This window comes from Aeromonas tecta, from assembly GCF_000820185.1.
GTDB lineage: Bacteria > Pseudomonadota > Gammaproteobacteria > Enterobacterales > Aeromonadaceae > Aeromonas > Aeromonas tecta.
On the sequence record NZ_CDCA01000039.1, the window covers coordinates 30736 to 88406 of the forward strand.

At 60.2% G+C, this 57671-nt stretch carries 49 protein-coding genes; 29 read left to right on the forward strand and 20 right to left on the reverse strand.

Features of this window, described 5'->3' with window-relative positions; translation table 11 throughout:
• A partial coding sequence (locus BN1137_RS18420; protein ID WP_157433845.1) for an aspartate-semialdehyde dehydrogenase occupies nucleotides 1-563 on the reverse strand: 563 nt, incomplete at its 3' end.
• 332 nt (nucleotides 564-895) lie between these two features.
• Between BN1137_RS18420 and sugE the strand changes: the two genes are divergently transcribed.
• The gene (gene sugE, locus BN1137_RS18425; protein ID WP_050719990.1) at nucleotides 896-1210 is read left to right on the forward strand and encodes a quaternary ammonium compound efflux SMR transporter SugE; all 315 of its coding nucleotides are present in this window, start codon (nucleotides 896-898) and stop codon (nucleotides 1208-1210) included.
• Between the two features lie 307 nt (nucleotides 1211-1517).
• Here the strand turns inward: sugE and BN1137_RS18430 are convergent, their stop codons facing one another.
• A complete protein-coding gene (locus BN1137_RS18430; protein ID WP_050719991.1) occupies nucleotides 1518-2216 on the reverse strand; it encodes a B3/B4 domain-containing protein in 699 nt (232 codons plus the stop codon).
• A gap of 289 nt (nucleotides 2217-2505) precedes the next feature.
• Here BN1137_RS18430 and ycaO point away from each other — a divergent pair, with 289 nt between their 5' ends.
• The 3 genes from ycaO to pflB all read left to right on the forward strand — a co-directional run bounded on the left by ycaO (nucleotide 2506) and on the right by pflB (nucleotide 7821).
• The gene (gene ycaO / locus BN1137_RS18435) at nucleotides 2506-4266 is read left to right on the forward strand and encodes a 30S ribosomal protein S12 methylthiotransferase accessory factor YcaO (RefSeq protein WP_050719992.1); all 1761 of its coding nucleotides are present in this window, start codon (nucleotides 2506-2508) and stop codon (nucleotides 4264-4266) included.
• Between the two features lie 382 nt (nucleotides 4267-4648).
• Nucleotides 4649-5497 carry a formate transporter FocA gene (focA, locus tag BN1137_RS18440; protein ID WP_050719993.1) on the forward strand — a complete coding sequence of 283 codons (849 nt, stop codon included), beginning with the start codon at nucleotides 4649-4651 and terminating at the stop codon, nucleotides 5495-5497.
• Nucleotides 5498-5538: 41 nt separating this feature from the next.
• Nucleotides 5539-7821: a formate C-acetyltransferase gene (gene pflB / locus BN1137_RS18445; protein WP_050720119.1), complete on the forward strand. Its 2283-nt coding sequence runs from the start codon at nucleotides 5539-5541 to the stop codon at nucleotides 7819-7821.
• Between the two features lie 685 nt (nucleotides 7822-8506).
• Here pflB and BN1137_RS18450 read toward each other — a convergent pair.
• On the reverse strand, nucleotides 8507-8962 hold the full coding sequence (locus tag BN1137_RS18450) for a YcgN family cysteine cluster protein (RefSeq protein WP_050719994.1): 456 nt from the start codon (nucleotides 8960-8962) through the stop codon (nucleotides 8507-8509).
• Between the two features lie 493 nt (nucleotides 8963-9455).
• Here BN1137_RS18450 and BN1137_RS22590 point away from each other — a divergent pair, with 493 nt between their 5' ends.
• On the forward strand, nucleotides 9456-9668 hold the full coding sequence (locus BN1137_RS22590; protein WP_157433836.1) for a hypothetical protein: 213 nt from the start codon (nucleotides 9456-9458) through the stop codon (nucleotides 9666-9668).
• A gap of 225 nt (nucleotides 9669-9893) precedes the next feature.
• Here BN1137_RS22590 and sucD read toward each other — a convergent pair whose 3' ends face one another.
• The 8 genes from sucD to sdhC all read right to left on the reverse strand — a co-directional run bounded on the left by sucD (nucleotide 9894) and on the right by sdhC (nucleotide 19651).
• Complete coding sequence (sucD, locus tag BN1137_RS18455; protein ID WP_050719995.1) at nucleotides 9894-10766, reverse strand: succinate--CoA ligase subunit alpha; 873 nt, start codon at nucleotides 10764-10766, stop codon at nucleotides 9894-9896.
• The gene (sucC, locus tag BN1137_RS18460) at nucleotides 10766-11932 is read right to left on the reverse strand and encodes an ADP-forming succinate--CoA ligase subunit beta (RefSeq protein ID WP_042653609.1); all 1167 of its coding nucleotides are present in this window, start codon (nucleotides 11930-11932) and stop codon (nucleotides 10766-10768) included. Before sucC ends, sucD begins: the two co-directional genes overlap by 1 nt.
• 174 nt (nucleotides 11933-12106) lie before the next feature.
• Nucleotides 12107-13294, reverse strand: a complete 1188-nt coding sequence (gene odhB / locus BN1137_RS18465) for a 2-oxoglutarate dehydrogenase complex dihydrolipoyllysine-residue succinyltransferase (protein WP_050719996.1) — start codon at nucleotides 13292-13294, stop codon at nucleotides 12107-12109.
• Nucleotides 13295-13374: 80 nt separating this feature from the next.
• Nucleotides 13375-16182, reverse strand: a complete 2808-nt coding sequence (gene sucA / locus BN1137_RS18470; RefSeq protein ID WP_050719997.1) for a 2-oxoglutarate dehydrogenase E1 component — start codon at nucleotides 16180-16182, stop codon at nucleotides 13375-13377.
• Nucleotides 16183-16308: 126 nt separating this feature from the next.
• Nucleotides 16309-17025 (reverse strand): succinate dehydrogenase iron-sulfur subunit, encoded by a 717-nt coding sequence (locus tag BN1137_RS18475; RefSeq protein ID WP_050719998.1) that lies wholly within the window; start codon nucleotides 17023-17025, stop codon nucleotides 16309-16311.
• Nucleotides 17026-17155: 130 nt separating this feature from the next.
• Complete coding sequence (sdhA, locus tag BN1137_RS18480) at nucleotides 17156-18922, reverse strand: succinate dehydrogenase flavoprotein subunit (protein ID WP_050719999.1); 1767 nt, start codon at nucleotides 18920-18922, stop codon at nucleotides 17156-17158.
• 1 nt (nucleotide 18923) lies between these two features.
• Nucleotides 18924-19268, reverse strand: coding sequence for a succinate dehydrogenase, hydrophobic membrane anchor protein (gene sdhD / locus BN1137_RS18485; RefSeq protein WP_005310895.1), 345 nt, complete (start codon nucleotides 19266-19268; stop codon nucleotides 18924-18926).
• A complete protein-coding gene (gene sdhC, locus BN1137_RS18490; RefSeq protein WP_050720000.1) occupies nucleotides 19262-19651 on the reverse strand; it encodes a succinate dehydrogenase cytochrome b556 subunit in 390 nt (129 codons plus the stop codon). Before sdhC ends, sdhD begins: the two co-directional genes overlap by 7 nt.
• 424 nt (nucleotides 19652-20075) lie before the next feature.
• Between sdhC and BN1137_RS18495 the strand changes: the two genes are divergently transcribed.
• The 3 genes from BN1137_RS18495 to BN1137_RS18505 all read left to right on the forward strand — a co-directional run bounded on the left by BN1137_RS18495 (nucleotide 20076) and on the right by BN1137_RS18505 (nucleotide 22369).
• Nucleotides 20076-21362, forward strand: coding sequence for a citrate synthase (locus tag BN1137_RS18495; protein ID WP_050720001.1), 1287 nt, complete (start codon nucleotides 20076-20078; stop codon nucleotides 21360-21362).
• A gap of 95 nt (nucleotides 21363-21457) precedes the next feature.
• Nucleotides 21458-21772 (forward strand): DUF4377 domain-containing protein, encoded by a 315-nt coding sequence (locus BN1137_RS18500; protein ID WP_050720002.1) that lies wholly within the window; start codon nucleotides 21458-21460, stop codon nucleotides 21770-21772.
• A gap of 102 nt (nucleotides 21773-21874) precedes the next feature.
• Complete coding sequence (locus BN1137_RS18505) at nucleotides 21875-22369, forward strand: GNAT family N-acetyltransferase (protein WP_050720003.1); 495 nt, start codon at nucleotides 21875-21877, stop codon at nucleotides 22367-22369.
• Nucleotides 22370-22577: 208 nt separating this feature from the next.
• Here the strand turns inward: BN1137_RS18505 and fabB are convergent, their stop codons facing one another.
• Nucleotides 22578-23789, reverse strand: coding sequence for a beta-ketoacyl-ACP synthase I (gene fabB / locus BN1137_RS18510; protein ID WP_050720004.1), 1212 nt, complete (start codon nucleotides 23787-23789; stop codon nucleotides 22578-22580).
• 90 nt (nucleotides 23790-23879) lie between these two features.
• Here fabB and mnmC point away from each other — a divergent pair, with 90 nt between their 5' ends.
• Nucleotides 23880-25913 carry a bifunctional tRNA (5-methylaminomethyl-2-thiouridine)(34)-methyltransferase MnmC2/FAD-dependent 5-carboxymethylaminomethyl-2-thiouridine(34) oxidoreductase MnmC1 gene (gene mnmC, locus BN1137_RS18515; protein ID WP_198150676.1) on the forward strand — a complete coding sequence of 678 codons (2034 nt, stop codon included), beginning with the start codon at nucleotides 23880-23882 and terminating at the stop codon, nucleotides 25911-25913.
• A gap of 92 nt (nucleotides 25914-26005) precedes the next feature.
• Here the strand turns inward: mnmC and BN1137_RS18520 are convergent, their stop codons facing one another.
• A complete protein-coding gene (locus BN1137_RS18520; RefSeq protein WP_050720006.1) occupies nucleotides 26006-26611 on the reverse strand; it encodes a DUF922 domain-containing protein in 606 nt (201 codons plus the stop codon).
• 328 nt (nucleotides 26612-26939) lie between these two features.
• Between BN1137_RS18520 and dcuC the strand changes: the two genes are divergently transcribed.
• The 5 genes from dcuC (at nucleotide 26940) to BN1137_RS18545 (ending at nucleotide 33838) form a co-directional block, all read left to right on the forward strand.
• Complete coding sequence (dcuC, locus tag BN1137_RS18525) at nucleotides 26940-28292, forward strand: anaerobic C4-dicarboxylate transporter DcuC (RefSeq protein WP_050720007.1); 1353 nt, start codon at nucleotides 26940-26942, stop codon at nucleotides 28290-28292.
• A gap of 140 nt (nucleotides 28293-28432) precedes the next feature.
• A complete protein-coding gene (locus tag BN1137_RS18530) occupies nucleotides 28433-30079 on the forward strand; it encodes a bifunctional metallophosphatase/5'-nucleotidase (protein WP_050720008.1) in 1647 nt (548 codons plus the stop codon).
• 609 nt (nucleotides 30080-30688) lie between these two features.
• A complete protein-coding gene (locus BN1137_RS18535; RefSeq protein WP_050720009.1) occupies nucleotides 30689-32332 on the forward strand; it encodes a hypothetical protein in 1644 nt (547 codons plus the stop codon).
• Between the two features lie 177 nt (nucleotides 32333-32509).
• Nucleotides 32510-33013 carry a M48 metallopeptidase family protein gene (locus tag BN1137_RS18540; RefSeq protein WP_050720010.1) on the forward strand — a complete coding sequence of 168 codons (504 nt, stop codon included), beginning with the start codon at nucleotides 32510-32512 and terminating at the stop codon, nucleotides 33011-33013.
• A gap of 24 nt (nucleotides 33014-33037) precedes the next feature.
• Nucleotides 33038-33838, forward strand: coding sequence for a DUF2927 domain-containing protein (locus tag BN1137_RS18545; RefSeq protein WP_050720011.1), 801 nt, complete (start codon nucleotides 33038-33040; stop codon nucleotides 33836-33838).
• Nucleotides 33839-34010: 172 nt separating this feature from the next.
• Here the strand turns inward: BN1137_RS18545 and BN1137_RS18550 are convergent, their stop codons facing one another.
• On the reverse strand, nucleotides 34011-34265 hold the full coding sequence (locus BN1137_RS18550) for a DinI family protein (protein WP_050720012.1): 255 nt from the start codon (nucleotides 34263-34265) through the stop codon (nucleotides 34011-34013).
• 335 nt (nucleotides 34266-34600) lie between these two features.
• On the opposite strand from BN1137_RS18550, the gene kduI reads away from it, so the two are divergent.
• The 3 genes from kduI to BN1137_RS18565 all read left to right on the forward strand — a co-directional run bounded on the left by kduI (nucleotide 34601) and on the right by BN1137_RS18565 (nucleotide 36881).
• Nucleotides 34601-35437, forward strand: coding sequence for a 5-dehydro-4-deoxy-D-glucuronate isomerase (kduI, locus tag BN1137_RS18555; RefSeq protein WP_050720013.1), 837 nt, complete (start codon nucleotides 34601-34603; stop codon nucleotides 35435-35437).
• Between the two features lie 84 nt (nucleotides 35438-35521).
• A complete protein-coding gene (kduD, locus tag BN1137_RS18560) occupies nucleotides 35522-36283 on the forward strand; it encodes a 2-dehydro-3-deoxy-D-gluconate 5-dehydrogenase KduD (protein WP_050720014.1) in 762 nt (253 codons plus the stop codon).
• A gap of 67 nt (nucleotides 36284-36350) precedes the next feature.
• A complete protein-coding gene (locus tag BN1137_RS18565; protein WP_050720015.1) occupies nucleotides 36351-36881 on the forward strand; it encodes a YgjV family protein in 531 nt (176 codons plus the stop codon).
• Nucleotides 36882-36963: 82 nt separating this feature from the next.
• Here BN1137_RS18565 and kdgR read toward each other — a convergent pair whose 3' ends face one another.
• Nucleotides 36964-37758 (reverse strand): DNA-binding transcriptional regulator KdgR, encoded by a 795-nt coding sequence (kdgR, locus tag BN1137_RS18570; RefSeq protein WP_050720016.1) that lies wholly within the window; start codon nucleotides 37756-37758, stop codon nucleotides 36964-36966.
• Between the two features lie 327 nt (nucleotides 37759-38085).
• On the opposite strand from kdgR, the gene kdgK reads away from it, so the two are divergent.
• The 5 genes from kdgK (at nucleotide 38086) to brnQ (ending at nucleotide 43630) form a co-directional block, all read left to right on the forward strand.
• Nucleotides 38086-39054 carry a 2-dehydro-3-deoxygluconokinase gene (kdgK, locus tag BN1137_RS18575; RefSeq protein ID WP_050720017.1) on the forward strand — a complete coding sequence of 323 codons (969 nt, stop codon included), beginning with the start codon at nucleotides 38086-38088 and terminating at the stop codon, nucleotides 39052-39054.
• Nucleotides 39038-39658, forward strand: a complete 621-nt coding sequence (locus tag BN1137_RS18580) for a bifunctional 4-hydroxy-2-oxoglutarate aldolase/2-dehydro-3-deoxy-phosphogluconate aldolase (RefSeq protein ID WP_050720018.1) — start codon at nucleotides 39038-39040, stop codon at nucleotides 39656-39658. The genes kdgK and BN1137_RS18580 overlap by 17 nt, the downstream gene beginning before the upstream one ends.
• 115 nt (nucleotides 39659-39773) lie before the next feature.
• A complete protein-coding gene (locus BN1137_RS18585; protein WP_157433837.1) occupies nucleotides 39774-40247 on the forward strand; it encodes a NanQ anomerase/TabA/YiaL family protein in 474 nt (157 codons plus the stop codon).
• Nucleotides 40248-40309: 62 nt separating this feature from the next.
• The gene (kdgT, locus tag BN1137_RS18590; protein WP_050720020.1) at nucleotides 40310-41305 is read left to right on the forward strand and encodes a 2-keto-3-deoxygluconate transporter; all 996 of its coding nucleotides are present in this window, start codon (nucleotides 40310-40312) and stop codon (nucleotides 41303-41305) included.
• Between the two features lie 1005 nt (nucleotides 41306-42310).
• Complete coding sequence (gene brnQ / locus BN1137_RS18595) at nucleotides 42311-43630, forward strand: branched-chain amino acid transport system II carrier protein (RefSeq protein WP_050720021.1); 1320 nt, start codon at nucleotides 42311-42313, stop codon at nucleotides 43628-43630.
• Between the two features lie 341 nt (nucleotides 43631-43971).
• Here brnQ and BN1137_RS18600 read toward each other — a convergent pair whose 3' ends face one another.
• Nucleotides 43972-44850: a LysR family transcriptional regulator gene (locus BN1137_RS18600; RefSeq protein WP_232306967.1), complete on the reverse strand. Its 879-nt coding sequence runs from the start codon at nucleotides 44848-44850 to the stop codon at nucleotides 43972-43974.
• 120 nt (nucleotides 44851-44970) lie between these two features.
• On the opposite strand from BN1137_RS18600, the gene BN1137_RS18605 reads away from it, so the two are divergent.
• From BN1137_RS18605 to BN1137_RS18615, 3 genes are read left to right on the forward strand one after another with little or no spacing between them, the layout of a single operon-like run.
• The gene (locus tag BN1137_RS18605; protein ID WP_050720023.1) at nucleotides 44971-46122 is read left to right on the forward strand and encodes a methionine aminotransferase; all 1152 of its coding nucleotides are present in this window, start codon (nucleotides 44971-44973) and stop codon (nucleotides 46120-46122) included.
• Between the two features lie 8 nt (nucleotides 46123-46130).
• Entirely contained in the window at nucleotides 46131-46946 is an 816-nt protein-coding gene (locus tag BN1137_RS18610; protein WP_050720024.1) for a carbon-nitrogen hydrolase family protein, read from the forward strand.
• A 53-nt stretch (nucleotides 46947-46999) separates the two neighbouring features.
• Nucleotides 47000-47770, forward strand: coding sequence for an ABC transporter substrate-binding protein (locus tag BN1137_RS18615; RefSeq protein ID WP_050720025.1), 771 nt, complete (start codon nucleotides 47000-47002; stop codon nucleotides 47768-47770).
• 147 nt (nucleotides 47771-47917) lie between these two features.
• Here the strand turns inward: BN1137_RS18615 and BN1137_RS18620 are convergent, their stop codons facing one another.
• The 3 genes from BN1137_RS18620 to BN1137_RS18630 form a co-directional block, all read right to left on the reverse strand.
• Nucleotides 47918-48619: an AcvB/VirJ family lysyl-phosphatidylglycerol hydrolase gene (locus BN1137_RS18620; protein WP_050720026.1), complete on the reverse strand. Its 702-nt coding sequence runs from the start codon at nucleotides 48617-48619 to the stop codon at nucleotides 47918-47920.
• A 9-nt stretch (nucleotides 48620-48628) separates the two neighbouring features.
• On the reverse strand, nucleotides 48629-51184 hold the full coding sequence (gene mprF / locus BN1137_RS18625) for a bifunctional lysylphosphatidylglycerol flippase/synthetase MprF (protein ID WP_050720027.1): 2556 nt from the start codon (nucleotides 51182-51184) through the stop codon (nucleotides 48629-48631).
• A 564-nt stretch (nucleotides 51185-51748) separates the two neighbouring features.
• Nucleotides 51749-51982 (reverse strand): hypothetical protein, encoded by a 234-nt coding sequence (locus BN1137_RS18630; protein ID WP_050720028.1) that lies wholly within the window; start codon nucleotides 51980-51982, stop codon nucleotides 51749-51751.
• 420 nt (nucleotides 51983-52402) lie between these two features.
• Between BN1137_RS18630 and sbcB the strand changes: the two genes are divergently transcribed.
• Nucleotides 52403-53830: an exodeoxyribonuclease I gene (gene sbcB, locus BN1137_RS18635; protein ID WP_050720029.1), complete on the forward strand. Its 1428-nt coding sequence runs from the start codon at nucleotides 52403-52405 to the stop codon at nucleotides 53828-53830.
• A gap of 143 nt (nucleotides 53831-53973) precedes the next feature.
• Entirely contained in the window at nucleotides 53974-54480 is a 507-nt protein-coding gene (locus BN1137_RS18640) for a hypothetical protein (protein ID WP_050720030.1), read from the forward strand.
• A 70-nt stretch (nucleotides 54481-54550) separates the two neighbouring features.
• Here BN1137_RS18640 and BN1137_RS18645 read toward each other — a convergent pair whose 3' ends face one another.
• Nucleotides 54551-56266, reverse strand: a complete 1716-nt coding sequence (locus tag BN1137_RS18645) for a glycoside hydrolase family 36 protein (protein WP_050720031.1) — start codon at nucleotides 56264-56266, stop codon at nucleotides 54551-54553.
• A gap of 153 nt (nucleotides 56267-56419) precedes the next feature.
• Here BN1137_RS18645 and BN1137_RS18650 point away from each other — a divergent pair, with 153 nt between their 5' ends.
• Together BN1137_RS18650 and BN1137_RS18655 are read left to right on the forward strand one after the other, a co-directional pair.
• Entirely contained in the window at nucleotides 56420-56779 is a 360-nt protein-coding gene (locus tag BN1137_RS18650) for a CidA/LrgA family protein (protein WP_050720120.1), read from the forward strand.
• Nucleotides 56776-57462: an LrgB family protein gene (locus BN1137_RS18655; RefSeq protein ID WP_050720032.1), complete on the forward strand. Its 687-nt coding sequence runs from the start codon at nucleotides 56776-56778 to the stop codon at nucleotides 57460-57462. The genes BN1137_RS18650 and BN1137_RS18655 overlap by 4 nt, the downstream gene beginning before the upstream one ends.
• Nucleotides 57463-57671: the final 209 nt, after the last annotated feature.

The window sequence follows — 57671 nt, forward strand, 5'->3', positions numbered from 1 at the left end:
ACCGCCACTTCGTCACGCAGCAGCCCCATCTGGGTGACCAACTCGCGCATGTGACGGGCGCCGCCACCGGAAGCGGCCTGATAGGTCGCCACGCTCACCCACTCCACCAAGTCGGCCTTGAACAGGCCGCCCAGGGCCAGCAGCATCAGGCTGACGGTACAGTTGCCGCCGACGAAGGTCTTGACGCCCTTGGCCAGCGCCTTGTCGATCACGTCGCCGTTGACCGGATCCAGAATGATGACCGCGTCTTTGTCCATGCGCAGGGAGGAAGCGGCATCAATCCAGTAGCCTTTCCAGCCGGCGGCCAGCAGGCGCGGATAAACATCCTTGGTGTAGTCGCCGCCCTGAGCGGTGATGATGATCTCCTGCGCGGCCAGCGCCTCGATGTCGAAGGCATCCTGCAAGGTGCCGGCATCGACGCCGAAGTTGGGGGCGGCCTCACCGGCCTGGGAGGTGGTGAAGAAGGTGGGCTGAATACGGGCAAAGTCTTTCTCTTCCTGCATCCGGCTCATCAAGACCGAACCCACCATGCCGCGCCAACCGACCAAACCTACTTTTTTCATAATGTCCTACCCTGGATAGCTGCTAAAGAAACTGTGTGTCACTGTGCGTAACCCCTTGCCGGACGCGGGTCCGTTCACAAGTTAGTCACAAGAATGTTTGCAAAAACTGCGTCTGTCCACATTACGGATTGTGGCGACAGGCGCAAGTCGAATTGCGCAATATTCTGTGTCGATTGGTGCAATATGCAGCGACCCTCCCCTGCCGTCGGCGGCCCTTGGCAGCCAGGCCCCCTTTGGGGCATGATGGGGCAGGTTGGCAGCCCTGCTGCCCCTCGGGGACGACCCCGAGGCACCTCCTCCCGCAGGGACGACCCTGCCCGCTGGAATTCACCATGCCCTGGTTACTCCTGCTACTGGCTGGCCTGTTCGAGGTCGCCTGGGCCATAGGCCTCAAATACACCGACGGCTTCAGCCGTCCCCTCCCCACCCTGCTGACCCTCTCTGCCATGGGGGTGAGCGTGTTCTTGCTCGCCATGGCGGTCAAACAGTTGCCGCTCGGTACCGCCTACGCGGTCTGGACCGGCATCGGCGCCGTCGGCACCGTGCTGATGGGGATCTGGCTGTTCAACGAACCCGCTACCCTGGCGCGGGTGCTCTGTCTGACGCTGATCGTGGGCGGCATCCTGGGGCTGAAGTTTATCGGCTAAGTAAAGAGAGGGGATCGGGCTCACCGCTCCCCTTCTCCATCCCCCGCTCCTCGGCCTGACCCGTGCCGACCGGCGTAATAACATGCCGATATATCACTGCCTGGATCGCTTTTACATCCTTCTTTATCTGTTTAATTAACAGAAATCAGCATCTTTATCTGCCTCTATGCTGCCGTTATCGAGGGGTCGACGCTCGGCAAGCCCCGAGCTGATATCCGCGATCCGCGCATATAAACATGGCCACCCAGGGTGGCCATCTTCTTCTTGCCTTTATTACGCCGCTTAGCTTACTTACGCCTCGGAAGCTTTATGCCTCCGCCAGGCTGCCGATCAGCTCATGCTCGATGCGGGCCTCCGGCATCATCTGTCTCAGCCCCTCGATCAGCCGATCGCCGGCCTCCTGCAGTGCCGCCAGCGGCATCGGCGGCAGGCTCTCCAGGATGAACCACATCTGGCCGGACTCGGCACTGAGCCGGGTTCTGACCCCCTGGCGCCAGTTCCAGCGCCGGCAGGTTACCCCTTTGTCGTCGCGCCACACCACTTCCCCCGGCTCCGGGCTCTCATGAGCGGGCTCTCCCTCTTTCATGGTGTCAAACAGCTCGCTGCCATCGGCGACGATGAGGCGCGGTGCCCCCTCATAGGCGGTGAGATCTTCGCCGCCGACCGGGATGGCGTACTCGATGCTGATGGCGTTGTAGAGATCCACCACGGGATCGATGCAAGGCAGCGCGCCGTCCCGCAGCACCCGCTTGCGCAGGGCCTGGGCCGAGCAAGGAAAACGCTGGGGCTTGGCACCGAAGCGCTTGAACACCTCGTCCCAGGCATTGAGGTGATCCTGCGCCCAGGGCGCCTCCCCCGCCGCCACCGACTGGCAGGCCCGTGCCAGCGCTCGCGTACCGACCTCGGCATCGACGATGGTGGCCCCCTCGACCAGAATGCTCAGGGCCCGAAATCCCGGCGCCAGGCTGGTTACCTCGGCATCGATCTGTGGTGTCATAAATGGCATAGCAACTCCCGATAAATTGGCTCTGGCGGCGGTAATCAGGGTGCGACCCGCAGCAACGTGTGGCGCTTATCCCCTGCCAAAGCAAGTGGCGCCCAATCATGGCCGGTAACGAGCCATAAAAAAAACTACTTTTTCTTAATATTGTTTAGAGAAACTAATGAAGAACCGGCATATCGGGCGTCGATAGCAGCGCGCAGCGCCCCTGCCATGGGATTGTCCTCGCCGCTTCTCCGCCGACTCATGCTATTATCTGCGGCCTAACATGAGTCAATAAAATCAGGATATTGTGATGACCGACCACACTTTTATTCCCGGCAAGGATGCGGCGCTGGAAGACTCCATCGAACGCTTCCAGACCAAGCTGCAGGCCCTGGGGTTTGATATCGAGGAGGCTTCCTGGCTCAACCCCGTGCCCAACGTCTGGTCCGTGCATATCCGCGACAAGGAGTGCGCCCTCTGCTTTACCAACGGCAAGGGTGCCAGCAAGAAGGCGGCGCTCGCCTCCGCCCTCGGTGAATACTTCGAGCGCCTCTCCACCAACTACTTCTTCGCCGACTTCTATCTGGGCGAGCAGGTCGCCAACGGCGACTTCGTTCACTACCCGAACGAGAAGTGGTTCCCCATCGAGGGGGATCAGCTGCCCACCGGTCTGCTCGACAGCTTCACCCGCAAGTTCTACAACCCAGACGGGGAAGTGACCGCCGACATGCTGGTGGACTTGCAATCTGGCAACGAGGGCCGCGGCATCGTCGCGCTGCCGTTCGAGCGCCAGTCCGATCACCAGACCGTCTACATCCCGATGAACATCATCGGCAACCTCTATGTCTCCAACGGCATGAGCGCCGGCAACACCAAGACCGAAGCCCGCACCCAGGGGCTGTCCGAGGTGTTCGAGCGCCACGTGAAGAACAAGATCATCGCCGAAGCCATCAGCCTGCCGGAAATTCCGAGCGACGTGATTGCCCGCTACCCCGGCATTGCCGCCTCCATAGCGGCGCTCGAAGCCGAAGGCTTCCCCATCTACAGCTTCGATGCCTCCTTGGGCGGTCGTTATCCGGTCATCTGCGTGGTGCTGCTCAACCCGAGCAACGGCACCTGCTTTGCCTCCTTCGGTGCCCACCCGCGCTTCGAAGTGGCGTTCGAGCGCACCGTCACCGAGCTCTTGCAGGGCCGTGGCCTGAAGGATCTGGACGTATTCGTGCCGCCCTCGTTTGATAACGAGCAGGTGGCGGATCACCACAACCTGGAGACTCACTTCATCGACTCCTCCGGTCTCATCAGCTGGGATCTGTTCAAGCAGGATGCGGACTTCGAGTTCGCCGACTGGGACTTCCGTGGCAGCTCCCAGGAAGAGTTCGATCACCTGATCGGCATCTTCCACGAGCTGGAGCAGCCAGTGTACATCGCCGACTACGAGCACCTTGGTGTCTACGCCTGTCGCATACTGGTGCCCGGCATGTCCGACATCTATCCGGTCGAGGATCTGCTGCTGGCCAACAACACCATGGGCGCGCACCTGCGGGAAGTGATCCTGGCGCTGCCGTCCCTGGAGTGGGACGCCGAGCAATACATGGCGCTGTTCGATCAGCTGGATGAAGAAGGCCACGACGAGCGCACCCGGGTGCGTGAGCTGCTCGGCATCGCCGCCGCCAAGGGCACCGCCCTGCACACCCTGCGGGTCGGCGAGCTGAAAGCCATGCTGGCGCTGGCCGCCGGTGAGCTGGAGAGCGCACTGGATCTCATCGACTGGACCATGGAGTTCAACCAGTCGGTGTTCCCAAGCGATCGCGCCAACTACTACCGCGCCCTGCGTGCCTGCGTCGAGCTGTTCCTGGACGAAGAGCGTGACCCCGAGCAGTACCGCCCGGTGTTCAGCCGCATGTTCGGTGAAGCGACCCTGGCCGAGGCGTGGGCCCACGCCAGTGGCGAGGCTCGCTTCCACGGGCTGGAGAGCGCGGATCTGTCCCTGTCCCAGTTCCCGCTGCACCAGAAGCTGCTGGCGGCCTATGAGAAGTTACAGAAGGCCAAACGAGCCCATTCTTGGGCCTGATGTGGTAATCTAACGAAGGGGCCTGATGGCCCCTTCTGTTTTATGGTCTACGCTTTGGCTGGTTGTTTTTCAGGGATGAAATAAAAAACAAAAAATACCTCTTAGGGGGTTGTTAACAGGGCCCGGTATGTGCTGCGTTGCTGCAAACATATCTTGCCGATATATTTTTGCCAAAAATAATTATAAACTGTTTAAAATCATGACGTTAAAAACAACACTGATTCTGTTTCACATGAAATCGGGTGTAAAGTCAAGCTTCCGGAGGGCTCAATTTTCTGTAGTAAAATTACATTCACAATATGTAATTCTTGATCCGAGTCAATTTTGGCGATCAGGCCCTTTGTTATGATTTCCACAGGCAAAATATGCAGGTACATGAGAATTGAAAGCAGAATCTCCCTTTGATTGTCTAAAGCCCGAAGCCATCGCCGCCCTGGCTGAAGACATTACCTATGCCAAGGCCACCAAGCCCGCATACAAGGTCATCCCCCTGGCCATCACCGCAGGCGCCTTCATCGCCCTCGCATTCGTGTTCTACATCACCGTCACCACCGGCAGCAATGGCATGTCCTGGGGCATGTCCAAACTCGTTGGCGGTCTGTGCTTCTCTCTGGGCCTCATTCTCTGCGTGCTGCTCGGTGCCGAGTTGTTCACCTCCACCACCTTGACCCTGGTCGCCAAGGCCGCCAACCGCATCAGCTGGGCTCAGCTGTTCAAGAACTGGGGCCTGGTCTACTTCGGTAACCTGATTGGCGGTCTCATCGTGGTGGCGCTCATCATCATGTCGGCCGAATACACGGCGGCGGATGGTCAGTGGGGCCTGAATGCCCTGAAAGTCGCCCAGCACAAGATCCACCACAGTTTCTTCGAGGCCGTTGCCCTCGGTATTCTCTGCAACCTCATGGTGTGTCTCGCCGTGTGGATGGCCTTTGGTGCCCGCAGTGCGACCGACAAGGTGATGGTCATGCTGCTCCCCGTCGCCATGTTCGTGGCCTCCGGTTTTGAGCACAGCATCGCCAACATGTTTATGATCCCGGTCGGCATCGCCATCCACGCGGTAGCAGGCCCGGAATTCTGGCAGGCCATCGGCCAGGATCCGGCAACCTTCGCCGACCTGACCGTATCCAACTTCGTTCTACACAACCTCATTCCGGTCACCATAGGTAATATCATTGGTGGTGGCGTGATGGTTGGTTTGACTTACTGGTTTATCTTCCGTCGCCATCATTAAGGATGGCGGCAGACACATAAATACCTTGAGAGGTAATGAAAATGGCAGAACTTAACGAACAGTTCCAAAAAGCATGGGAAGGCTTCGCAGCCGGTGAATGGCAGACCTCTGTCAACACCCGTGACTTCATCCAGAAGAACTACACCCCGTATGAAGGTGACGAGTCCTTCCTGGTTGGCGCGACCGAAGCTACCACCAAGCTGTGGGACAAGGTCATGGAAGGCATCAAGATCGAGAACCGCACTCACGCGCCGGTCGATTTTGATACTGACCTGCCCTCCACCATTACCGCTCACGATGCCGGCTATATCGACCAGAGCCTGGAGCAAATCGTCGGTCTGCAGACTGACAAGCCGCTCAAGCGCGCCATCATCGCCAACGGCGGTATCAAGATGGTCAAGACCTCTTGCGAAGTCTACGGCCGTCAACTTGACCCCATGGTCGAGAAGATCTTCACCGAATACCGCAAGACCCACAACCAGGGCGTGTTCGATGTCTACACCAAGGACATCCTGAACTGCCGTAAGTCTGGCGTCATCACCGGTCTGCCGGATGCCTACGGCCGTGGCCGTATCATCGGTGACTACCGTCGTGTTGCCCTGTACGGTATCGACTTCCTGATGGCCGATAAACTGGCCCAGTTCAAGTCCCTGCAAGCTGACCTCGAAAACGGTGTCAACCTGGAAGCCACCATCCGTCTGCGCGAAGAGATCTCCGAGCAGCACCGTGCCCTGGCCCAGATGAAGGTGATGGCTGCCAAATACGGCTGCGACATCTCCGTTCCGGCCAAGAATGCCAAAGAAGCCGTACAGTGGACCTACTTCGCCTACCTGGCGGCAGTCAAGTCCCAGAACGGTGCCGCCATGTCCTTCGGTCGTACCTCCAGCTTCCTGGACGTGTACATCGAACGTGACCTGAAAAAAGGCGTGATCACCGAGCAAGAAGCCCAAGAGCTGATGGACCACATGGTCATGAAGCTGCGTATGGTTCGCTTCCTGCGTACCCCAGAATACGATTCACTGTTCTCCGGCGACCCGATGTGGGCGACCGAGACCCTGGCCGGTATGGGCGTTGATGGCCGTACCCTGGTCACCAAGAACAGCTTCCGTATGCTGAACACCCTGTACACCATGGGCCCGTCCCCTGAGCCGAACCTGACCATCCTGTGGTCCGAGAAGCTGCCGGTCGGTTTCAAGAAGTACTGCGCCAAGGTATCCATCGAGACCTCTTCCGTTCAGTACGAGAACGATGACCTGATGCGTCCGGACTTCAACAACGATGACTACGCCATCGCTTGCTGCGTGTCCCCGATGATCATCGGCAAACAGATGCAGTTCTTCGGTGCTCGTGCCAACCTGGCCAAGACCATGCTGTATGCAATCAACGGCGGTATGGACGAGAAGCTCAAGATCCAGGTCGGTCCCAAGACCGAAATGGTCAAGGGTGAGTACCTCGAGTACAACGACGTGATGGACCGTCTGGATCACTTCATGGACTGGCTGGCCAAGCAATACGTCGCCGCCCTGAACATCATCCACTACATGCACGACAAGTACAGCTACGAAGCCTCCCTGATGGCGCTGCACGACCGTGACGTCTATCGCACCATGGCTTGCGGCATCGCCGGTCTGTCTGTTGCGGCTGACTCCCTGTCTGCCATCAAGTACGCCAAGGTCAAGCCTGTTCGTGACGAAGATGGCGTTGCCATCGACTTCGAAATCGACGGTGAATACCCGCAGTTCGGTAACAACGACGCTCGCGTCGATGACATCGCCTGTGACCTGGTCGAGCGCTTCATGAAGAAAATTCAGAAGCTCAACACCTACCGTGGCGCCGTGGCGACCCAGTCCGTGCTGACCATCACCTCCAACGTGGTGTACGGCAAGAAGACCGGTAACACTCCGGATGGCCGTCGCTCCGGCGCACCGTTTGGCCCAGGTGCCAACCCGATGCACGGTCGTGACCAGAAGGGCGCGGTTGCCTCACTGACTTCCGTTGCCAAGCTGCCGTTCGCTTACGCCAAAGATGGTATCTCCTATACCTTCTCCATTGTGCCGAACGCGCTGGGTAAAGACATGGAATCTCAGAAAGCCAACCTGGCTGGCCTGATGGATGGTTACTTCCACCATGAAGCCAACCTGGAAGGCGGTCAGCATCTGAACGTCAACGTGATGAACCGTGAAATGCTGCTGGAAGCCATGGAAAACCCGGAAAAATATCCGCAGTTGACCATCCGCGTATCCGGTTATGCCGTTCGCTTCAACTCTTTGACCAAAGAGCAACAGCAAGACGTCATCACCCGTACCTTCACCGCCTCTCTGTAATAGAGTCTCGGTGAACAAAAACCGGCGCCCAGGCGCCGGTTTTTTTATGGCTGTTTGCAGGTCGCCGAGCCGGTTGCCACCGTACAGTTCCACTGGCGTTGGCCCGCTGATTCATTGGTTCTGACCCGCAGGCTCTGGCCAGGCGTTAACGCCCATCACACCCCTCTCCACCCCCCTCCTCCGCTTTATGCACCGATGCGCTCACAAGGACTCAGGCACTCAGGCACTCAGGCACTCAGGCACTCAGGCACTCAGGCACTCAGGCACTCAGGCACTCAGGTACTCAGGTACTCAGGTACTCAGGTACTCAGGTACTCAGGTACTCAGAAAAGCAGAGCAGAACCATGCTCGGCCACCACGGGCTTTGCCTAGAAACCTCGATCTATTCCCTCTCCCCTTGGGAGAGGGCTAGGGTGAGGGGAAACCACTCTACATCGCTACAAGACGCCAGAAAGCAACAAGGGCAGCAGAGTGTGAACTCTGCTGCCCTTGTTATCTGGAAGCGGTTTAACGGAGACTGTCGGCGTTAGGGGCGACCTCTCGCGACCCTATGCTGCTTTTCTCATCATGAAGCTTTAAACTGCCTTTGCCGCCAAAAACTCATCATTTATATGCCATAAAAAACAGGGGCAGTGGAGTCTCACTCCCCTGCCCCTATTGTCAGCGATAAACGGCGATTTAAGGCTTAGCTCGCCCAGGTAATGATATGGTCAGCCCAATCGCCAGCCTGCGCCTCGTGGACTACCTTGCCGCGCACCGACTGGCCAGCCTGGTGCATGGCGCTGCGGCTGCCGGTGATCAGCGGATGCCAGACAGGCAGGGTATCCCCTTCCGCCAGCAGGCGATAGGCGCAGCTCGACGGCAGCCAGTCATACTCGGCAATCTTGTCGACGGTGATCTGCAGGCAGTCTGGCTCTTTTTTAAAGCGGTTGCCGTAGTCGGAGCACTGGCAGGTCTTGGTATTGAGCAGGTTGCAGGCGACGTTGGTGAACACCAGCTCCTCGGTATCCTCGTCGATGAGCTTGTTCAGGCAGCACTTGCCGCAGCCATCGCACAGGGACTCCCACTCGGCCATGGTCATCTGCTGCAGGGTCTTTTCCTGCCAAAAAGGAGTTGGCTGTATTTTTTCGACTTGCTGCATGGAAGGGGCTCGCTAAATAGACCAGGAAAGCGCGTGGTTATACGCTTTTTGGCCCGATTTTTCAAGTTAGATGGGGAGAACCCAAAGCAGCAGACAGGTCGAAAATGGTGGATACACATTGAGCATCGCTGCGTTCAGCGCCAACCTGCCAGGCCTGTCGAGGGTGGTCGAGTCAGCGAAAGACGAGACCACGCCCAGAACCCATTCCCCCTTGCCTGAGTGGATCAGCTTTCAATCGGCGAAGTTCACCGGACTGGCTCAGTGTTAGGTCGGCGCGGCATCTAAACAACCGATAACGAATCACCTTAACGATATCCACGCATTTTTTGGCAAATTTGCAGTGAGGTTCTGGCCGTTGAATTCGTAAAAGATTCCCGTCAGCAAGCCTCCAATGGCTACAGTGCTCATGCCCGTTGACCCACTGTGCCCCATCAACTGGACCTACACTGATTAGTCGCAAGTCCAGCCCGTTAGCTGGACAGAGGACGTTGTCATGAAGACGTTGAAACTTGCGTTGCTAATAGCGGCTCCGCTATTGCTCGCGTCCTGCTCCTCCTCGGATTTTCCGGGAGAAGCCCCCGCTGCTGGAGGTACCCTCCCATCTGGAGGAATGGAGCATCCTTATGGCAAAGGAGGTGGTCGTAATAACTTTGCCGCCACCCTCCCACAGCATGACCAGCAGGAGATTGCTGTTTTAACCGATTAAGTGCACAGCCCTGGCAGCTTCCCCAGGGCCCCTCTCAGGCCTCAGGCTATTGCTCATCAGACCGGATCTTGGCTCCATCCTTCCGGCCACCTCACCAGCCCGGTATCCCCCACAAAACGGGAAATAACGCCGATTGGCGCCGAGCGGCGCGACACCAACGTGTTCATCCCATAAAAAATGCCGCCCTAGGGCGGCATTTTTAGCAGAAGTAACGGGCTGAAAGACTTACCAGCCGGTCACTTCACGCAGGGCTTTGCCGATATCGGCAAGGGAGCGCACGGTTTTTACGCCGGCATCTTCCAGGGCGGCAAATTTCTCTGCTGCCGTGCCTTTACCACCGGCGATGATGGCGCCCGCATGACCCATGCGCTTGCCAGCCGGGGCGGTAACACCCGCGATGTAGGAGACCACCGGCTTGGTGACGTGAGCCTTGATGTAGGCCGCGGCCTCTTCTTCGGCGCTGCCGCCGATCTCGCCGATCATCACGATGGCTTCGGTCTGCGGGTCGTTCTGGAACATTTCCAGGATGTCGATGAAGTTGGAGCCCGGGATGGGGTCACCACCGATGCCGACGCAGGTGGACTGGCCGAAGCCCTCGTCCGTGGTCTGCTTGACCGCTTCGTAGGTCAGGGTGCCGGAGCGCGACACGATGCCGACCTTGCCTGGCTTGTGGATGTGGCCAGGCATGATGCCAATCTTGCACTCACCCGGGGTGATAACGCCCGGGCAGTTCGGACCGATCATGCGCACGCCGGTTTCCTGCAGCTTCACCTTGACCTGCAGCATGTCCAGGGTCGGGATGCCTTCGGTGATGGTGACGATAAGCTTGATGCCAGCATCGATAGCTTCCAGGATGGCGTCCTTGCAGAACGGGGCCGGTACATAGATGACGGAGGCGGTGGCGCCGGTCACTTCGACCGCGTCACGCACTGTGTTGAATACCGGCAGGCCCAGGTGGGTGGTGCCACCCTTGCCTGGGGAGACGCCGCCGACCATCTGGGTGCCGTAGGCAATCGCCTGTTCGGAGTGGAAGGTACCCTGACCGCCGGTGAAGCCCTGGCAGATCACCTTGGTGTCTTTGTTGATCAGAACGCTCATTATTTGGCCTCCGCTGCTTTGACCACTTGCTGCGCGGCGTCGGTCAGACTCGTTGCTGCGATGATGTTGAGGCCGCTGTCGGCCAGTTTACGGGCGCCCAGTTCGGCGTTGTTGCCTTCCAGACGTACCACGACAGGTACCTTGACCCCCACTTCCTTGACCGCACCGATAATGCCTTCTGCGATCATGTCGCAGCGCACGATGCCGCCGAAGATGTTGACCAGCACGGCTTGCACCTTGCTGTCAGACAGGATGATCTTGAACGCCTCGGTCACGCGCTCCTTGGTGGCGCCGCCGCCGACGTCCAGGAAGTTGGCCGGTGAGCCGCCGTGCAGGTTGACGATGTCCATGGTGCCCATGGCCAGACCGGCGCCGTTGACCATGCAGCCGATGTTGCCATCGAGGGCCACATAGTTCAGCTCCCACTGGGCGGCGTGCGCTTCGCGGGGGTCATCCTGGGAAGGATCGTGCATCTGACGCAGTTTGGGCTGACGGTACAGGGCGTTGGCATCGATGTTGATCTTGCCGTCCAGGCAATGCAGGTTGCCCTTGTCGGTGATGACCAGCGGGTTGATTTCCAAGAGCGCAAAGTCGCAATCCAGGAACATCTGACCCAGACCCATGAAGATCTTGGTGAACTGCTTGATCTGATCGCCGACCAGACCCAGCTTGAAGGCCAGCTCGCGCGCCTGGTAAGCCTGCGGGCCGACCAGCGGATCGATGGCCGCCTTGTGAATGAGTTCCGGGGTCTCGTGGGCAATCTTCTCGATGTCCACGCCACCTTCGGTTGAGGCCATGAACACCACGCGGCGGCTGCCACGATCGACCACGGCGCCCAGATAGAGCTCTTTGGCGATGTCGGTGCAAGACTCCACCAGGATCTTGGTGACCGGCTGACCGTTGGCGTCAGTCTGATAGGTCACCAGGTTCTTGCCGAGCCAGTGTTGGGCGAAGGCACGGATCTCGTCCTTGCTCTTGGCCAGTTTGACGCCACCCGCTTTACCGCGGCCACCGGCGTGGACCTGGCATTTGACGACCCAGGTGTTGCCGCCAATTTTGTCGGCCGCTTCGGCCGCTTCCTGCGGGGTGGCACAGGCGTAACCTTCGGAGACCGGCAGGCCATACTCGGCAAACAGCTGTTTTGCCTGATATTCATGCAGATTCATAGATGCTCTATCCGTGTTGTAGGTGTTTCCGTCCGGGGCTCGTTGTTTCTCAATCCCCTGTAAACGGGGCCTCGAGGGCCCCTCGTTATCTTTCTAATTTCGCTCAAACGTTCAATCGACGCTGAGTCGGATCGACCGGGGCGTCTGGCGCCTCGGCGATCCTCATCCTGCGACTCAGACGTCCAGCAACAGACGGGTCGGATCTTCCAGCAGCTCCTTGATGGAGACCAGGAAGCCCACCGACTCGCGACCGTCGACGATGCGGTGGTCATAAGAGAGGGCCAGGTACATCATCGGCAGGATCTCGACCTTGCCGTCCACCGCCATGGGGCGGTCCTGGATCTTGTGCATCCCCAGGATGGCGCTCTGCGGCGGGTTGATGATCGGGGTGGACATCAGGGAGCCAAACACACCACCGTTGGTGATGGTGAAGTTGCCACCGGTCAGTTCATCCACGGTCAGCTTGCCGTCGCGGCCCTTGCCAGCCAGGTCTTTGATGGCCTTCTCGATGTCGGCAAGGCTCATGTTGTCGCAGTCACGCAGCACCGGGGTCACCAGACCACGGGGGGTGGAGACGGCGATGCTGACGTCGAAGTAGTTGTGATAGACGATGTCATCGCCATCCAGCCCGGCATTCACTTCCGGGTAGCGCTTCAAGGACTCCACCACTGCCTTCACGTAGAAGGACATAAAGCCGAGCTTGATGCCGTGCTTCTTCTCGAAGATCTCGCCGTACTGCTTACGCAGCTTCATGATCGGCGCCATGTTGATCTCGTTGAAGGTGGTCAGCATGGCGGTGGTGTTCTTCGCCTCCAACAGACGCTCGGCGATGCGCTTGCGCAGACGGGTCATCGGCACGCGCTTCTCGGTGCGACCGGCCAGCGGGGCGATCGGCGCGACAGGCGCAGCGGCAACAGGGGCAGCCACAGGCGCCTTGCCCAGGTTCTTGATAAAGGCTTCCACGTCTTCCTTGGTGACGCGGCCGCCCTTGCCGGTGCCGCTCAACTTAGCGACATCGATGGCGTGCTCGGCGACCAGACGGCGCACGGACGGGCTCATGCCGTCGGTGCTGTCATCAGCCACGGCTTCCACCGGCTTCTCCTTGGTCTCTTCACCGGCCACGGGGGCGGGTTTGAGCATGGCGATCAGCTGGCGGGACAGCACGGTCGCGCCTTCGAGTTGCAGGATGTCACCCAGCACGCCGGCTTCCGGCGCGGGGACTTCCAGCACGACTTTATCGGTTTCGATGTCAACCAGCACTTCGTCACGGGCAACCAGATCACCCGGTTTCTTGTGCCAGGTGGCGATGGTGGCATCTGCCACTGATTCGGGCAGGTCCGGTACCTTGATCTCGATAGTCATGTAATCAGTTCCTTGTTTACTTCTATGCCCGCAGGCTTATTGCGAAGAAAGTGTTCTTACCAGTGCCATGCAGCGGCGTATTACAGCGTCAGAGCATCTTCCACCAAGGCTTTCTGCTGCTTGGTGTGGACAGACATGTAACCGACCGCGGGTGAGGCCGAGGCCGGGCGACCGGCATAGCGCAGACGCGCGTCGCTTGGCAGCACGCCATCGTAGTGATGACGGGTGCTGTACCAGGCGCCCTGGTTCTGCGGCTCTTCCTGACACCAGACGTAGTCGGTGACGTGAGCGTAATCGGCGAGGATGGCGCGCACTTCCTCTTCCGGGAAGGGGTAAAGCTGTTCGATCCGCACCAGCGCCACGTCTTGCTGCTCGGCCTTGCGACGGGCATCGAGCAGGTCGTAGTAGACCTTGCCGGAACAGAACACCACGCGTTTGACACCCTTCGGATCCAGCGCATCGATCTCGCCGATGGCATTCTGGAAGGTGCCTTCCGCCAGCTCTTCCAGCTTGCTCACCGCCAACGGGTGGCGCAGCAGGGATTTGGGCGACATCACGATCAGCGGACGGCGCATCGGGCGCACCACCTGACGACGCAGCATGTGGAACACCTGCGCCGGGTTGGACGGCACCACCACCTGCATGTTGTGCTGGGCGCACATCTGCAGGTAACGCTCCAGACGGGCGGAGGAGTGCTCAGGGCCCTGGCCTTCGTAACCGTGGGGCAGCAACATGGTCAGACCGCACATCCGGCCCCACTTCTGCTCACCGGAGGAGAGGAACTGGTCGATCACCACCTGGGCACCGTTGGCAAAGTCGCCAAACTGCGCTTCCCAGATGGTCAGGCCGGTCGGCTCTGTGGTGGCGTAACCGTATTCGAACGCCAGCACCGCCTCTTCGGACAGCACGGAGTCATAGACTTCGAACGGACCCTGCTCGTCGTGAATGTTGCACAGCGGGGTGTAGGTGCTGGCATCGTTCTGGTTGTGCAGCACGGCGTGGCGGTGGAAGAAGGTGCCACGGCCGGAATCCTGACCGGTGATGCGGATGCGTGAACCTTTGTCCACCAGGGTGGCGTAGGCCAGGGTCTCGGCAAAGCCCCAATCCAGCAGCTTCTCGCCCGCGGCCATCAGCCGGCGGTCTTCGTAAATCTTCTCGACCTGGCGTTGCAGGGTGTGCGACGCCGGGTACTGACTGATGCGCTCGCCCAGGGACTTGAGGTGATCCATGGTCACAGTGCTGTCAAAGGTCATGGCCCAGTCGTGGCCGAGATACGGCGTCCAGTCGACGGAGTGCAGCTCCATCGGACGCCACTCCTTGACCACCCGCTCCCCCTTGTCCAGGGCATCGCGATAGTCGTTGACCTGGGCGGTGACCAGTTCGGGGCTGACACAGCCTTCGGCGATCAGCTGATCGGCGTAGATCTTGCGCGGGGTCGGGTGCTGTTTGATCTTCTGGTACATCAGCGGCTGGGTCGCACTCGGCTCGTCGGCCTCGTTGTGACCGTGACGGCGGTAGCAGACCAGCTCGATCACCACGTCGCGCTTGAAGGTATTGCGGTAATCCAGTGCAATCTGGGTCACCAGCACCACGGCTTCGGGGTCGTCGCCGTTGACGTGCAGCACAGGTGCCTGCACTGCCTTGGCAATATCAGTACAATATTCGGTAGAACGCACGTCACGCATGTTGGAAGTAGTGAAACCAACCTGGTTGTTGATGACGATGCGCACCGTGCCGCCGACGCCGTAGGCACGGGTCTGGGACATGTTGAAGGTTTCAGCCACCACACCCTGACCAGCGATGGCCGAGTCACCGTGAATGGTGATGGGCAAGACGCTGGAGCCATCCTTGTCGCCACGTCGGTCCATGCGCGCGCGCACCGAGCCGATGACAACCGGGTTGACGATTTCCAGGTGAGACGGGTTGAACGCCAGCGCCAGGTGGACGTTGCCGCCCGGGGTCGCGAAGTCAGACGAGAAGCCCATGTGGTACTTCACGTCCCCGGTGCCCCAGGATTCGCCATGCTTGCCAGCGAACTCGTCGAACAGCTCCTGCGCCCGCTTGCCGAGCACGTTGATCAGCACGTTCAGGCGACCACGGTGGGCCATGCCGATGACGGCCTCTTTGCAGCCCTGCTCACCGGCGCGGCGGATCAGCTCTTTGAGCATGGGTACCATGGCATCGCCCCCTTCCAGAGAGAAACGCTTGGCCCCCGGGAATTTGGCGCCCAGGTATTTTTCCAGCCCTTCGGCGGCGGTCAGGCTCTCGAGGAAGCGTGTCTTCTCCTCGGTGCTGTAGCTGCCCGTACCTTCAATGGACTCGAGTCTGTCTTGCAGCCAGCGCTTCTCCTCGGTGGAGGTGAGGTGCATGTAATCAGCACCTATGCTGCCGCAATAGGTTTTCTGGAGCGAGGCGTAGAGATCGGAGAGCACCATGGTCTCGCGACCGATGGCGTAGGAGCCCACATTGAAGGTGGTCTCCATGTCTGCGCCCTGCAGGTTATGGAAGGCGGGATCCAGTTCGGCAACGGTTTCACGTGCCCAGAGGCCGAGCGGATCCAGATTGGCGTTTTGATGGCCACGGAAACGGAAGGCGTTGATCAGTTGCAGTACTCGCACCTGCTTGGCATCCACCTGGGGATCGGTGACAGGGGCACTGTAACGGGAAGGGTCCTTGGCCAGGCGGCGGAAATAATCGCGAACCTGGGAATGGGGTTGTTCGACCGCATGACCATTGACCTGGGGCAGCTGCTGGAACAGGCTGCGCCACTCATCGGCCACGGAGTCGGGGTTTTCCAGGAAGGATTCGTACAAATCCTCAATGTAGCTTGCATTCGCACCAGCCAGGTGAGATGACTCCAACCAGGCCTTCATCACGCCGTTATGCATTTCTATCCCTTGTACATCTTGTCGCCGCTTGCGCAGCTGGTAGGGTTTACATAGCCATCCCGCATCCAACGGGGTGTGGGATGGCTATCCAGAGGCGGGCCCGGCGCCAGGCGCCCTGCCCTGATACTAAACAGCCCGGTTGAGCAACATCGACTTGATCTGACCGATGGCCTTGGTCGGGTTCAAGCCTTTGGGGCAGACGTTCACGCAGTTCATGATGCCGTGGCAGCGGAACACGCTAAAGGCGTCGTCCAGGTTACCCAGTCGTTCAGCGGCGGCGGTGTCGCGGCTGTCAGCCAGCCAACGATAGGCGGCGAGCAGCCCGGCCGGGCCGATGAACTTGTCCGGGTTCCACCAGAAGGAGGGGCAAGAGGTGGAGCAGCAGGCACAGAGAATACACTCGTACAGACCATCCAGCTTGGCGCGCTCTTCGGGGGATTGCAGGTGCTCACGCACCGGCGGCAGTTTTTCATCGTTGATGAGGAAGGGTTTGACCTTCTCCCACTGGGTGTAGAACTGGGTCATGTCGATCACCAGATCGCGGATCACCGGCAAACCGGGCAAGGGACGAATGACGACCTTGTTGCCCTTCTTCAGCAGATCGGAGAGCGGGGTGATGCAGGCAAGACCGTTCTTGCCATTCATGTTGAGACCGTCGGATCCACAGACCCCTTCGCGGCAGGAGCGGCGGAAGGCGAGCGTGGGATCCAGCTCTTTCAGCTGGATCAGTGCATCGAGCACCATCATGTCGGAACCTTCAGGAATATCAAGACGATAATCCTTCATGTACGGGACGTTATCAACATCCGGGTTGTATCTGTAGACTGAGAATGTGACGTTCATTGTACTTGGCTCCGCAAACGTTAAATCCGCACCTTGGATGAGAGAGATGGGAGTGGCTCCCACCTCTTCACAGACCGGCAAATGCAGCGATACATCGATGATGTGACCCGCATTGCCTTTGGCTCCATCATCAGTAGGTCCGCACCTTGGGTGGGAATGCCTCGCGCGTTTTCGGAGACATGTTGACAGCGCGACGAGTCATGGACTCGGTATCCGGGTGATAGAGGCTATGGCACAGCCAGCCCGCATCGTCCCGCTCCGGGAAGTCGAAGCGGCTGTGGGCGCCACGGCTCTCGGTGCGGAAGTTGGCCGCGACCGCAGTGGCAAACGCCGTCTCCATCAGGTTGTCCAGCTCCAGGCATTCGATGCGCTGGGTGTTGAACTCCTTGGAGGTGTCGTCAAGACGGGCATTTTTGAGCCGCTCACGGATGAGTTTCAGCTCGGCCAGCCCTTCTGCCATGGCATCCCCTTCGCGGAACACCGAGAAGTTGTTCTGCATGCAGGTCTGCAGATCCTTGCGGATCTGGGCCGGGTCTTCCCCGTCGCGGTTTGCTTCCCAGCGATTGAAGCGGGCAAGGGCGGCGTCCAAATCAGCCTCGGAGGCATCGCGCCCGTGCTCCATCGTCCCCAAGGTTTCCACCAGGTGCATGCCGGCAGCGCGGCCAAACACGATGAGATCCAGCAGCGAGTTGCCGCCCAGACGGTTGGCGCCGTGCACGGACACACAGGCGATTTCGCCCACCGCGAACAGACCGACCACCGGCACGTCGTTGCCATCCTTGTCCTGAGTCAGGCACTGACCGTTCACGCTGGTCGGCACGCCGCCCATCATGTAGTGGCAAGTCGGGATGATGGGGATGGGTTCCTTGACCGGATCCACGTGGGCGAAGGTGCGCGACAGCTCGCAGATGCCCGGCAGGCGGGACTCAAGGACCTCTTTGCCGAGGTGATCCAGCTTGAGTTTGATGTGCGGACCCCAGGGGCCGTCACAGCCACGGCCTTCACGGATCTCGATCATGATGGAGCGAGCCACCACGTCGCGACCGGCCAGGTCCTTGGCGTTGGGCGCATAACGCTCCATGAAGCGCTCGCCATCCTTATTGAGCAGATAGCCGCCTTCACCGCGGCAACCTTCGGTCACCAGCACCCCTGCCCCGGCGATGCCGGTCGGGTGGAACTGCCAGAACTCCATGTCCTGCACACCGACGCCGGCGCGCAGCGCCATGCCGACACCGTCACCGGTGTTGATGTGGGCGTTGGTGGTGGACTGATAGATGCGACCGGCGCCGCCGGTGGCGAGCACAGTGGCCTTGGCCTTGAAGTAAACGACTTCACCACTCTCCATGTCGATGGCGGTACAGCCAACGATATGGCCATCCTGGTTTTTCACCAGATCCAGCGCATACCACTCGGAGAAGACGGTGGTCTTGTTCTTGACGTTCTGCTGATACAGGGTATGCAGCAGGGCATGGCCGGTCCGGTCGGCGGCGGCTGCGGTACGGGCCGCCTGCTCACCACCGAAGTTCTTGGACTGACCGCCAAACGGACGCTGATAGACGGAGCCGTTGTCGAAGCGGGAGAAGGGCAGACCCATGTTCTCCAGCTCATAGACGGCTTCCGGGCCCGTCTTGCACATGTATTCGATCGCTTCCTGGTCACCGATGTAGTCGGAGCCCTTGACGGTGTCATACATGTGCCACTGCCAGTTGTCGTCATGGGCATTGCCCAGCGCAACCGTGATCCCGCCCTGGGCGGAAACGGTGTGGGAACGGGTCGGGAAAACCTTGGATAACAGGGCGCAGCTCTTGCCGGACTGGGCAATCTGCAGCGCGGCGCGCATGCCGGCGCCGCCGGCACCGATCACGACCGCATCAAATTCACGAGTTGGAATAGTCACCTTACACCCCCCACAGCACGACGAAACCAGTCATCAGATAGACAAACAGCACCACAACCAGGGCGAATTGCAGCGCACCGCGCAGTCCTACCGGTTTGATATAGTCGGTCAGCACCTGCCACAGACCGATCCAGGCGTGGATCAGGACACACAGCAGCGTCAGCAGGGTGAAGACCTTGGTGAAGGTTTTAGCGAAGAAGCCGGTCCACACTTCGTAGCTGATGTCGTTGAACGCGACAAAGCCAACCAGGTAGAGGACGTAAGCCGTCATGATGAGGGCGGTGGCGCGGATCAGGATGTAATCATGAACACCGCTGCGCCCGAAAGTTGCAGAATTGGTTACCATACCAGTACCCCCGCCAATACCGCCAAGATCCCGGTAATCACGAAGGCCACACGGGCACTCTGATTAGCGGAGTCCAGCTCTTCCCAATGCCCCATGTCCATGACCAGGTGACGCAGACCGCCCACAATGTGGTAAGCCAGCGCAGTCAGGATCCCCCACAACACGAACTTGACCAGGAAGTTGTCCATGATGGCAACGACGTCGTCGAATCCTTCGGGAGAGGAGAGTGAAGTACCAAGCATCCACAGCAAGATGGCAAGCGCCACAAAGGTGATGACCCCTGAGACACGATGCAAGATGGAAGCGATGGCGGTGACAGGAAAGCTGATCGTTTGCAGGTCGAGGTTTACAGGTCTCTGTTTATTTTTCACGGCTTTGCCCACTCAGCTCCATTGAGCACGTTAGTTATTGTTTTCACACGCTTTGAGGGCTAGGAGTGGCGTTTGTTAGGTTTTTGTTACCAAAACAACTCGGGAAAGCCAAAAATAACATTCTTCATATCACATCTGGCTTTGCGAAAGCGTTTCAAACACCGACGGCCATCACCCACGAGGCGCAGTATATCGGCGGCCTTAACCAATGACAATCAATTAGCTACACAGAAAACCCAAAACCGTAAACCAGATCTCACAACCGCTTTAACAAGTCATTAATGATCATTCAAGAAAATTGACAAGAAGGTGGTTCTCTGGTTCAAATAAGGCGCTCCAGCCGCCGCGGTACGGGATAAGAACCTTTGCCAGCGTCATGAAAGTCGTAATAAAGTAGGACTGGAACCAAATTATAAAAGAGCAAAGGAGACGTGCTATGGCTGATAAAATAGCCACCCTACATCTGCCCGGAAAAGAGCCGGTAGAACTACCGATCCTGTCCGGTACCGTCGGCCCCGATGTCATCGATGTCAGAAAACTGGGCGCTCAAGGGTACTTCACCTTTGATCCCGGCTTTATGGCCACCGGCGCTTGTAAATCATCCATTACCTATATCGACGGAGATCAGGGTGTCTTGCTGCACCGTGGTTATCCCATCGCCCAGTTGGCCACCCAGGCCAGCTATCTCGAAGTCTGCTACATCCTGCTGTACGGCGAGGCGCCCACCAAGACCCAATACGCGGAATTTGAACGCCTGGTCACCCGCCATACCATGGTGCACGAGCAGATCGCCTTCTTCTTCCGCGGCTTCCGTCGTGACTCCCACCCCATGGCGATCATGTGCGGTGTGGTCAGTGCCTTGTCCGCCTTCTATCACGATGCCCTCGATATCAACAACGAAGAGCATCGCGAGATCTGCGCCTTCCGTCTGCTCTCCAAGATGCCGACCCTGGCCGCCATGTGCTACAAGTACTCCATCGGTCAGCCGTTCATGCAGCCGCGTAACGCCCTCTCCTATGCCGGCAACTTCCTGCACATGATGTTTGGTGTGCCGACCGAAGAGTACAAGGTCAACCCCATCGTCGAACGCGCCATGGACCGCATCTTCACCCTGCATGCGGATCACGAGCAGAACGCCTCCACCTCCACCGTGCGTCTGGCTGGCTCCTCCGGTGCCAACCCGTTTGCCTGTATCGCCGCCGGGATCGCCTCCCTGTGGGGTCCGGCTCACGGCGGTGCCAACGAAGCCTGCCTGAAGATGCTCGAAGAGATTGGCTCGGTGGAGCGTATCCCCGAGTTCATCGCCAAGGCCAAAGACAAGAACGATCCGTTCCGTCTGATGGGCTTCGGCCACCGGGTCTACAAGAACCACGATCCCCGCGCCCAGGTCATGCGTCAGACCTGCCACGAGGTGCTGCAAGAGCTGCAGATCAAGGATCCGCTGCTGGAAGTGGCCATGGAGCTGGAGCGCATCGCGCTGTCGGACCCCTACTTCATCGAGAAGAAGCTCTACCCGAACGTGGACTTCTACTCCGGCATCATCATGAAGGCCATCGGCATCCCCATGTCCATGTTCACCGTGATCTTCGCCATCTCCCGTACCATCGGCTGGATCGCCCACTGGAACGAGATGCACTCAGATCCGGATCAGAAGATCGGTCGCCCACGTCAGCTCTACACCGGCCTGCCCCAACGGGAATTCACCCCGCTCGATCAGCGCTGAATTAATCACTGACATGGTTTGTTACAAAGGCGGTCATTGACCGCCTTTTCATTTGAGGGTTTAATCGCGCCCTTTTACGTCAAGGACACACCATCATGAAAGCCCCTCTCCTGCTCTGCTCTGCCCTGTTGCTCAGCGCCTGTCAAAGTACCCCGGCCACCGAGACCCTCTACATCAAGAGCCAGCTGGCCGATTGCATCGGGGTCGCCCCCATGAAGTGCATGCAGGTCCGCGGCCAACCCGGCGAGAGCTGGAGCTTCTTCTACCAGCAGATCGAGGGTTTCAACTTCGAGCCTGGCTACAACTATGAGTTGGAAGTCTCCAAGGAGCAGCTGACCGACGTGCCAGCCGACGCCTCCTCGGTGCGCTACCAGCTGATCAAGGTCGTGAGCAAGCAGGCCGACCGCTGAGATACTGGGCGTCAAATAGACCTTGCCAGTTCAATTTATCAGCATCTTATGCTACCCTGATGTCCCGTCATGGATTGACTCACTGCATCAGCGTGCCAGGTTATGATTAACATCCGAACCATCCGAGCCATCGACTGGCCCGCCATCATGGACATCCAGCGCGAGTGTTATCACCAGCTGGATCCCGAGCCACTCGAGGTGATGAGCAACAAGGCAGAGCTCGCTCCGGCCTGCTGCTGGGTCGCCGAACGCCAGGGCAAGGTGCTCGGCTATCTGCTCTGTCATCCCTGGCGCGCCCATCAGCCGCCGCCCCTCTCCGTGCCCATGCAGACGCTGGCCGGTGATGAGGAGTTCTATCTGCACGATCTGGCCGTGGCCGGTGAGGCACGGGGGATTGGCGTGGGTCAGCGGCTGCTGGCCACCGCCCTCGAATTTGCCTGTGATGAAGGTTATGAGCATGCGGGTCTGGTGGCGGTGCAAGATGCGCCCGCCTTCTGGCGCAAGCAGGGCTTTCTGCCTGCCGCGACCCTGAAGTCGCTGGATGAATACGGGGATGGCGCCATCTATATGCGGCTGCCGCTGGCCGAACCGGTCTAGAAACCTGTTTAGATCTTGCTGCGAAGCCGTGATCAAGGCTCATGTGCTGCTCAGAATCCTCATTTATGGTTATAAACTCCGGTTCCTGCGCTGCTCTTTACCTTGCTGACGACCTCTCGCGACAGCTCATAAACACGTTTCAACGGATGTTGACGGCCAATAAAAAAGGCGCCTTTCGGCGCCTTTTTCTATGTCAACCCGGTGAACATCAAGCCTTGAACTTGCTGAATACCAGGGAGGCGTTGGTACCGCCGAAGCCGAAGCTGTTGGACATGACGGTATTGAGATCCGCGGTTTCGTACTCGCGTACGATGGGCAGACCGACAGCCTTCTCGTCCAAGGTCTCGATGTTGATGCTGGGGGCGATGAAACCGTGCTTCATCATCAACAGGGAGTAGACGGCCTCGTGCACACCGGCGGCGCCCAGGGCGTGCCCTGTCATGGCCTTGGTGGCGGAGAGCTTAGGCGCGCTGCTGCCAAACAGGGTCTGGATGGCTTCCAGCTCCTTGGTATCGCCGACCGGAGTCGAGGTACCGTGGGTGTTGATGTAATCCACCTTGCCGACATCCTGCATCGCCATCTTCATGCAACGCACGGCGCCTTCACCGCTCGGTGCCACCATGTCGTAACCGTCTGAGGTTGCGCCATAACCGGTGATCTCGGCGTAGATGTGCGCACCACGGGCCAGCGCATGTTCCAGCTCCTCGACCACCAGAATGCCGCCGCCACCGGAGATGACGAAGCCGTCGCGATCCGCATCATAGGTGCGGGAGGCTTTTTCCGGGGTGTCGTTGTACTTGGTGGACAGGGCGCCCATGGCGTCAAACTGGATGGTGGAAGACCAGTCCAGCTCCTCGCCGCCGCCAGCGAAGACGATGTCTTGCTTGCCGAGCTGGATCAGTTCCATGGCATGACCGATGCAGTGAGCAGAGGTCGCACAGGCGGAGCTGATGGTGTAGTTGACACCCTTGATCTTGAACGGGGTCGCCAGGCAGGCAGAGGTGGTGGAGGACATGGTGCGCGGCACCATGTAGGGACCCACGCGCTTGACCCCTTTCTCACGGGCGATGTCCGCGGACTCCGAAGTGTTCTTGCCGGAGGCGCCACCGGAGCCGGTCACGATACCGGTACGCTCGTTGGACACCATCTCTTCCGGCAAGCCGGCATCTTCGATGGCCTGCTGCATGGAGAGGTAGGCGTAGGCCGCGGCGTCACCCATGAAACGCATGACTTTACGATCGATCAGTTCCGACGGATCGAGTTTGATGTTACCCCAGACACGGCTACGCAGGTTGTATTGCTCAAACTGCTCGGAATAGGTGATGCCGGATTTGCCTGCTTTCAGGGAGGCCAGCACTTCTTCCTGGTTGTTGCCGATACTGGAGATGACGCCGATACCGGTGATCACTGCTCTTCTCATTAATTCATCTCGTCTGGAAAAACTGGCACCGAGTTTACCCGCTTTCGGCTGCCAAACTGGTCTGCTTTCACGTAGAATGCCCGCGATTTTGTGACGCGAGCAGAGGGAAACGTGAGTCAAACATCCTTACATCATGCCCGATTGGACTGGAATGAAGCGGGAACTCCAGTCTCCAGTGAGTTCGGGGACGTGTACTTTTCCAATGATAACGGTCTAAGTGAAACCCGCTACGTCTTTTTACAGCAAAATCGCCTGCCAGAACGATTTTCGCACCACGATAGTGACAGTTTCGTGATTGGCGAAACAGGTTTCGGCACCGGTCTTAACTTTCTGGCGACAATGGCAGCCTTCCTGGAACAGGCCGTTGACCCCGCGCGCTGCGCCCGCCTGCACTTCATCAGCTTCGAAAAATACCCGCTCACCCAGGCCGATCTGCGCAAGGCGCTGGATGCCTGGCCCGAGCTCGCGCACCTTAGCCAACATCTCATCGCCCAATGGCCCTTGCCGGTCGAAGGCTGTCACCGCCTGTCGTTTGCCGAGGGTCGAGTTCGGCTCGATCTCTGGTTTGGCGACATCAAGGAGATGCTGCCCCAGGTGCCCCATGGCGCCCAGGGGCTGGTTGACGCCTGGTACCTCGACGGCTTCTCCCCCGCCAAGAACCCGGAGATGTGGACCCAGGACCTGTTTGACGGCCTCGCCCGCCTCGCCCGCCCTGCCGCCACCATCTCGACCTTTACCTGCGCCGGTTTCGTGCGCCGCGGTCTGATTGACGCGGGCTTTGCCATGAAGAAGGTCAAGGGCCATGGCAGCAAGCGGGAGATGCTGGTGGGAGAGCGGGCCGACAAGCAGCCGCAGCAGACCATTGCCCCCTGGTATGCCCGCACTCAGGATGGCGAGCGCATGGGTCGCCCTGGCGAGGTGTTGATCATCGGCGGCGGCATCGCCTCTGCCATGGCCGCGCTCTCGCTGGTGGAGCGCGGCCGCGCCGTCACCCTGCTGTGCGCCGATGGCGCCCCGGCTGTGGGCGCCTCCGGCAACCGCCAGGGCGCGCTCTACCCGCTGCTCAATGGCGAACACGATTCCCTGTCTCGCTTCTACTCCCTGGCCTTCGGTTATGCCAGAAGCCGCCTGCTGGCGCTGGCACAGCGTCACCCTGTCGCCTTCGAACTGGGTGGCGTGGTGCAGCTGGGCCATGACGATAAATCCACCGCCAAGCTCACCAAGATGCGCCAGGGCCCCTTCCCGCCCGAATTGATGCATCCGCTCACGGAGCGCGAGACGGAACAAGCCTGCGGCCTGCCCTGCGGCCATGGTGGCGTCATCTACCCCTTGGGCGGTTGGCTCTGCCCGGCGGACTTGACCCGCGCGGCGCTGGCCGAGGCGCAAGGGAGCGGTCTGCTGCGACTGGAATATGAGACCCCGGTCGCCACCATGGCGGAGCAAGCAGACGGCTGGCGGGTGGAGAGCGCTGATGGCCGCCACTGGCAGGCTCCCAATCTGCTGGTCGCCGCCGGTCATCAACTGCCCACCCTGCTACCCTTTGCCGAGCTGCCGCTCTACCCGGTGCGCGGCCAGGTGAGCCACGTACCAACCACGCCGACCCTGAGTCAGCTCAAGACGGTGCTCTGCTACGACGGCTATCTCACGCCGGCTCACGACGGCCAGCACTGCATCGGTGCCAGCTATGGTCGCAACCAGAGCGGGGCCGACTACAGCGCCGAGGAGCAGGTGCAAAACCAGGCGCGACTGCAAGCCTGTCTGCCGGGAGAGACCTGGCCAAGCGAGGTGGATGTGAGCGGCGGTGAGGCTCGCGTCGGGGTGCGCTGCGCCAGCCGGGATCACCTGCCGGTGGTGGGGCCAGTCGTCCGATTGACAGGCCTGGCTGATCACTACGCCAAGCTGCAGTCCGATCCAGACAATGCGCGCCCCTTGCCGCTCTATCCCGGCCTCTATGTACTGGGAGCATTGGGCTCCCGAGGTCTGTGCTCGGCGCCACTGTGCGGGGAGCTTATCGCCAGCGAGATCTGTGGTGAGCCGCTGCCACTGGCCGCCGATCTGCTGGAGGCGCTGCATCCCGCCCGCTACTGGGTGCGCAAGCTGCTCAAGGGCAAGCCTCTCAACTGAGGGGGCGCGATCTTTCTTTGCCGCCAGGCCGACGCCAATCAAAACGGGCTACCCCTGCGGGTAGCCCGTTTGCTTGACGGCAAGAGGCTGGATCAGCGCTGCTGCGGCCACACCAGCCCCAGTTTACGACCCTGTTCGGTCTGCTGCGCCAACGCGGCGAAGCGCTGGCGAGTGCTGTCCAGCACCGCCTGCCCCTGCTGCCAGCCTTGATATTGCAAGGCGGCGCAATCTTGCGTCACCGGCAACTGCGCCAGCCGGATGCCGAGCTGGCTGACACTCTCCAGCAAGATGTCCTTGTGGCGGCTCTCATAATCAAACATGGCGGCCACCAGTTTGTCCCACTGCTGGCGCTCAGCGGCAGAAGCCTTGGCCTTGTCCATCCAGTTCGGCACCCGCACCACGATGCGCGCCGTTACGCTGGCCTGCTCCAGCTCGCAGCGCGCCGCCGTTGGCCTCGTCTGCAACTGCCAGGAGAGCTGATAGCTGGCCTTGCCGATATGACCGCCGGCCTGGGCTGGCGTCTGCGCGGCGATCTGGCGCATCACGGCCGCCACATCGGGCCCCGAGACCCGATAGAACTGGAAATCGACCTTGATGTCCGGGGCGACCCGGATACCGGCATAATGGGAAGACTCGGCTCCGCTTGAGGCGACATACATCAGGGCCGCCACCACCCCTATCTTGTTGAAGAGTCCCATCTGCCCGCTGCCTTGCCCCTTGTGAGTCCTAACTTTATTTCGATTAAGAATCAATGAATTAATATTCAAGCTGGGAGATTAACCGCGATCCTGACCGCTGTCACTTGCTGTCGGTGAGTGCCCGTCACGAGCGAGCAAGATGTCACCGATCGCCAGCTCGGAGGATTTGCAAGCGGGATCACAGCCACGGGCAGAACGCGTGGTGAAATACTCCTTAATGGATAATAATCGGCGCGTTTTTTGTCGGTGCATTTCGACATTAGCCAGATTAACGTCCAGGTTGACCCATGAAATGTCCCACCTTCATTTCATACTCAGGAACTTTTTTATGATGGAACTCCTTATTGGCACCCTGGTTACCCTGGCCGTGGGTCGCTACATCTTCAAGGGTTACTCGGCCACCGGGGTGCTGCTCAGCGGCGGCTTGCTGCTGCTGGCCATTACCGCCCTGATGGGCAAGGCCGTGTTGCCTGCCAGCGTCACCTCCACCGGCCACGTGGCCACCGACGTGTTCGAGTACGTGCGCTTCCTGCTGGTCGATCGGGGCGGTGGCCTTGGCATGCTGATCATGGTGCTGTGCGGTTTTGCCGGCTACATGAGCCACATCGGCGCCAACACCATCTTGGTGAAACTCGCGAGCAAACCCCTTGGCATCATCAAGTCCCCCTATATCCTGCTGGTCGCCGCCTACCTGGTGGCCTGCGCCATGTCGCTGGCGGTGAGCTCCGCCACTGGCCTCGGCGTCTTGTTGATGGCCACCCTGTTCCCGCTGATGGTCAACATGGGGATCTCCCGCGGCGCCGCGGCAGCAGTCTGCGCCTCCCCGGCTGCCATCATACTGGCGCCCACCTCGGGGGACGTGGTGATGGCCGCCCAGGCCGCCAACATGGAGTTGCTCGACTTTGCCTTCAAGCTGACCCTGCCCATCTCGCTGGTGGCCATCGCCGCCATGGCGGTGACCCACTTCTTCTGGCAGCGCTATCTGGACCAGAAGTCCGGCGAGCACAACGCCCCGGTAGCGCCGAGCGATCTCATCACCGACGCTCCCGGCTTCTACGCCATCCTGCCCTTCACCCCCATCATCGGGGTGCTGCTGTTTGACGGTAAAGTGGGTCCCAAGCTCGACATCGTCACCATCATCGTCATCTGTCTGGTACTGACCGCCCTGCTGGAGCTGGTGCGCAAGCGCAACGGCAAGGAGCTGCTCGACGGCCTGCAAGTGTGCTGGCGCAGCATGGCCGATGCCTTCGCCGGTGTGGTCATGCTGCTGGTGGGGGCCGGGGTCTTCGCCCAGGGGCTGATGGGGCTTGGCTTCATCGCCAACCTGCTGGATCTGGCCCAGAGCTTTGGCACCGGTGGCATCGTCATCATGCTGGTACTGGTGGTCATCACCACCCTGGCGGCCTTCACCACCGGCTCGGGCAACGCCCCCTTCTACGCCTTCGTGGAGCTGATCCCGCACCTGGCGACCAGCCTTGGCGTCAACCCCGCCTATCTGGTCATCCCCATGCTGCAGGCCTCCAACCTGGGGCGCACCATCTCTCCGGTGTCCGGGGTGGTGGTCGCCTGTGCGGGCATGGGCAATCTGTCGCCGTTCGAAGTGGTCAAGCGTACCTCGGTGCCCGTCGCCGTCGGCCTGCTGGTGGTGATCCTCGCCACCCAGATCATGGTCCCCGCCTGATAAATAGGAGGCGGGGCAACCCGGTTGCCTGAACAGGGTCCCCGCCTTATCCGCTTCTACCAGCCCGGTCTCTGCCGGGCTGGCATCCCCCCCGCCGATTGCAGTAGACTCTGTGCTCTTTTTCTCTAAGGAGGACCGAGATGAGTATTACGGTTCAACTTGCCCACTTCAGTGACTGCCATTCCCATTTCGATGGGGCGCCCATGCGTTTCTTCCCCGCAGGGGAGTCCGAGTGGCGCACCCAGTGTGGCGGTTATGCCCGCATCCTGAGCAGGCTCGACGCGCTGCGCCAGCAAGCCAAGGCCGCTGGTCAGACGTGCCTGTTCCTGCACGGCGGCGACACTTTCCAGGGCTCGCTTTATTTCAACCGCTTCAAGGGGCGGGCCAACGCCGACCTGCTGCGCCGGCTGCAGCCGGATGCCATGGTGATCGGCAATCACGAATTCGATCTGGGCAACGGCCCGCTGGTGGAGTTTCTGCGCCAGCTCGACTTCCCGGTGCTGGCCGCCAACATCGACAGCAGCTTGGAGCCGGCCGATGCACCGCTGCGACTGCGCGATTTACCCATGCTGTTTGATGCCCATCGTCCCTGGCACAAGCGTCTCATCGACGGCGTCCCCTTCGCCCTGCTCGGCATCACGCTGCCCCAGATGGCCGCCATCGCGAGCCCGGATCCCCATACCCAGTTCCACGGCATCGAGCAGACCCTCAGCAAGGCCCTTGGCGAGATCGCAGCGCAAGGGATCAAGCACATCATCTTGCTAAGCCACCTTGGGCTGGAGCAGGACAAACGCCTTGCCGCCCGTTTCCCCGAGCTCAGCCTCATCATCGGTGGCCATACCCACAGCCAGCTGGGGGATCTCGCGCCGCTTGGACTGGTGAGCGAGGGCGACTATCCGCTGATGGTCGAGGAAGTTGCCATTTTGCACGCCGCCCACAGCGCGCTCTGCCTCGGGGTGTGCGAGCTGGAGTTCGATGAACGCGGCCGGGTACAGCGCAGTGCCGGCCAACTGGAATGGCTGCCCTGGCAGCCCTGGCCCTTTGCCTCCCCGCCCCCTACCGGGTTGCACTTTTGCGAGCCGGCGCCGGCACTGGAGCAGCTGCTGGCCAAGCGTTACAGGCCCGAACTCGAGACCATGACCCGCCGCATCGTGACCCGGCTCGCCGGGCCCTTACATCATCAGCGCCTGCCCGATGCGGCGCTGCCCGCTGGCAGCCAGGTTGCACCTCTGGTGGCCCATGCCATGCTGGCCGCCGCCCGCGAGCAGGTGGGTCAGGTTGATTTCGCACTGCATAACGCCGGTGGCGTGCGCTGCTCCCTCGAGCCAGGCCCCTTGAGCGAGGCGGACATCGCCGGGCGCCTGCTGCCCTTTGCCATCCCGCTCACCCTCTATCGGGTACACGGTCACGAGCTGGCCGAGGCGCTGGAAGGCGCCATCGACAACGCCACCAACAACGGCGTGACCGGCAATGGCAGCGGCAGCTTCCCCTACACCGCCGGGGTGCGGTTTAACTATCAAGGCGCACGGCCCAAGGGGAGCCGGATCATCCGCCTCGAGTGGGAGGCGAGCCCGGGCCAATGGCAAGCCGTCGAGATGGATGCCATCTATCGCGGCGTCTCCAGCGCCTACACCGCCTCCGGCAAGGAGGGCTACACGGCGCTGGCCCGCACCCTGACCCAGCATAATCAGGAGCTGGGGATCACCCTGGCCGATGCCTTTATTCGCTGGGCCCGTCATCTGCCTGAGCTCGCCCCCCTGCCAGCCTTGGTGGAGTACCAGGGCTAGGCGCTGCCAGTGGTGTCTCATGAGCCGAGGCCCTTCCCCATTCGGGGGAAGGGCCTTATAACAGGAGGCAGCCCCTGGCATTTGTGGCAGTCAGAAAACCTGCCACACCGCCACAAACCAGAGCAATGGATGGATATAGCAGGAAAAAGCCAACAGAAAGCGATAATTATTTAAGTAAACCCATATATTTCACTGCCGCAATTCATAAAAACTGAGCGCCTCGGCAACACTGGGCCCCGCTTTTTCGGCGCGCATTCGCGTATAACAGGCACTAAAAACGATACTTTTATAAATTATTTCAAGCACATTCCCTCATCCCATTGCATAGCGCTGCTAGCCTCGGCAACACTGAGTCCCGCTTTTCGGCTCGCCGGTGAGGGGGCTAAAAACGATACTTTTATAAATTATTTCAAGCACATTCCCTCATCCCATTGCATAGCGCTGCTAGCCTCGGCAACACTGGGTCCCGCTTTTCGGCTCGCCGGTGAGGGGGCTAAAAACGATACTTTTATAAATTATTTCAAGCACATTCCTTCATCCCATTGCATCGCGCTGCTAGCCTCGGCAAGATAGGCCCGCTTTCGTCTTCCCAGCAGGAATCGCTCACCCATGAATCGCACCATCCGTTTTACCCCAGCACGCCACAATCCGGGGATCAAGCCGCTGGTTGTGCTGCTAACCGCCCTGATGGCGCTGCTGTTTTGCCTGCGCAATCCGCTGTTTCACGGCATGGCCCCCGGCTTTGATGCCTCCTTGTTCGCGGTGATGGGCAAGATGTGGAGTGAGGGCGGGGTGCTGTATCGCGACATGATCGACATCAAGGGCCCGATGATCTTCGCCCTCGATGCCTTCGGCTATTCCCTCGGCGGCTTCTTCGGGATCTGGCTGCTGGAGTGGGTGCTGTGCTGGCTGGGCCTGCTGGCGAGCTGGCAAGCCTTTGCCCAACTCGGCCTCTCCCTGCGGGCGCGGCTCGGCAGCATGCTGGCCCTGCTGGCGCTCTACAGTACCCGCTACTACTACGGCAACATGACCGAGGACTGGACATTCCATCTGGCCCTCATCGCCCAATGGGCCTTCATCACCATGTTGCTGGACAAGCAATTTCGCTGGGGACCGGCGCTGGTGGCGGCCATCACCTTCGCCATCGTCGCCTGGATGCGCGCCAACAACGGCGCCTTCTGGGGTGCCTGGTATCTGGTACTGTTCTGCCACTGGGCGCTGCGCGAACAATGGCGCTGTGCCTTCGGCCTGCTCATCTCCAGCCTGCTGGGGCTGGCGCTGATTGGCGGCCCGCTGTTTGCCTACTTCCAGCACTTTGGCCTGCTGGCTGAATTCAAATACTACGCCTTCGGCATCTTCTTCGAGGGCAGCTATGGCAACGGCTTCTCGCCGGAAGTCGGCGCCGTCGGCCTGCTGCGTACCGGCCTCATCATGTTGCTGCCCGCCTTCATCGTGCTGATGATGGGCCGCCGCCAGGAGTGGTACCTGCCCGCCCTCTGCGCCACCCTGTTCGGCGTGCTGTTTACCCTGATCGCAAATTCCGTCTCCGGCCATGTGTTTGATCACTACGACGTGCTCTATCTGCAATTGGGGCTGCTGCCGCTCGCTTGTCTGCTGGATCGCAGCGAGCAGCAGTCCGATGCGCTGGGGCTGCTCTGCATCTCGCTGGTGGTGCTGACCGCCAGCTGGTTGTTGGCCCAGCAGCTCGGTTACGGCTGGAGCACCAAGGAGTGGTCATTGGAGCGGGTGCGGGAAGTGCTCGGCAACAGTCTGCTCTGGGCCCTGCCGGTGCTGATCCTGGTGCCGCTGTGGCGCGCCTGGGATGTACGCAGCGCGACCCCCTGGCTGGCCTCGCTGGCCATGCTGGCCCTGCTGGTCAACAGCGCCTGGGAGGGCAACCTCAAGGGCAAGCCGTTCAATCCGCCGGCCCAGGTCAGGGTCGACAGGATCAAGGCCGAAACCGGTCCGACCGACAAGATCTGGGTCGACGGCATCCAGCCGCAGTATTACCTGTGGACCGATCGCCAGCCCGCCTCTGCCTATCTGTTCTTCGCCAACGTCAACCCGCCCTATGACGTGCGCGAACGGGTATTGGCCGATATCCAGCGCCAAAATCCCAAGTTCATCATCGCCAAGCCGGAGCGGGTGGCGGACGAGCTGAAAAAGCCGAGCTCGCCCTCCAGCCTCGCCTTCTATCAATACCTGACCAGCCGCTACCAAGAGGTGGATCCCGGCCTCTATCGCTTGCGCTGAGTCAGGGAATCTTGGGGGCAAACCGACAGGGCCGTCGTTGGCAACAACGACGGCCCTTTTTCCTTGGCAAGAGAGGCCCGAGGCCTTGGCATAGAGAGACCCGAGGCGCCCCGATGGTTTCCAAGCCAGGGCTTCATGACTACAATGGCGCTCTTTTTTGAGTGAAAGTGACGAATCATGGCGGAACTGACCTATCTGGGAGGCTACTCCGAGCCCCTCAAGGCCCAGGTGCAACAGCTGATCACGGCGGGCAAGCTGGGCGACGTACTGGCCAAACGCTATCCGGAGACACATGCGGTCCAGAGTGACAAGGCGCTGCTGGCCTATACCATGGAGCTGAAGAATCGCTACCTGAAGAGCTCCTCGCCCCTCTCCAAGGTGATCTTCGATGGCAAGATCAACGTGATCAAAGATGCCCTCGGCCTGCACACCTATGTCAGCCGGATCCAGGGCAACAAACTCAAGGCCAAGAACGAGATCCGCATCGCGGCCCTGTTCAAGGAAGCCCATCCGGCCTTTCTGAAGATGATAGTGGTGCACGAACTGGCCCATCTCAAAGAGAAGGATCACAACAAGGCCTTCTACCAGCTCTGCCAGCATATGGAACCGGACTATCATCAACTGGAGTTCGATCTCAGGCTCTGGCTCACCTGGCGCGATATCGAGCGGGCCCGCGGCTGAATCACCGGTTTGCAAGGAGGCAACATGATCCCATGGCGACGCTCTGGTCACCCACTCCGGCTAGGATGGCTGTGGCTGGCAGCCTTGCTGCCGCTCCCCTCCCAGGCAGCCGAGCGCTGGCAGAGTGACGACTACCTGATCCAAAGCTTCTTCGAGGTCGCCATGAAGCGCGAATATGGCCATGCCCAGCATGTGCGCTTCTCCCGCTGGCAGGGGCCGATTCGCCTCAAACTCATCAACGAGTTTGGTGACAAACCGCTGCAGGCCGAGGTGGTCAAGATCCAGAGCCAGCACCTGGCCAGGATCACCGGTCAACCCATCCGGCTCGTCAACGACAATGCCAATCTTACCCTCATCATGACCAAGCGCCAGCAGATGGCGAGCTGGGCCAGCCGCACCATAGGCCGGGATGACTCGGTCAAGATCGCGCTCCAGGAGGGGGTCTGCCTGGCCAATTTTGCCACCAACGCCCGCTACGAGATCACCCGTGCCACCATCATCATCCCGGTGGACTACAGCCGGGCCAAGGGGCGTTTTCTGGACTGCGTGGTGGAAGAGCTCACTCAGGTGATGGGACTCCCCAACGATTCTGACAAGGTATTTCCCTCCATCTTCAATGACCACAGCATCGACAGCTTCCCGACCGGGCTCGATTATGTACTGCTCAAGCTCGCCTATCATCCGGCCCTGCATGCCGGCATGACCGCCGACGAGGTGCGCAGCGCCCTGCCGATCGCCCTCAAGGCCCTGCGTGCCAATGGGGATATCGCCGAGGCCGATCGCCGCGTGCAGGTAGAGAGCCTCAAGCGCTGGAGCGGCTTGTGAGGGTGTCGTTCTATCCTGGCTCCGATAACGGTCTAAACTAGCAGCGGCTCGTCCGCCCTCGTCAATGGACGCGCAAGAATGCAAAACGCAGCCCAGTGGCTGCGTTTTATGTGCTGTGGAGATGAGTCGGTGTCAGTTGCCTGACTACTTCATCAAACCCGGTTGCCCTTGCTCAGGCGTCGGCGTTTTCCGCTTCGGGCATCCAGCTGTCGGCATTTTCCCACACCTCCTGCACCATGGCCTCCGCCAACTCTTTGTCTTCCTTGCTGGCGCGACTGACCGTCAGTGCCATGGCGTTGCCCGGAGCGACCCGTACATGCAAGTCGGGAAACTTTTCCCCCAATTGCTTGAGCAGCTCCTGCCGCAATGCCTCCATGGTCAAGGTGGGGATCTGGTGTTTTCTGTCGATGATGATTTCCAGGCGCATAGGATTCTTCTCCATGATACATGACTGTATTTTTATACAGTAAACAGAAAAAGTAAAGAGGCCGCTTATCAGATCCCCGTCAGGACGCCAATCAAACCGCCCCTCATGCCATTCATCATGAGGAATCTGCCATTCATGGGGGCACAGTGTGCGCGCCATACAGCAGTGACAGACGGCGCGATGAGGAAAATTGAAACAGCATCAAGATAAACACTGCGATACTTGCATCACAAATACAAAACGCTGTTTTGATTTTTATTTTTTGTTTGGTAGGATTATAACCACTGAAGACACACCCGCTTGCCAACGCCCGAGGGCGATTACCGAGGTTAATTATGCAAATTCGTCAAAGTATCCACAGCGATCATGCCAAACAGCTGGACACTCAGGGTCTGCGCCGTGAATTCCTGGTAGAAGAGATCTTCACGCCGGATCAGCTGACCATGACCTATAGCCACATCGATCGCATCGTGTTTGGTGGCATGATGCCGGTGCACGGCACCCTCGGGTTCTCGGATGAGCTGGGCAAGACCTTCGGTGTCAGCTACTTCCTCGAGCGCCGCGAGCTCGGCCTCATCAACATCGGCGGCCCCGGTGTGGTGGTGGTGGATGGCACCACCTTCGAAATCGGCAACGCCGAGGCGCTGTATGTCGGCATGGGTGCCCGCGCGCTGAGCTTTGCCAGCGTCGATGCCTCACAACCGGCCAAGTTCTACTACAACAGCGCCCCGGCCCACATGCACTTCCCGACCCGCAAAGTCACCCAGGATCAAGCCTCGCCAAGCACCATCGGCGAAGCGGCCACCAGCAACCGTCGCACTATCTACAAATACCTGGTACCGGACGTGCTGCCGACCTGCCAACTGGTGATGGGCATGACCCAGCTGGAAGAGGGCAGCCTGTGGAACACCATGCCTTGCCACACCCACGAGCGCCGCATGGAGGTCTACTTCTACTTCAACATGAAAGACGATGCCGCCGTGTTCCACATGATGGGCAAGCCGGACGAGACCCGTCATCTGCTGGTGCACAACGAGCAGGCCGTCATCTCCCCAAGCTGGTCCATCCACTCCGGCGTCGGCACCCAGGCCTACACCTTCATCTGGGGCATGGTCGGCGAGAACCAGGTGTTCGGCGACATGGATCACGTGGCCGTCAAGGATCTGCGCTAATTCCCCACTCCATCCCGGGCAGTCTGCACTGCCCGTCTTCCCCCATTTACATCTGCCACTTCGGGTGGCAGTAGAGGAAACAAGATGATTCTCAACGCATTCGATTTGAAGGGTAAGGTTGCCATCGTGACCGGTTGTGACACCGGTCTCGGTCAGGGCATGGCACTCGGTCTGGCCGAAGCTGGCTGCGACATCGTCGGCATCAACATCGTCGAACCCGCCGACACCATTGCCAAGGTTGAGGCGCTCGGTCGCCGGTTCCTGAGTCTCAAGGCCGACGTCAGCAAGGTGGATACCCTGCCCGCCCTGGTGGATCAAGCCGTCTCCCGGTTCGGCCGCGTCGACATCCTGGTCAACAACGCCGGCATCATTCGCCGGGAAGATGCCATCAACTTCAGCGAGAAAGACTGGGACGATGTGATGAACATCAACATCAAGAGCGTCTTCTTCATGTCCCAGGCGGTCGCCAAGCAGTTCATCGCCCAGGGCCAGGGCGGCAAGATAGTCAACATCGCCTCCATGCTCTCCTATCAGGGCGGGATCCGGGTGCCCTCCTACACCGCCTCCAAGAGCGGCGTCATGGGGATCACCCGTCTGCTGGCCAACGAATGGGCCAGCAAGGGCATCAACGTCAACGCCATCGCCCCGGGTTACATGGCCACCAACAACACCACCGCCCTGCGCGCCGATGAGGATCGCAACGCTGCCATTCTGGAACGGATCCCGGCCGGTCGCTGGGGTGTGCCGGATGACATGATGGGCCCTGTCGTGTTCCTGGCCTCCGCGGCTTCTGACTACATCAACGGCTACACCATCGCCGTCGACGGTGGCTGGCTGGCTCGTTGAGCCCTCAGCATGCAAAAAGGCGCCGATGGCGCCTTTTTTCGTTCTTGTCATCACGGATATTCGTTCCATGTCGCTCGACTCCCCCTGGTTAGCCCAACTACTCGGCCTGCTGGCCTGGGCCATCGGTGCCAGCGCCTTCCTGCAACGCCAGGATACCAAACTGCGGCGGCTGCTGACCCTCAATGGAGTGCTCCTGACTCTGCACTTCCTGCTGCTCGGCGCCACGGCCGCCGCCATCAACTGCCTGCTGTGCGCGATCCGGACCTGGGTCTCCGGCCATTATCGCACCCCGGCCGTCATGCTGTTGTTCATTGCCCTGGCCTGGGGATTGGTGCTGCCTCAGCTGACCGATCCCGCCCAACTGCTCACCCTGGTAGGTACCACGCTGAGTACCTACGCACTGTTCCGATTACAGGGGTTATCACTGCGCTGGTGCATGCTGGCCAGCAGTCTGTGCTGGGTCATTCACAATATCTGGGCGGGATCGATAGGGGGGATCTTGCTGGAGGGGATGTTTCTCGTCATCAATGGCTACACCATCTTGTCACTCTATCGCAGCCAGCGTAGGGGCTCGCCAGAGCCAGACAAGGTTCGATAAGCGAGATGATTTAGGGATGCCAGCCAAGTGCGACTGGCATCCCTCATTTCATGGGAGAAGGAGTGAACCTGAACTCGACGCCTCAGCGCGGGGTAAAGGGGTAGTCGTGATAACCCAGCTCCGCCGAGATGTGGCCTGCGGCCTCATGCAGCAGACGGATGAGCTCGGCTCGCTTGCTCTCGTCAAAACGCACGACCGGCAGTGACAGAGAAAGCCCGGTGATGATGCGCCCCATCCGGTTATAGATAGGGACCGCAAAACAGCGCAGCCCATGCTCGTTCTCTTCGTTGTCTTCCGCGTAACCCAGCTCACGCACCCGTACCAGCTCCGCCAGCACTTCATCGATGTTGGCCAGGGTGTGCTCGGTGAAGCGCTCGAAGGTCACGTTGGCCAGCATGCTGCGCACTTCCTCTTCCGGCAACCAGGCCATCATCACCTTGCCAAGGCCGGTGCTGTAGAGCGGGCAGCGACGCCCGATGCGCGAATACATCCTCAGGTTGTATTCGGAATCGATCTTGTGCAGATAGACGACGCTGTCTTCGTCAAGCGTCCCCAGGTGCAGCGTCTCCTTGGTCAACTTGCCCAGCCGATGCATCTGGACATCGGCTATCTGGATCAAGTCCTGATAACCCAGTGCCTTGCCGCCCAGCTCGAACAGCTTCAGGCTCAAGGTATATTTGTCCGTCTCCCCTTCCTGCTTGACGTAACCCAGGGTCTTCATCGTCTGCAAGAAGCGATAGACGGTGCTCTTGGACATCATGATCCGCTGGGACAGCTCGGTGACGCCTATCTCTTTTTGTTCGCCCAGTGCCTGCAAGATGCCAAACACCTTCAATACCGACGACACAGAATCCGGCGAATTATCTACCACTGACATGTAAACCTCCTGCTGAAACCCGTCGTTTCATTATATTTGAAACAATGTCGCAATCATAGCCATGAGCCCTCTGATGGGCCTCTTTCGGCATCGATTTTCTCCTGCGTCAGGCGCAATCCCCCGCTTTCGGTGATCCCGCTCACACACGGTCAAGCGTTGGCTAGGTGGTGAGTATCACCAACTCCCAAAACCACTTGAGGTGGGGAGTTATCCCTCCCAGCGAGCAATATTTGCGCTCAATCACACTTTAATGAAATGGCGTTTCAATTCATTTGATAGTTTCGTTTCATTAAATAGAATGGGCACATCATAAAAGTGGGAGGACATATGTCTATCAAGGTTGCCGTCATCGGCGAGTGCATGATCGAGTTATCCGAAAGCAAGACGGATCTCGTGCGCCATTTTGGAGGGGATACCCTCAACACCGCCATCTACCTGACCCGCGCCAACCCCGAGTTGACCGTGCACTATGTGACCGCCATGGGGACCGATGCGATGAGCGGCGCCATGATGGCCCAGTGGCAACAGGAAGGCGTTCACACCAGTCTGGTACAGCGCCTGGACAACAAACTGCCCGGTCTCTATCTCATCGAAACCGATGAACAGGGTGAGCGCACCTTCCACTACTGGCGGAGCGATGCTGCGGCCCGTTACTGGCTGCAAGGGCCCGACGCCCAGCAGGTCTGCCAGACGTTGCGCGGGTTTGACTACCTCTATCTGAGCGGCATCAGCCTCGCCATTCTCTCCCCCGCCGACAGGACTACCCTGCTCCAGCTGTTGGCCGAGTACCGGGCTGCCGGCGTGAAGATAGCCTTTGACAACAACTACCGCCCCCGGCTGTGGGAAAGCAAAGCCGCGACCCAGCAGACCTATCGCGCCATGCTGGCCCTGACCGACATCGCCTTCCTGACCCTGGATGACGAATTCGCCTTGTGGGGCGACAGCCAGGAGAGTCAGACCCTGGCGCGGACTCAGGCGCTCGGGGTTGGCGAGATTGTCATCAAACGGGGCGCCGAACCCTGCCTCATCGTGCAGGGCGAACAACGCGATGAAGTGCCTGCGGTGGAACTTGCCAAGGCCCAAGTGATCGATACCACGGCGGCTGGCGACTCTTTCAGCGCCGGCTACCTCGCCAAGCGGCTGGCCCAGGCTTCGGCACGGGAGGCGGCATGCTATGCCCACCTGCTGGCCAGCACCGTCATCCAGCATCGCGGAGCCATCATTCCCCTGCCGGCCATGCCGGCGACCCACACTCTTACCCCTTCCTGTGAGGCATCCCATGTCAACATTGCTTGAAAAACTGTCGACCCTGAAGATCATCCCCGTCATCGCCATCAAAAATGCCGATGATGCCGTGGCCCTTGGCCGTGCCCTGATGGACAACGGCATGCCAAGTGCGGAGATCACCTTCCGTACCCCTGCCGCCGCCGATGCCATCCGTCAGCTGCGCGCCGCCTTCCCCGACATGATCATCGGTGCCGGCACCGTCCTCACCACAACTCAGGTGGATCACGCCATCGATGCCGGGGTGGACTTCATCGTGAGCCCCGGCTTCAACCCGCGCATCGTCCAGTATTGCCAGGCGCGTGGCGTATTGATGATCCCTGGCGTCAACAACCCCAGCATGGTCGAGCAGGCGATGGAGCTGGGCCTGCGTACCCTCAAGTTCTTCCCCGCTGAACCCTCAGGTGGTCTGCCCATGCTCAAGGCGATGAGCGCCGTCTACCCGGTCCGTTTCATGCCGACCGGCGGTGTAAGCCCGAGCAATGTGAAGGATTACCTGGCATTGGGATCGGTGTTCGCCTGTGGCGGCACCTGGATGGTGCCCGCCGATCTCATCGATCGGCAGGAGTGGGAACAGATCGGCGCCCTGGTCCGTGAGGCCATGGCCGCACTCTGATGATGACGGGGGCCCGGCAATCGAGCTCCCGACTAACCAACACGCTTGTCTCTATTTCATCCTCTCGGCTGCCATCAGCGATCAGGACGAACAATATAAAAAGGAAGATCCGCGGATGATCATCGGTAATTTGCAACGGCTCGATATGGCCATGTTGCCAGCCCCCCTCTTGCAGCTCTTGAGCCGTGAGGAATGTTCTCATCAAAACCTGCTTAATAAGGAAGATGGTAAATATGACATTATCGACAATGCCGTTTTCTATCTTATATCCAGCCCGGTCACGGCAGATGAAAGCAATATAAAAAGCGAATTCCATGAGCAATACCTAGACATTCAGATATTGCTCACCGGTCAGGAAATTATCGCCACCAGCGCCACTATTTCCTCCCCCCATGGCTATCAGCAGAGCAAACCCGATCTGATATTCGTCGAGAATGACGAGATAACCACCAGGGTCATGCTTGAAGCCGGTGACTTTGCCATTTTCTATCCCGGCGAAGTGCATCGTCCGACCTGCCAGATTGATGCCCCAGACAGAATTAAAAAAGCCGTGTTCAAGATCAGAAAAACCTGGTTAGCCAGCCACTGATCTGCAAACACCATCGATAACCAAAATTTTAATTACTCTGTTTTATAACAAATGAGGTTGGTATGAAAATCAAGCAGACGTTGGACAAGATCCCCGGTGGGATCATGCTGATTCCGTTGTTGCTGGGCGCCACGCTCAATACATTCGCTCCTGGCACCGCCGAATATTATGGCGGCTTCACCAAGGGGATCATCACAGGCACGGTGCCCATTCTCGCCGTCTGGTTCTTCTGTATCGGCGTCTCCATCAACCTGCGCGCCACCGGGACCGTACTGCGTAAATCCGGCGTACTGGTGATCACCAAGATTGCCATCGCCTGGCTGGTGGCCATACTGGCGTCTCAACTCATCCCCGAGCATGGCATCGAGGCGGGTCTGCTGGCCGGTCTCTCTACCCTGGCGCTCGTCTCCGCCATGGACATGACCAACGGCGGCCTCTATGCCAGCCTGATGAACCAGTACGGCACCAAGGAAGAGTCCGGCGCCTTCGTCCTCATGTCCGTTGAATCCGGCCCGCTGATGACCATGGTCATCCTGGGTGCTACTGGACTGGCCTCCTTCCAGGGCCACCACTTTGTCGGCGCCATCCTGCCCTTCCTCATCGGCTTTGCCCTGGGCAACCTGGACCCGGATCTGAAGGAGTTCTTCAGCAAGGCCACCGGCACCCTGATCCCCTTCTTTGGCTTTGCGCTGGGTAACACCATCAACTTCTCGGTCATCATCGACACCGGTCTGCTCGGCATCCTGCTCGGCCTGGCGGTCATCATCGTCACCGGTATCCCGCTGATCCTCGCCGACAAGTGGCTGGCAGGCGGTAACGGTACCGCCGGGGTCGCCGCCTCCTCCACCGCCGGCGCCGCGGTTGCCAACCCGATGATCATCGCCCAGATGAACCCGGCGTTTGAATCCGTCGCTCAATCCGCCACCGCGCTGGTCGCCACCTGCGTGATAGTGACCGCCATTCTGGTGCCTATTCTCACCGCCATTTACAGCAAGAAATTTTCGGTGAAACAGGATATCAGGGGGGACGCTGCCCCCGCCAAAGTGCGCAGTGCGTAATATAACCACGGGATGGAGATAGATATCATCCCCACATCTAACAGCCCCAGGAATATGATATGTCTGGGGCTTATTATTTATTTCCAATGAATGAAAAGAAACTTAACACCTAAAGGCCAGCAAGATTGATATGACTTTATATAAGGTCAGCGATCTACTATCTTACCTGTCACCCACTTCCTCTTTAAATTCTCCACTTCTTTATCATTCCAGCGTTGAGCATGTATGTAATGCAGATAATCGAATTCGTTCTCGACAACATCGGTTACCCGCCATCAATAAAAGGCATACTAGAAATAGTTTGCTTTCTCCTATACCCAGGATCCGATTTTATATTGCGCTGCCACTCACTCGGAACGGCACAATTAACTTTCTAGTAATAAAACGCGAACGCATACATATCAATAGAACCTCCCATTGCTATTTCCTATTTCGATATGGCTCTGGTTGCCACAGAAGCATGACACTGAGCCAACGGCAAACAGGAATATCGCTCAGCCAGCGACCTGACCCGCCATTACCGTCCAGCAGCCAAGGCCAGATCCGATGTTTTGCCGACGTGGATCGCTAGCCGCATAGGGTGAGTCGCCCCAGGGGCCAGTTGGTGAGATGCAACACCAGGCACCAAAACCAGGCACACAGGGAGCCACTACCCCTGCTTTCTTGATTCAGACGATAATCCCGTGTGACAGGGCCAGGGCAGCGGGATCGGGAGCCGAGACGACCCAGAGGAGGCCTGCTCGCGATAGACTATAAAATTGCCATCACATGAAAAACCAGCATCATTATCTTTGTTTAATTTATTACCCAGTGAAATATGTTTGATTGCCTTATGTCACTTGCCTTGCCACGCGATAATCGATTTACTTTCCCTCCGCCGCCACGGCGAGCGATATAACACCAATAAATATTTTATCCTGATTTGTCGGGATGATTGTACCGTGGATGTACATTGAAATAGTTCTTTTGACCGTATCAGCACTTTCAGACAGGTAGTTCACACCAATGAAACAACAATTAGCACCCAAAGATATCGTTGCTTTGGGTTTTATGACTTTTGCGCTCTTTGTCGGTGCAGGCAACATCATTTTCCCCCCCATGGTCGGCTTGCAGGCCGGTGAGCAAGTCTGGACCGCCGCGCTTGGCTTCTTGCTGACAGCGGTCGGGCTGCCCGTCTTGACCGTGATCGCGTTGGCGCGGGTCGGCGGCGGCATCGATGCCCTCAGCCTGCCCATCGGCAAACGAGCCGGTGTGCTGCTGGCCACCGTCTGCTACCTGGCCGTCGGCCCGCTGTTTGCCACGCCGCGTACCGCCACCGTCTCCTATGAAGTGGGGCTTGCTCCCTTCTTTGGCAGCGATGCGACCCCGCTACTCATCTACAGCGTGGTCTACTTCTCCCTGGTGATCGGCATCTCCCTCTACCCGGGACGGCTGCTCGACACGGTCGGCCATGTGCTGGCGCCGATGAAGATCCTGGCGTTGTCGGTGCTCGGCCTCGCCGCCCTGCTCTGGCCGGCGGGCGGCGCCATCCCCGCCACCGAGGCCTATCAGCAGCTCCCCTTCTCCAACGGTTTCGTCAACGGCTACCTGACCATGGATACCCTGGGGGCCATGGTGTTTGGCATCGTCATCGTCAACGCGGCCCGCTCCAGAGGAGTCGACAGCCCCAAATTGCTGACCCGCTACACCATCTTGGCCGGCCTCATCGCCGGCGTGGGCCTGACTTTGGTGTATCTGGGCCTGTTCAAGCTTGGCGCCAGCAGTGGCGAGCTGGTGCCCAATGCCCAGAATGGGGCCGAGATCCTGCACGCCTATGTGCAGCACACCTTCGGGGGCATGGGCAGCGCCTTCCTGGCCCTGCTTATCTTCATTGCCTGCATGGTCACCGCCGTTGGCTTGACCTGCGCCTGCGCGGAGTTTTTCTCCCGTCACCTGCCGTTCTCCTATCGCACCCTGGTGTTTGTGCTGGGGGGCTTCTCCACCCTGGTCTCCAACCTGGGGCTGAGCCACCTGATCCAGCTCTCCATCCCGGTGCTGACGGCCATCTACCCTCCCTGCATCGTGCTGGTGCTGCTGAGTTTCACCCTGCGCTGGTGGAACAATGCTTCCCGCGTCGTGATCCCGACCATGCTGATCAGCCTGCTGTTTGGGGTGATCGATGGCATCAAGGGTTCGGCACTGGTCGGCATGCTGCCCGAGTGGAGTCTGCATCTGCCGCTGGCAGAGCAGGGCCTCGCCTGGCTGCTGCCCTCGCTGCTGGGGCTGATGTTGGCCGCCATCTATGATCGACTGCTCGGCCGTGAGTCTGTGACCGTCTACCAGTAAGACTACAGATTGCAAAACGGGGGAGCAGGCAGCTCCCCCGTTTTCATTTTCCCTAGCCATTCGGCCACTGAGTGCCCACTCCCCATCTCGCTTCCTGCACCATAAAGTAGCGACACGTCCGATAGCCCCTCCAGCTCTCTTATTTACTCTCCGCAGAAAATTCGCTTTACCATTTTTCCTTGTCCAGAAGATGACCCCATCAGGACTTGGTAAGAGACTGCGCCTCAGCAATATCCGCAGAGGATAAAGAGGCATAGTCCGCACACTAGCAATAAGGTATGTCAGCGCACCTTGGTGCCAGATGCCCCCTCGCAGAGGAGAGGCAAAGGCAGAGGAAAGAACTAGCAGGCAGGTGACTGGCTGCCCAGCAGCCAGTGATAGACCTGGGCCACGCCGGGGCGCTGGCTGTCGGGCCGGGCGAGCAAGGCATACTCGTGATCCGTGCTGAGCACCGGAGCAAAGGGCGCCACCAGCAAGCCGTTCTCCAGCTCCTCAGCCACTATGGTCGGATCGCCAAGAGAGAGACCGAAGCCCTGCAGGGCCGCGTTCATCGCCAAGTCCAGGGTATCGAACAGCTGACCGCCCTGAGGCTGCCAGGGAGTATCGAGGAAGGCGCCAAACCAGTTGCGCCAATCCCGTCGATCCGCGCTGGCATGGAGCAGGGGCAGCTCCTCGAGGGAGCGCTCGAACAAGCGATGTTTGGCCGCGAAGGCGGGGGCACAGATGGGGGTCAAGCGCTCGCGAAACAACGGTCGACTGCCCGGGTATCTAGCCTGAGTGGCTTGATAGACGATGGCCAGATCGAACGACTCGCGGGAAAAATCGATGCCGTGACTGTGACTACCGCGCACCTCGACCGCCTCCCCATCGAACGCTTGCAGCCGCCGCAGCAGCCAGCGGCTGGCGCAGGAGGGTACCTTGATACTGATGGCCTGCTCATGGGGCAAGGCTTGCAGGGCGCTCACCCCCTCCCCCATGCGCGCCAGCCCCTCCCCGATAAAGGGCAGCAAGCGCTCGGCGGCCGGGGTCAGGCTCAGGCAACGGGTGCCGCGCACGAACAACAGATGGCCGAGCCGCTCCTCCAGCTGGGCTATCTGCTTGCTCACCGCCCCCTGGCTCACGCACAGCTCGTCCGCCGCCAGGGTGAAACTCAGATGGCGGGCGGCGCACTCGAATACCTGTAAGCCATACAGGGGCAAGTGGCTACGGGGCGGACTCATCAGCATGCAAACCTCAACGCTTGAGAAAAACTCATGCATAACATGCCGAATAATCCGTTGTTCGGCAAGCATCCGTGAGGCTAAAAAGGGACATCTTCCACACACATCGGTGATGGCCTCATGTCCTCCCCCCGCATTGTCAGCAAACTGCCCCAGGTGGGCACCACCATCTTCAGCGTCATCGGGGATCTGGCCGCCCGTCACCCCAGCATCAACCTCTCCCAGGGGGCGCCGAGCTTCCCTTGCGACCCTGATCTCATCCGGGTCACCCATGAGGCCATGCTGGCCGGGGAGAACCAGTACGCCCCCATGACCGGGCTGCCCGAGCTGCGCGAGCAGCTGGCGACCAAGATAGCCACCAGCTATGGCCACCACTATGATGCCGGCGAGGAGATCACCATCACCGCCAGCGCCAGCGAGGCCCTGTTCTGCGCCATCACGGCCCTGGTCCATCCCGGCGACGAGGTGATCATGTTCGAGCCGGCGTTCGACAGCTACCGCCCCATGATCCAGCTGCAGGGGGCCACTCCCGTGGTGATCGCCCTCAAGGCGCCGAGCTTTGCCATTCCCTGGGACGAGGTCGCCGCCCGCATCACCCCCCGCACCCGCATGATAGTGCTCAACACCCCCCACAATCCGACCGGCACCGTCTGGCAGGCGGGGGATCAGGAGCGCCTGGCCCGTCTGGTGCGCGGCACCGACATCGTCATCCTCTCGGACGAGGTGTACGAGCATGTGGTGTTCGACGGCGCCCTGCACCAGAGCGTCATCCGCTATCCGGAGCTGGTGGAGCGCTCCGTCGCCGTCTTCTCCTTCGGCAAGACCTTCCATGTCACCGGCTGGCGGGTGGGTTACTGCGTCGCTCCCCGCCCCCTGATGGAGGAGATCCGCAAGGTTCACCAGTTCGCCATGTTCGCCGCCGATACCCCCATGCAGTACGGTTTCGCCCATCTGTTGCAGCAACCGGCCCACTATCAGGAGCTGGCAGCCTTCTATCAGCACAAGCGGGATCTGCTGGTCTCAGCCCTGGCCGATTCACGCTTTACGCTTCTGCCCTCGGCAGGTAGCTTCTTCATGCTGGCCAGCTACGAGCGGATAAGCGATGAATCTGACAGCCTGTTCGTGCAGCGGCTCATTCGTGACCACGGGGTCGCCACCATTCCCGTTTCCGCCTTCTACCACGACGGCACGGATCAGCGGGTCATCCGTCTATCCTTCTCCAAGGACGACGACACCCTGCTGGCGGGCGCCGAGCGCCTGTGCGGCGTCTAGGAGGCAACATGGATTCAATACGCGTTGCCGTGTTGCAGATGGTGTCGGGGGATGATCTTGCCCACAACCTGGCGCAGGCCGAGTCACTGCTGCGCCAGGCCGCGGCCGAGGGGGCCGAGTTTGCCCAGTTGCCCGAGTATTTCTATCTGATGCCGGTCGATGAGCGGGCACGGGTCGCCCTGGCCGCATCGGTGGACGATCACCCCCTGCTGGCATGGGCGCAAGGCTTGGCGCAGGAACTCGGACTCTGGATCCTGGCCGGCACCCTGCCACTGGCAAGCGATGAGCCCGGCAAGATGCACAACAGCTGCCTGCTCATCGACCCGCAAGGGAGGCTCGCCAGTCGCTATGACAAGTTGCATTTGTTCGGCTTTTGCACCGACAGCGAGCAATATGACGAGGCCGCCACCATGAGCCCAGGCCAGCAGGTGGTGAGCCACGCCCTACCCTGGGGTCTGCTGCGTTTGGGTATCTGTTACGACCTGCGCTTCCCCGAGCTGTTTCGACTCGGCCCTGCCCCCGATTTCATCGCCCTGCCCGCCGCCTTCACCCATACCACGGGCCTGGCCCATTGGGAGTTGCTGCTGCGGGCCAGGGCGGTTGAGAATCTGGCATTCGTGCTGGCCTCGGCCCAGGGGGGGCATCATCCGGGCGGGCGCCGCACCTTCGGCCACAGCATGATCATCGATCCCTGGGGCCGGGTGCTAGCCCGGGTGGAAGAGGGTCAGGGCATGGCCATCGCCACCCTGGATCTGGTGGCCCAGCGCCGGGTGCGCGACCAGCTGCCGGCCCTCAGCCATCGCAAGATACCCGTCGGCCCGTGAGGCCGGCACAACTCACGACTATCGGCATGACGCCACAACTCAAGGGACTGACCATGAAACTCAACACAGCAATGATGCTGGTGGCCCTGGCCACCGCCGGCCAGGCGGCTGCCAAACCCCTGGTGATCGCCACCGATGCCACCTATCCCCCCTTCGAGATGGTCGACAGCAGCGGCAAGCTCGGCGGCTTCGAAGTCGAGCTGGCCTACGCCCTGTGCGCGGCCATGAAGACCGAATGCGAGGTGATCAACCAGCCCTGGGATGCGCTGCTGCCGGGCCTGCAGGTGCGCAAGTATGACGCCATCATGTCCTCCATGAACATCACCGACGAGCGGCGCCAGAAGGTGGACTTCAGCCAGGTCTATTACATGATGCAAAACCGCTTCGTGGGTCGCAGCGACAAGGCCGCCACCTTCGCCGACGACCAGGCGTACTTCAAGGGCAAGGTGATAGCCGTGCAGGAGGGGACGCCCCAGGACAACTTCATCACCGCCCGTTACGGGGACGTGGCCAGCATCAAGCGTTACGTCAACGCCCAGTCCCCCATGCTGGATCTACAATCCGGCCGTGCCGATTACACCTTCGGCAACATGGTGCAGCTGAAAGTCGGCTTCCTCGACAAGGAGATGGGCAAGCAGTTCGCCTTCGTCGGTCCCCAGTTCAACGGCACCCAGGACAAGACGCTGGGAGAAGGGGTCGCGGTGGCGCTGCGCAAGAATGACGCCAAGCTCAAGGGTCAGTTTGATGCCGCCATCGATACCGTCAAGGCCGATGGCACCTTCGACCAGCTGCTCAAGAAATACCAGCTCGAAGACCTGCTCTAAGACTGGGTGAATGAGCACGTATAAAAAAGAGGGAGGCCGGATGCCTCCCTCTTTTTCCTCTTCATCGGTGCGAGCTCATCATCGCGAGTGGAGATAGCGCGCCTGGCCACTCAGCTCCAGCCCCTCCAGCAACATCAACGATGGCTCTTAGCCCGCGTCCAGAGAAAGATGGGCGGCGATGCGTTGGTACAAGACCCCATAGTCATCATCAAAATGGTGAGAGCCCGGCAGGGTCAACGTCGTGACGTTTGATTGTTTGAGCAGAGGGCAGAGCCGCACCGGTGAGTCGTCGTCGGCCCCCTGTACGCAAAGCAGCGGCAGGGTCTTGATGGCCTTGACCTCGGGCAGGGTGGGATAGTTACCGGCCTTGTTGTGCACCACCATGTCGCTGACGTGGATCTCGAAATCCGACGCGGTCGAGGGGGAGAGCATCACGGCCCCCACCAGGCTGTTGCGATAGGCGTCCGGCAGGCGATTGATGACGAAAGGCACAATCTCGGCGCCGAACGAGAAACCCACCAGCAGCCAGCGCTGGCGCCCCCAGCGCGCCTGGTAATCCGCGAGGATCCGCACCAGATCGGCAGTCGCTTGCTCCGGGGTCTTCTTCTTCCAGTAGTAGGTCAGCGAGCTCCAGCCCACCACCGGCATGCCGTGGCGCTGCAACTCGGCGCTAAGCCCCTTGTCGAGCGCAGCCCAGCCGCCATCGCCACTCAAAAACACCACCATGGGGGCAGACGAGGCTTGCGCCACCGGCAGCTCCACCAGCCCCAGATCCGTTTTCACCGTAGCGGATGCGGGGGCGGCGAACAGCGGAAACGCAAGACATACCAACAACAGCAAGGCTCTCATGGCCAACTCCTATTTCTTCATCAGCCCGAACGGGCCACGGCTTATCAGGGAGATCAGATGGGTCAGGGTTCTGGGCAGCACCAACCGGCTGGTACAGAGCAGATAACGGGGCTCCCAGCGGGGGGAGAACTTCTCCTTGTAGCGCCGCAATCCCTGGAAGTTGTAGAAACGGCTGCCCCGGGTGAACAGGGTATTGCCAAGCCGCGCCCAGTAACCGCTCAAGGGGTGATCGTTGAAGCCCGACATGGGCGCCATGCCGAGATTGAAGCTGGCATAGCCCTCGGCCTTGCCCCACAGCAGCAGCTCGACGAACAGGAAGTCCATGATGGGCGCCGCCCCCGTGTCCATGCTGTAGCGCATCAGATCGATGGAGAGGCTCTCCTTGTTGTCGCTGACCCAGAGGTTGGCAAAGCCCACCACGTTACCGCCATGCCACACCAGAGCCGCCGGGCTGAGGCTGAGGTAATCTGGCTCGAAACTGCCCACCGAGAAGCCTTTCTCCTTGCCCTGTTTGCTCTGCAACCAGGTGTCGGAGATGGCCTTCAGACTGGGCAACAAGGCGGGAACCTTGTCCGCTGCCACCACCTCGAAGATGAGCCCTTCCCGCTTGCCCTTGGCATGGCTCTGGCGCAGGTTGCGCAGTCGACTGCCGGCGAGATCGAACGCCTGTAGATCGACGATGGCCTCCTCGCCGAGCTTGAACGGAATGAGGCCCAGATCCAGATAGAGCGGTAGATAACGGGCCGACACCTGATAGAACACCGGATTGACGTCTTGCTCATCGCACAGTTCGCGGAACTGCCACAGCAGTTCCTCCACCAGCGAGGCGTGGCCGATGGGATCCCCCATCACTATCCAGCAGTTTCCCTCGACCCCGTACATCAGGAAAGCCTCACCACCGGAGTGGAACAGCAAGGATTTATCGGCGAGCTGGGCCAGATAACCGTGGCCGCCCCCCTCACGAAGCACCAACGCCTGCGCCCTGGCCAGCTCCTCCTTGCTCGGCTTGTTGCCGGCAGCTCGCAAGGGAGCCAGCAACTGCGCCACCCCGACCACCGCCAGCACGGCAACCACGCTGCCCATGGCGCGCAAACCACGAGATGCGGCCCCAGGACCATGGGCCGAGACATTGAGCCAGAGTGTGTGTTCGTACTCCACATGGCGATAGGAGAACAGCAGTAACCACAGGGCGCCCAGCAGCACGGCGCCCACCGACATCAGCCAGGCCGGTGTGAACTGGGCATGCAGCAGGGATCCCTTGCGATAAAACAGTGAGCGACAGGGGGTGATGACGAGCAGGAAGAGCCCGAGCAACAGGGCCGACTCCCAGTCAAATCCCTTGAACAGCGAGAAGATCATGCCGAGCGCCAGCAGCCACTGGGTGGTCCGAAAGGCGGCATCTTGGCGCCGATAGAGGCTATGGGCCAGCAGGATCAGCAGCGCCCCGCTGACGCTGCCGAGCACATGAGACAACTCAAGCAGGTGCAGCGGCAGCACCTGCAGGAAGGTTTCAATGCGCTCGCGCATGGTCGGGATCATGCCGGAGCAGAGCAGCAGAGTACCGGCCGCGAAGGTGCCCAGGCTAATGAGGGCAGGCAAAAATTCACGCATGGCGGTCATGATGACCTGCAGCCGGGACCAGCGGGCCCGCTGCTGCAAGGCCTCCTGGCTCGCAAACAGCAGCAGGGCGCAGAGGAAGGGCAGCACGTAATAGGCGCAGCGGTAAATCAGCAAGGACGCCAGCAGCTTGTCCACCGGCAGATACTGGGCAAGCAGCAGGCTCATGCTCGCCTCGAATACCCCTATCCCGCCAGGCACATGGGCCAAGACCCCGAGAAAGCTGGAGAGTACGAAGGCGCTGAGCAGCACCGGATAGGAGACAGTGTCGGCCGGCAGCAGCACATAGAGCACGGCGGCGGCGGCCATCCAGTCGAGCAGCGCGATCAGCAGTTGCAGCAGCCGGGTCTTGAAGGTGGGCAGGATCACTTCATGACCACGCCAGGAGAGCGCCGGCTTGGGCCACAGCAGATACCCCAGCACGGCCAGCAGCGCCGCGCCACCAGCCAGCTGCAACACCCAGCCGCTCCACGCAGGCCAGCCTGGCAGCAAGGTGGCGCCCTGCCCCAGTAGCAAGGCGCCGCCCCCCCAGGCCAGCAGGCCGAGGAAGAAGGTGATGGAGCAAAACAAGATGACGCGGGCCACCTCCCCCGTACTGAGCCCGAGTGAGGAGTAGATCCGGTAGCGCACCGAGGAGCCGGTCAGCAGCGCAAACCCCAGGGTATTGGAGAAGGTGTAGGCGATGAAGGAGGTCATCCCGACCTGTTGCCAGGGCAGCCGCTTGCCGAGCGTGCGCACCGCCAGCATGTCATAGCAGCAGAGGCAGCCGTAGCTGAGCAGGGTCAGCAACAGCGCGCCCCCCAGCTGCGGCAAGGGCTGGGACCAGATGGCCAGGCGGATGTCGTGCCAGTGCCAGAGGTGGGTCAAACGATACAACACGGTCAATGCCGCCCCCAGCAGCAGCAAGCTGCACAGAGGGCCTAGCCAGATCAACAGCTGACGCCGCATTCGATATTCCTGTCGTGAGTGGAAATAACGGAAACACCCCATTGAGACTACTGGCAAGTCCGTCATGGGGGAAGATATACAATCCAAATGAGAACACGCTTTAATTCGGGTCAGCCTCTCCCCAGCCATTTCGTGACTGGGGAGCCGCCTCAGCCCCCGAGGTGGCGCCAGCCGGCCTCTGGTGTACCACCAAGCACCTCATTACCACCATGATTCATCTGTAACTTTATGTACGACTCTCACGGCGCGAGCAGAAGCAGATTGCCACCGGCCAGGATCCAGGCTGATGTGGCGCCACATAGTCGATTGAACAATGCACGCTCAGGGTTGAATCATGCGCGCTCATATGACGGTGGGCTGGGCGCGGATGCCTCGTTGAGGACAAGAAATCAACGCCGTACAGGCCGGTAGCTGCTGAGCACAAAAGCCGATATGCGCGCGGCGAATGGCCACCGTTGCTGAAACAGCTGCTCTGTAGAGGTAGAGACCTTTTTGCGCTTCACCGAACACAGAAAGGGGCCCTTATTGGAACCCCTTGTTGGCAGGGAGCCTTGGCCTTGATGATTAGGCCTTGGGCGCCTCTTTCATCACGGGTTTGGCCGCGGCCTCGGTGTGATGATGTTTTTTATGGGCCTTCTTCACACTGCTCGTTGAGGCCGCCGGAGCTGCCTTGGCAGCATGAGGCGCGGGAGCTGCCTTGGTGACGGCTGGCGTCGTGACATCGGTGTTGGCGGCCATGGTAAAACCGGAGGTCAGGGCGAAGACGGCGGCCAGGCCCAGGGGGATCAGCTTTTTCATGTTCAGGTACCTCGTTCGGGTGTGTGAGATGGAGCGCTTCTCCATGACATCAGCCTATGACGGTTCCAGACAGACTTCCGTGAGTGACTGGTGACGGTTTGTAACCGGATGTACTGCGCAGGTTTGCCTTTCCCCACCAGCCCATCCCGTCCATCTCAGGCCCATTCCCATCGGTGGCTTCGCTCTGACCCGCAGATGGTTTACCATTGGCGCCTCTTCGCCAGATGAGGGCGCGTGCCATCACTGGACATCATATTTTGTACCCGGCCACCCGCTGGTTTTTGTACCAAATCGGTGCGCGAGGGGCCGAGAGTGGCCCATGCATCCGCCGTATAACGAACAACATCCGCGCTGCAACCCCCTGTGAGTTGCTCTAAATAGACTATTATTTCAATTGCATAGACGATCACAGACCGATAAATGAGCACACAAAAAAACAGCAGTCCGCAGCCCACATTTTACTTTCACGACTACGAGACCTTCGGCATCAGCCCGGCGCGGGACAGACCGGCGCAGTTCGCCGGCATTCGCACCGACGCGGATTTCAACGTCATCGGCGAGCCGCTGGTTATCTACTGCAAGCCGCCGGCGGATTATCTGCCCGAGCCCGAGGCCTGCCTCATCACCGGCATCACGCCGCAAAAAGCGATGAAAGACGGGCTGTGCGAGGCCGATTTTATTCGCCAGATCCACGAGCAGTTTGCAACGCCGAATACTTGCGTGCTGGGCTATAACAGCATTCGCTTCGATGACGAAGTGACCCGCTACACCCTCTATCGCAACTTCTATGACCCCTACGCTTACGCCTGGCAAAACGGCAACTCCCGCTGGGACATCCTCGACATGCTGCGGGCCTGCTATGCCCTGCGCCCGGAGGGGATCACCTGGGCCTTCGATGAAGAGGGCAAGCCGAGCTTTAGACTCGAAAAATTGACGGTGGCCAACGGCGTCGCCCACGCCAATGCCCACGATGCCCTCTCGGATGTGCTAGCCACCATTGAACTGACCAAGCTGGTCAAGCAAGCCCAGCCCAAGCTGTTTGACTACCTGTTTGCCCTGCGCAACAAGAACAAGGTCAAGGCGTTGATCGATGTAGTGACCATGAAGCCGCTGGTGCATGTCTCCGGCATGTTCTCCCCCTGGCAGGGCTGCGTCAGTTGGGTATCACCGCTGGCCTGGCACCCCACTAACCAGAACGCGGTGATCATGGTGGATCTCACCCGGGATCCGACCCCGCTGATTGAGCTCTCCAGCGACGAGATCCGCGAGCGGCTCTACACCAAAAAGGATGAGCTGGGGGACTTGGCAGGCATTCCGGTGAAACTGGTGCACATCAACAAGTGCCCGGTGCTGGCCCCCGCCGCCACCCTGACGGCGGAGCGTGCGGACGAGCTCGGCGTCGACCGGGAGCAGTGCCGCAAGAGCCTGGATCTGCTGCGGGCCCATCCCGAGGTGCGGGAGAAGCTGGTCGAGGTGTTCAATCAGGAGTTTGCCGGCAACAACGATGGCGACCCCGATACCCAGCTCTACGCCGGCTTCTTCGGCCAGGGTGACAAGGCGGCTATGGAGTTGATCCGCGCCACCCCGGCCGAGCTGCTGGGGGAGCGGGAATTTGCCTTCAGCGATCCGCGCCTGCCCCAGATGCTGTTTCGTTACCGCGCCCGCAACTGGCCGCATACCCTGAGCGAGGCGGAGCAGAAACGCTGGCGCCTGCACTGCAGCGACTACTTCAGCAGCCGTCTGCCGGACTACGCGCCGCGCCTCGAGGCACTGGCGGAGCAGAATCAGGGGAACGAACGGAACTTTGCCATCCTCAAGAGCCTCTATCACTACCTCGAAGATCTCTGAGATGTGAGCGATTTCACAGTTAAATGTCGGTAAGCTTCTGTTGCCCAAGACATAATGGGATGGGAGCCAAGACTCCTGATAGTTTGGTTATTTATATGGCAGGCATGGATGCCTGTGTTCCACCCTTGGGGGCCACTGATTTGATGCGTTTAGGATTCTCTGCTGTCGCGCTCGTCGCCTGCGCCTTGCTTCCCGCCAGCGCCATGGCCGGGGTGCGTTTCGAGGTGCCGGACTATCTGCTGCGCCTGCCGGAGCAGACCTATCAGCTGATAGAGAGCAACTTCAGCACGCTCTACAAGCAGACCGACTTCACTCCCCAGATCACCAACAGCTACTTCAACCACTCCGATCTCTACCGCTTCGCCGGGATCCCGCTCGCGATCACCCCGCAGAACGGCTTCCAGTTGGAAGTATTCGGTCAGCTCTACAACAAGTCGTCCCAGATCTATGCCCAGATGAGCGAGGATCTCTCCCTCTATCGCACCCTGCGGGCCGACATGATGGGCGATCAGAGTGATGAGATCGCCATCGGCATGGGACTGGGTATTCCCCTGAGCGCCAGCCTGACCGTCAAGGCGCTGCTGTCCAGCAACGAGATCCCGGGTTATGGCTCGTCGAACTATGCCGTCGGGGTGGAGTGGCACTTCTAGGGCGACTGAGGTTCTCAATATTCACTAAAAAAGGCTCCCGTGGGAGCCTTTGTATCTACCTAAGCTGCCTTTAACGGTACACCAGCACCCTGCCTTGCCCCACTTGCAGCGAAATATGCTGCCCCAGCGGGCGCTCGTCCCAGAAGTCCAGGGCCCCTGCCGGCACCTCGACCTCCCTCTCACCATCATCCCAGTTGAACAGGCAGAGCAGCTCGCCGCCATCGGGTAGTGTCACCCGGCCACGGCTGAAACTCATGTCATCGAAGCGGGCCGCTGGGGTACGTGCCTCGCACAGGGCCAGCAACTTACGCAGTTGCCCCGCCTGAACCTCATCCAGATCTCGCAACCTGTCCCCCGCCAGCACCATGCCGCCGCTCGCCACCAGGGCGGCGAGGTGGAACTGGTAGTCCGCCTCGCTGGCCTGCTGGCTCGGCAAGTCACGCAGACAGACGCAGTCCGGATCCAGCGCCCACAGCCGATCGCTTTGCCAGGCGCGGCAGAAGGCTTCCCGCGCAATCTGGCGAAAACGCGGGCCATGGCGCTCCACGTCGTCACTCACCCGCATGCCGTGCACCAGGCCAAGGCTCGGCCAAATGGGGGCGTTGCAGCCGAGCAGGAAGGCGCCTTCCCCGGCCCCGCGCAGCACCGCCGCCATGCCGCGGCGATAGGCCTCGACTCTGGTCGCGGAAGGGTCGTGGAACTGGCCGCCGTGGATGGCACCCCAGAAGTTCGCATCCAGCTTGAAGTAGTGAATGCCCCACTGCTGGCGCAGGGTGCGAAACACCCGCTCGAGGTGAGCCTGCACCTCGGGGTGGGTGCCATCCAGCACATACCAGGGGGTGCAGCGCCAGCCGCCATAGGTGACCCGCTCGGAGGGCAGCGGCAGGCCGTCATCCCCCTTCACGAACCAGTCGGGATGATCCTGAAACACCTGGGAGCCCGGCTCTGCGATAAAGGGGGCGACCCAGAGCGCCGGCTCGCAGCCCGCGGCGTGGATCTCGCGGGCGAGCGCCGCCACGCCCTGCTCGAATTTGGCAGATGGGGTGAGCCAGTCCCCCATCTTCGCCTGATAGCCGTCGTCGATCTGCACGTAGCGCAGGGCCGGGAAGCGTTCGGCCCGCACCGCCAGGTTCTCGCGAATGTCCGCCGCGCTCACCTCCGCATAGTAGTGATACCAGGAGCACCAGCCACTGGGGCGGGTCGACACGCTGTCGACCAAGCTGCCGTGCTCGGCCTCGATATGGGTCGCAAGCGCGGCCAGCAGGGCCTCCCTGTCCGGCCCCTCCAGGCAGAGCAGGGCTTCACTCTGCCAATGCTGACCCGGGGCCAGGGTTCGTCCCTCGCCGTTCATCAGGATCTGCAAACGGCCGCTAGGGTAGAGCCGGAACTCGCCGCCAAAGCGCTGGCAGCTGGCAAACGCCAGCAACAGCCAGCCTGCGGCCTGCTCTACCAGCAGCAAGTTGTGAACCGTGTGATAACCCTGATCCGCCGTGATGCGATAGGCGCTTGAATCCGGGCTGCGCCCGACTGGCTGCGGGGCCTGCCAGCTGCCCATGGTCTGGGCCAGCATCTGGAACCCTTCCCCGTAGATGGCCGCCGCGGGGTCGATACCGAGCTCACCATCAAACAGCAGCCAGTCATGCACCGCCTGGGGCGCGGCGCCGGTGTTGTCGAGCCGCACCCGACACAGGGGACCATCCCAAGCGGGGGTTTGCAGCAGCCAGGAATTGGGGGCGGGATCGGCGGGCAGTTGGCGCAGCCGGGACAAGATCGAGGGGGTCGACATGGGATCTCCTTCTTATGAATGGGAACGATATTTCTGATGGATGGAAACGACGCTGGCGCCATTGTATCCCCTATGGGTCAGTTGACCCTGTCCTGCGCCCCCTGCGTTCTGCTAAACTGCGACCTCGCTCACAGTTGCCAAGATGAGGCCCCAGTGCTGTTTCAACGCGCCTTGCGCTACCTTCGTGATTTCATGGTCATCATCGCCTGCCTGCTGGCAGGCAAAGCCCTGGCAGCCCTGCTGCCCTTCGCCTTCCCCGGCAGCATCATCGGCATGTTGCTGCTGTTCGTGCTGCTCTCGATGCAACTCGTCAAACTGCACTGGGTCGAGCAAGGCGCCGGTCTGCTGCTGCGCCACATGGGGGTGCTATTCGTGCCGGTGGCAGTCGGGCTGGTGGCCTGGCTCGAGCCGCTGCGCCAATCCTTCGGCCTCATTCTGCTGTGCGTGGTGCTTGGCATCGTGCTGATCCTCGCCACCGTCGGCCACCTCTATCAGAGGATGAACAAACAATGATGTTCTGGTTTGCTATACCCCTGACCCTGGCGCTCTATTTCGCTACCCGAGCCCTCTATCGCCGCCTGCCCTGGCCCATCATCAACCCGGTGCTGATCCCGACCTCTGTCATCATCGCCATCCTGCTCGTCTTCAATCTGCCGCTGGATCAGTACCAGCACGGCAGCTTCCCCATCACCGCCTTGCTCGAACCCGCGGTGGTGGCGCTGGCACTGCCGCTCTATCAGCAGGCGCGCCAGATCCAGGCCAAGCTCAAGCCCATCCTGCTCTGCACCCTGGCCTCCGTGCTGATCTCGGTCTGCACCACCTTGATCATCGGCCATGCCATGGGAGCGGATCCGGCGCTCCTGGCATCGCTCGCCACCAAGTCCATCACCACCCCGCTCGCCATGAGCGTCAGCCAGTCGCTTGGCGGCATTCCCGCCATCGCCGCCGCCGTGGTGGTGGTGGTCGGGATCATAGGCGCGCTCATCGGCTACCCCCTGCTCAAGTTGATGCGGGTCACCGATCCCGAGGCCCAGGGGCTCGCCATGGGGGCCTGCGCCCACGCCATCGGCACTGCCACCTCCGCCGAGAAGGGGATCACCCAGGGCGCCTTCTCGTCGCTCGCCATGGTGGTGTGCGGGGTGCTGACCGCCGCCGTCGCCCCCCTGCTGTTTGCCATTTATCACTGGCTCAGCTGAGCAGCCAATCCGGACGTCGCAAGAGGGGCGGCGCAGGGCATTCTCACTCGCTCTGCAGCAGCCGCCCATCACTCCCCCGCAGCGGTTTGCACGCGATCACAAGTTGTCGGATGCCAAGGCAAACATGCCGCCGCCCCAGTGGCGGCCTGTTTTTGCCGCGCGTTGCCCATGCGCCGCCTCAATGCGCAGTGCCACGGATTAACCCATTC

Coding starts and splice junctions, on each gene's coding strand:
- kdgK (WP_050720017.1), top strand. CDS start 38,086: ATGTCTATCAAGGTTGCCGTCATCGGCGAGTGCATGATCGAGTTATCC.
- BN1137_RS18545 (WP_050720011.1), top strand. CDS start 33,038: ATGATCCCATGGCGACGCTCTGGTCACCCACTCCGGCTAGGATGGCTG.
- BN1137_RS18580 (WP_050720018.1), top strand. CDS start 39,038: ATGTCAACATTGCTTGAAAAACTGTCGACCCTGAAGATCATCCCCGTC.
- BN1137_RS22590 (WP_157433836.1), top strand. CDS start 9,456: ATGAAGACGTTGAAACTTGCGTTGCTAATAGCGGCTCCGCTATTGCTC.
- BN1137_RS18605 (WP_050720023.1), top strand. CDS start 44,971: ATGTCCTCCCCCCGCATTGTCAGCAAACTGCCCCAGGTGGGCACCACC.
- BN1137_RS18655 (WP_050720032.1), top strand. CDS start 56,776: ATGATGTTCTGGTTTGCTATACCCCTGACCCTGGCGCTCTATTTCGCT.
- BN1137_RS18475 (WP_050719998.1), bottom strand. CDS start 17,025: ATGAACGTCACATTCTCAGTCTACAGATACAACCCGGATGTTGATAAC.
- BN1137_RS18535 (WP_050720009.1), top strand. CDS start 30,689: ATGAATCGCACCATCCGTTTTACCCCAGCACGCCACAATCCGGGGATC.
- sucC (WP_042653609.1), bottom strand. CDS start 11,932: ATGAATCTGCATGAATATCAGGCAAAACAGCTGTTTGCCGAGTATGGC.
- BN1137_RS18520 (WP_050720006.1), bottom strand. CDS start 26,611: ATGGGACTCTTCAACAAGATAGGGGTGGTGGCGGCCCTGATGTATGTC.
- BN1137_RS18645 (WP_050720031.1), bottom strand. CDS start 56,266: ATGTCGACCCCCTCGATCTTGTCCCGGCTGCGCCAACTGCCCGCCGAT.
- sugE (WP_050719990.1), top strand. CDS start 896: ATGCCCTGGTTACTCCTGCTACTGGCTGGCCTGTTCGAGGTCGCCTGG.
- BN1137_RS18550 (WP_050720012.1), bottom strand. CDS start 34,265: ATGCGCCTGGAAATCATCATCGACAGAAAACACCAGATCCCCACCTTG.
- ycaO (WP_050719992.1), top strand. CDS start 2,506: ATGACCGACCACACTTTTATTCCCGGCAAGGATGCGGCGCTGGAAGAC.
- sdhD (WP_005310895.1), bottom strand. CDS start 19,268: ATGGTAACCAATTCTGCAACTTTCGGGCGCAGCGGTGTTCATGATTAC.
- BN1137_RS18530 (WP_050720008.1), top strand. CDS start 28,433: ATGAGTATTACGGTTCAACTTGCCCACTTCAGTGACTGCCATTCCCAT.
- kduI (WP_050720013.1), top strand. CDS start 34,601: ATGCAAATTCGTCAAAGTATCCACAGCGATCATGCCAAACAGCTGGAC.
- kduD (WP_050720014.1), top strand. CDS start 35,522: ATGATTCTCAACGCATTCGATTTGAAGGGTAAGGTTGCCATCGTGACC.
- BN1137_RS18610 (WP_050720024.1), top strand. CDS start 46,131: ATGGATTCAATACGCGTTGCCGTGTTGCAGATGGTGTCGGGGGATGAT.
- BN1137_RS18500 (WP_050720002.1), top strand. CDS start 21,458: ATGAAAGCCCCTCTCCTGCTCTGCTCTGCCCTGTTGCTCAGCGCCTGT.
- BN1137_RS18600 (WP_232306967.1), bottom strand. CDS start 44,850: ATGAGTCCGCCCCGTAGCCACTTGCCCCTGTATGGCTTACAGGTATTC.
- mprF (WP_050720027.1), bottom strand. CDS start 51,184: ATGCGGCGTCAGCTGTTGATCTGGCTAGGCCCTCTGTGCAGCTTGCTG.
- BN1137_RS18495 (WP_050720001.1), top strand. CDS start 20,076: ATGGCTGATAAAATAGCCACCCTACATCTGCCCGGAAAAGAGCCGGTA.
- BN1137_RS18630 (WP_050720028.1), bottom strand. CDS start 51,982: ATGAAAAAGCTGATCCCCCTGGGCCTGGCCGCCGTCTTCGCCCTGACC.
- BN1137_RS18430 (WP_050719991.1), bottom strand. CDS start 2,216: ATGCCATTTATGACACCACAGATCGATGCCGAGGTAACCAGCCTGGCG.
- odhB (WP_050719996.1), bottom strand. CDS start 13,294: ATGACTATCGAGATCAAGGTACCGGACCTGCCCGAATCAGTGGCAGAT.
- brnQ (WP_050720021.1), top strand. CDS start 42,311: ATGAAACAACAATTAGCACCCAAAGATATCGTTGCTTTGGGTTTTATG.
- BN1137_RS18640 (WP_050720030.1), top strand. CDS start 53,974: ATGCGTTTAGGATTCTCTGCTGTCGCGCTCGTCGCCTGCGCCTTGCTT.
- BN1137_RS18620 (WP_050720026.1), bottom strand. CDS start 48,619: ATGAGAGCCTTGCTGTTGTTGGTATGTCTTGCGTTTCCGCTGTTCGCC.
- sbcB (WP_050720029.1), top strand. CDS start 52,403: ATGAGCACACAAAAAAACAGCAGTCCGCAGCCCACATTTTACTTTCAC.
- pflB (WP_050720119.1), top strand. CDS start 5,539: ATGGCAGAACTTAACGAACAGTTCCAAAAAGCATGGGAAGGCTTCGCA.
- BN1137_RS18615 (WP_050720025.1), top strand. CDS start 47,000: ATGAAACTCAACACAGCAATGATGCTGGTGGCCCTGGCCACCGCCGGC.
- sucD (WP_050719995.1), bottom strand. CDS start 10,766: ATGAGCGTTCTGATCAACAAAGACACCAAGGTGATCTGCCAGGGCTTC.
- BN1137_RS18585 (WP_157433837.1), top strand. CDS start 39,774: ATGATCATCGGTAATTTGCAACGGCTCGATATGGCCATGTTGCCAGCC.
- dcuC (WP_050720007.1), top strand. CDS start 26,940: ATGATGGAACTCCTTATTGGCACCCTGGTTACCCTGGCCGTGGGTCGC.
- kdgR (WP_050720016.1), bottom strand. CDS start 37,758: ATGTCAGTGGTAGATAATTCGCCGGATTCTGTGTCGTCGGTATTGAAG.
- BN1137_RS18565 (WP_050720015.1), top strand. CDS start 36,351: ATGTCGCTCGACTCCCCCTGGTTAGCCCAACTACTCGGCCTGCTGGCC.
- BN1137_RS18450 (WP_050719994.1), bottom strand. CDS start 8,962: ATGCAGCAAGTCGAAAAAATACAGCCAACTCCTTTTTGGCAGGAAAAG.
- BN1137_RS18540 (WP_050720010.1), top strand. CDS start 32,510: ATGGCGGAACTGACCTATCTGGGAGGCTACTCCGAGCCCCTCAAGGCC.
- BN1137_RS18505 (WP_050720003.1), top strand. CDS start 21,875: ATGATTAACATCCGAACCATCCGAGCCATCGACTGGCCCGCCATCATG.
- kdgT (WP_050720020.1), top strand. CDS start 40,310: ATGAAAATCAAGCAGACGTTGGACAAGATCCCCGGTGGGATCATGCTG.
- fabB (WP_050720004.1), bottom strand. CDS start 23,789: ATGAGAAGAGCAGTGATCACCGGTATCGGCGTCATCTCCAGTATCGGC.
- sucA (WP_050719997.1), bottom strand. CDS start 16,182: ATGCATAACGGCGTGATGAAGGCCTGGTTGGAGTCATCTCACCTGGCT.